This window comes from Rufibacter latericius, from assembly GCF_003721515.1.
GTDB lineage: Bacteria > Bacteroidota > Bacteroidia > Cytophagales > Hymenobacteraceae > Nibribacter > Nibribacter latericius.
This window is the reverse complement of the sequence record NZ_RJJD01000008.1, coordinates 731155-788825: the sequence shown is the minus strand read 5'-3', so window position 1 is coordinate 788825 and position 57671 is coordinate 731155. Positions and strand designations below refer to the sequence as shown.

41 protein-coding genes (2 of these 41 only partly in view) are annotated in these 57671 nt (G+C 48.3%); 26 read left to right on the top strand and 15 right to left on the bottom strand.

What is annotated here, in order from left to right:
* The 7 genes from EFB08_RS15355 to EFB08_RS15325 all read left to right on the top strand — a co-directional run.
* A protein-coding gene (locus tag EFB08_RS15355; RefSeq protein ID WP_125077751.1) for a DUF6588 family protein crosses the window boundary here: on the top strand, positions 1–701 show its 3' portion. Its footprint begins 403 nt before the window's first position; only the last 701 of its 1104 coding nucleotides appear in the window; its start codon lies off the left edge, out of view; it ends in the stop codon at positions 699–701.
* 755 nt (positions 702–1456) lie between these two features.
* The gene (locus EFB08_RS15350) at positions 1457–4465 is read left to right on the top strand and encodes a SusC/RagA family TonB-linked outer membrane protein (protein ID WP_123127807.1); all 3009 of its coding nucleotides are present in this window, start codon (positions 1457–1459) and stop codon (positions 4463–4465) included.
* A gap of 10 nt (positions 4466–4475) precedes the next feature.
* Positions 4476–5921, top strand: a complete 1446-nt coding sequence (locus EFB08_RS15345; RefSeq protein ID WP_123127806.1) for a RagB/SusD family nutrient uptake outer membrane protein — start codon at positions 4476–4478, stop codon at positions 5919–5921.
* Between the two features lie 1511 nt (positions 5922–7432).
* The gene (locus EFB08_RS15340; RefSeq protein WP_123127805.1) at positions 7433–10651 is read left to right on the top strand and encodes a SusC/RagA family TonB-linked outer membrane protein; all 3219 of its coding nucleotides are present in this window, start codon (positions 7433–7435) and stop codon (positions 10649–10651) included.
* A gap of 11 nt (positions 10652–10662) precedes the next feature.
* On the top strand, positions 10663–12237 hold the full coding sequence (locus EFB08_RS15335; protein ID WP_123127804.1) for a RagB/SusD family nutrient uptake outer membrane protein: 1575 nt from the start codon (positions 10663–10665) through the stop codon (positions 12235–12237).
* Positions 12238–12645: 408 nt separating this feature from the next.
* Positions 12646–14319 (top strand): amidase, encoded by a 1674-nt coding sequence (locus tag EFB08_RS15330; RefSeq protein ID WP_123127803.1) that lies wholly within the window; start codon positions 12646–12648, stop codon positions 14317–14319.
* 46 nt (positions 14320–14365) lie between these two features.
* Positions 14366–16756: a S9 family peptidase gene (locus EFB08_RS15325; protein WP_317125604.1), complete on the top strand. Its 2391-nt coding sequence runs from the start codon at positions 14366–14368 to the stop codon at positions 16754–16756.
* Between the two features lie 75 nt (positions 16757–16831).
* On the opposite strand, the gene EFB08_RS15320 is transcribed toward EFB08_RS15325, so the two are convergent.
* Entirely contained in the window at positions 16832–17671 is an 840-nt protein-coding gene (locus EFB08_RS15320; RefSeq protein ID WP_123127802.1) for a phosphatase PAP2 family protein, read from the bottom strand.
* Complete coding sequence (locus EFB08_RS15315) at positions 17671–18480, bottom strand: phosphatase PAP2 family protein (RefSeq protein WP_123127801.1); 810 nt, start codon at positions 18478–18480, stop codon at positions 17671–17673. Before EFB08_RS15315 ends, EFB08_RS15320 begins: the two co-directional genes overlap by 1 nt.
* Positions 18481–18795: 315 nt before the next feature.
* Between EFB08_RS15315 and metK the strand changes: the two genes are divergently transcribed.
* Positions 18796–20100, top strand: a complete 1305-nt coding sequence (gene metK, locus EFB08_RS15310) for a methionine adenosyltransferase (RefSeq protein ID WP_123127800.1) — start codon at positions 18796–18798, stop codon at positions 20098–20100.
* A 75-nt stretch (positions 20101–20175) separates the two neighbouring features.
* Here metK and hpf read toward each other — a convergent pair whose 3' ends face one another.
* The 4 genes from hpf to EFB08_RS15290 all read right to left on the bottom strand — a co-directional run bounded on the left by hpf (position 20176) and on the right by EFB08_RS15290 (position 22874).
* Positions 20176–20475 (bottom strand): ribosome hibernation-promoting factor, HPF/YfiA family, encoded by a 300-nt coding sequence (gene hpf / locus EFB08_RS15305; RefSeq protein ID WP_123127799.1) that lies wholly within the window; start codon positions 20473–20475, stop codon positions 20176–20178.
* Positions 20476–20502: 27 nt separating this feature from the next.
* A complete protein-coding gene (locus tag EFB08_RS15300) occupies positions 20503–21381 on the bottom strand; it encodes a tyrosine-type recombinase/integrase (protein WP_123127798.1) in 879 nt (292 codons plus the stop codon).
* Between the two features lie 74 nt (positions 21382–21455).
* Positions 21456–21650 carry a 30S ribosomal protein S21 gene (rpsU, locus tag EFB08_RS15295; RefSeq protein WP_123127797.1) on the bottom strand — a complete coding sequence of 65 codons (195 nt, stop codon included), beginning with the start codon at positions 21648–21650 and terminating at the stop codon, positions 21456–21458.
* An 84-nt stretch (positions 21651–21734) separates the two neighbouring features.
* Positions 21735–22874 carry an acyl-CoA dehydrogenase gene (locus EFB08_RS15290; protein ID WP_123127796.1) on the bottom strand — a complete coding sequence of 380 codons (1140 nt, stop codon included), beginning with the start codon at positions 22872–22874 and terminating at the stop codon, positions 21735–21737.
* Between the two features lie 482 nt (positions 22875–23356).
* Between EFB08_RS15290 and EFB08_RS15285 the strand changes: the two genes are divergently transcribed.
* From EFB08_RS15285 to uvrB, 12 genes are all read left to right on the top strand, one after another.
* Positions 23357–24076: a polysaccharide biosynthesis/export family protein gene (locus EFB08_RS15285; RefSeq protein WP_165864916.1), complete on the top strand. Its 720-nt coding sequence runs from the start codon at positions 23357–23359 to the stop codon at positions 24074–24076.
* A gap of 14 nt (positions 24077–24090) precedes the next feature.
* Positions 24091–26523: a GumC family protein gene (locus tag EFB08_RS15280; RefSeq protein WP_123127794.1), complete on the top strand. Its 2433-nt coding sequence runs from the start codon at positions 24091–24093 to the stop codon at positions 26521–26523.
* A 4-nt stretch (positions 26524–26527) separates the two neighbouring features.
* Positions 26528–27280 (top strand): tyrosine-protein phosphatase, encoded by a 753-nt coding sequence (locus EFB08_RS15275; protein ID WP_123127793.1) that lies wholly within the window; start codon positions 26528–26530, stop codon positions 27278–27280.
* A gap of 17 nt (positions 27281–27297) precedes the next feature.
* Positions 27298–28272, top strand: a complete 975-nt coding sequence (locus EFB08_RS15270; protein WP_123127792.1) for an NAD-dependent epimerase/dehydratase family protein — start codon at positions 27298–27300, stop codon at positions 28270–28272.
* A gap of 77 nt (positions 28273–28349) precedes the next feature.
* On the top strand, positions 28350–29750 hold the full coding sequence (locus EFB08_RS15265) for a tetratricopeptide repeat protein (protein WP_123127791.1): 1401 nt from the start codon (positions 28350–28352) through the stop codon (positions 29748–29750).
* A 7-nt stretch (positions 29751–29757) separates the two neighbouring features.
* On the top strand, positions 29758–30540 hold the full coding sequence (locus EFB08_RS15260) for a phosphosulfolactate synthase (protein ID WP_123127790.1): 783 nt from the start codon (positions 29758–29760) through the stop codon (positions 30538–30540).
* 21 nt (positions 30541–30561) lie between these two features.
* Positions 30562–31206, top strand: coding sequence for a DedA family protein (locus tag EFB08_RS15255; protein WP_123127789.1), 645 nt, complete (start codon positions 30562–30564; stop codon positions 31204–31206).
* Positions 31207–31238: 32 nt separating this feature from the next.
* Positions 31239–31976 (top strand): shikimate dehydrogenase family protein, encoded by a 738-nt coding sequence (locus tag EFB08_RS15250; RefSeq protein ID WP_123127788.1) that lies wholly within the window; start codon positions 31239–31241, stop codon positions 31974–31976.
* Between the two features lie 217 nt (positions 31977–32193).
* Complete coding sequence (locus tag EFB08_RS15245) at positions 32194–32769, top strand: RNA polymerase sigma factor (protein ID WP_227006349.1); 576 nt, start codon at positions 32194–32196, stop codon at positions 32767–32769.
* On the top strand, positions 32750–34372 hold the full coding sequence (locus EFB08_RS15240) for an outer membrane beta-barrel protein (RefSeq protein WP_123127787.1): 1623 nt from the start codon (positions 32750–32752) through the stop codon (positions 34370–34372). The genes EFB08_RS15245 and EFB08_RS15240 overlap by 20 nt, the downstream gene beginning before the upstream one ends.
* A gap of 363 nt (positions 34373–34735) precedes the next feature.
* Entirely contained in the window at positions 34736–35092 is a 357-nt protein-coding gene (locus tag EFB08_RS15230) for a hypothetical protein (protein WP_123127785.1), read from the top strand.
* Between the two features lie 174 nt (positions 35093–35266).
* Entirely contained in the window at positions 35267–37300 is a 2034-nt protein-coding gene (uvrB, locus tag EFB08_RS15225; protein WP_123127784.1) for an excinuclease ABC subunit UvrB, read from the top strand.
* Positions 37301–37395: 95 nt separating this feature from the next.
* Here the strand turns inward: uvrB and EFB08_RS15220 are convergent, their stop codons facing one another.
* Positions 37396–38757, bottom strand: a complete 1362-nt coding sequence (locus EFB08_RS15220) for a T9SS type A sorting domain-containing protein (protein WP_123127783.1) — start codon at positions 38755–38757, stop codon at positions 37396–37398.
* A gap of 302 nt (positions 38758–39059) precedes the next feature.
* On the opposite strand from EFB08_RS15220, the gene EFB08_RS15215 reads away from it, so the two are divergent.
* Positions 39060–40052, top strand: coding sequence for a hypothetical protein (locus tag EFB08_RS15215; protein WP_123127782.1), 993 nt, complete (start codon positions 39060–39062; stop codon positions 40050–40052).
* Positions 40053–40156: 104 nt separating this feature from the next.
* On the opposite strand, the gene EFB08_RS15210 is transcribed toward EFB08_RS15215, so the two are convergent.
* The 3 genes from EFB08_RS15210 to EFB08_RS15200 are packed head-to-tail and all read right to left on the bottom strand — an operon-like array spanning position 40157 to position 44061.
* Positions 40157–42412, bottom strand: coding sequence for a xanthine dehydrogenase family protein molybdopterin-binding subunit (locus EFB08_RS15210; RefSeq protein ID WP_123127781.1), 2256 nt, complete (start codon positions 42410–42412; stop codon positions 40157–40159).
* Positions 42413–42424: 12 nt separating this feature from the next.
* On the bottom strand, positions 42425–43408 hold the full coding sequence (locus EFB08_RS15205; protein ID WP_123127780.1) for an FAD binding domain-containing protein: 984 nt from the start codon (positions 43406–43408) through the stop codon (positions 42425–42427).
* Complete coding sequence (locus EFB08_RS15200) at positions 43405–44061, bottom strand: (2Fe-2S)-binding protein (protein ID WP_123127779.1); 657 nt, start codon at positions 44059–44061, stop codon at positions 43405–43407. Before EFB08_RS15200 ends, EFB08_RS15205 begins: the two co-directional genes overlap by 4 nt.
* A gap of 235 nt (positions 44062–44296) precedes the next feature.
* Here EFB08_RS15200 and EFB08_RS15195 point away from each other — a divergent pair, with 235 nt between their 5' ends.
* Positions 44297–44830, top strand: coding sequence for a GNAT family N-acetyltransferase (locus EFB08_RS15195; RefSeq protein ID WP_123127778.1), 534 nt, complete (start codon positions 44297–44299; stop codon positions 44828–44830).
* 33 nt (positions 44831–44863) lie between these two features.
* On the opposite strand, the gene EFB08_RS15190 is transcribed toward EFB08_RS15195, so the two are convergent.
* Positions 44864–47071 carry a B12-binding domain-containing radical SAM protein gene (locus EFB08_RS15190; protein ID WP_123127777.1) on the bottom strand — a complete coding sequence of 736 codons (2208 nt, stop codon included), beginning with the start codon at positions 47069–47071 and terminating at the stop codon, positions 44864–44866.
* Positions 47072–47323: 252 nt separating this feature from the next.
* On the opposite strand from EFB08_RS15190, the gene EFB08_RS15185 reads away from it, so the two are divergent.
* Positions 47324–48379, top strand: a complete 1056-nt coding sequence (locus EFB08_RS15185) for a DUF748 domain-containing protein (RefSeq protein ID WP_123127776.1) — start codon at positions 47324–47326, stop codon at positions 48377–48379.
* 211 nt (positions 48380–48590) lie between these two features.
* Here EFB08_RS15185 and EFB08_RS15180 read toward each other — a convergent pair whose 3' ends face one another.
* Positions 48591–50354 carry a hypothetical protein gene (locus tag EFB08_RS15180; RefSeq protein ID WP_123127775.1) on the bottom strand — a complete coding sequence of 588 codons (1764 nt, stop codon included), beginning with the start codon at positions 50352–50354 and terminating at the stop codon, positions 48591–48593.
* Positions 50355–50550: 196 nt separating this feature from the next.
* Here EFB08_RS15180 and EFB08_RS15175 point away from each other — a divergent pair, with 196 nt between their 5' ends.
* From EFB08_RS15175 to EFB08_RS15165, 3 genes are all read left to right on the top strand, one after another.
* Complete coding sequence (locus tag EFB08_RS15175) at positions 50551–50829, top strand: YciI family protein (RefSeq protein WP_123127774.1); 279 nt, start codon at positions 50551–50553, stop codon at positions 50827–50829.
* Between the two features lie 263 nt (positions 50830–51092).
* Positions 51093–53738: a cation-translocating P-type ATPase gene (locus tag EFB08_RS15170; protein ID WP_123127773.1), complete on the top strand. Its 2646-nt coding sequence runs from the start codon at positions 51093–51095 to the stop codon at positions 53736–53738.
* 197 nt (positions 53739–53935) lie between these two features.
* Positions 53936–55495 carry a protein adenylyltransferase SelO gene (locus EFB08_RS15165; RefSeq protein ID WP_123127772.1) on the top strand — a complete coding sequence of 520 codons (1560 nt, stop codon included), beginning with the start codon at positions 53936–53938 and terminating at the stop codon, positions 55493–55495.
* A gap of 63 nt (positions 55496–55558) precedes the next feature.
* Here the strand turns inward: EFB08_RS15165 and EFB08_RS15160 are convergent, their stop codons facing one another.
* The 3 genes from EFB08_RS15160 to EFB08_RS15150 form a co-directional block, all read right to left on the bottom strand.
* Complete coding sequence (locus EFB08_RS15160; protein WP_125077749.1) at positions 55559–56101, bottom strand: hypothetical protein; 543 nt, start codon at positions 56099–56101, stop codon at positions 55559–55561.
* A 200-nt stretch (positions 56102–56301) separates the two neighbouring features.
* The gene (locus EFB08_RS15155) at positions 56302–56514 is read right to left on the bottom strand and encodes a heavy-metal-associated domain-containing protein (protein WP_123127976.1); all 213 of its coding nucleotides are present in this window, start codon (positions 56512–56514) and stop codon (positions 56302–56304) included.
* Between the two features lie 42 nt (positions 56515–56556).
* On the bottom strand, positions 56557–57671 hold the final stretch of the coding sequence (locus EFB08_RS15150) for a heavy metal translocating P-type ATPase (RefSeq protein ID WP_123127770.1). It continues 1129 nt past the right edge of the window; the window shows 1115 of its 2244 coding nt (coding positions 1130–2244); its start codon lies off the right edge, out of view; the stop codon is at positions 56557–56559.

Here is a 57671-nt window from a genome sequence, read left to right as displayed (position 1 = left end):
ATCCTCTCACGAAACAAGAGGAACGCGTAGCTACCATCAATGCTCCCCAGGGTTCTGGATACCACTTGTTGCCGGTTCCTATGGCGCAGGTGAGCCTGGGCCTCATCAAAGAGACCGAAGTAGCCGTGCGGTATTCGCCTAAAGTGAAGTACGATGATTTTGAGGGACAACTCTGGGGCGTGGGCTTGAAACATGGCCTGAAGCAATGGATTCCGGTGATCAGTATGATCCCCGGATTTGACATCACCGTATTTGGAGGGTACACCAACCTGAAAAGCTCCTACAACGGAATCAATGTAGAGTTGGCTGACGAGGATCAACCGTATGCCACTGCCCAGCAGAAGAGTGCCACTTACTATGATGGTCAGGCCGTTACCCTGAACACAAAGGCCTTAACCGGTAGCTTGGTAGTTTCTAAAACGCTAAGCGTGCTTACCGGCTATGCCGGCGTGCGTTACAGCAAAGTGGAAACTGATCTGAATGTGGAAGGGAAATACCCCATTGCCGCTTACCGTACTTCTCCACCCTACAGCAAATACGTGGAAGATATCACTGATCCTGTGTTGCTGAACATGAAGGATAACCAATGGGGCGTTACCGGTGGTCTGCGCCTGAAGCTTTTGGTCTTCTCTTTATATGGAGAGTACACCCTGGCAAAATACCCAACTGCTACAGCCGGTATTGGCATAGGATTCAATTAATATCAGAGTCATTGCTTCATAGGAAGGCCTCCGTCAATTGTATGACGGAGGCCTTCCTGTTTATAGGTCCTCCTGCCCAAACGTGCCGACCATAGTTGAATTGCACCTGTGTGGGGAAATGGAGATGGTGCTATGGTCCTGATGTATGTTTTAAGGCTGTTTTAAGAAAAAGAGGTCAAAAACAGTGGGCAACAAAAGAACAAAGAGTATGTCAAGGTTTCTTTTGAAAGGTTTATTTGGTAAGTAGTTCAAAGTGAGTGAGATATTGCCTTCTTCTTTCTTGTGTATTATTGTTGGGTTTCGCTTTTGCAGATAATACAAATGGAAAAGTGCTACTTCTTTGTTTGTTACTTTATGAATAAATAATATAAAATAATTTATTTGTTATTTCCTGTCAGAGGGCTCATTGCTCTAGTTAGAAGTCTCCCAAGGTATTAGATTTAAATCTGTAAAGTTAAGTAAATCAAGAAGTAGGAAGGGTGAAAAGGGCAGAATTGAGATTCTAATGAAATCTTGAAGGAGAATTGGCAACCATCCAGTATGCTTTGCTGAGGTTCGTTGAAGTGGAAAGCTGGGTAAGGTATATGGTTGAGATTTATTTTAGTAACATAAATTTTAAAAGATGTCTTTAAACGCTCTTTCAGTGCAAAGGTTTTGAATTTTAAAGAAAAGTTATGTTAAGAATTTGCTTGTACACCTTTTAGGTCTAAATTTGACTATCTAACAAAATAACTTTACAGACAACTTAAAATCACATGAAGAAAGCTTTACTATTCAGTTTTGCTTTGGTTCTAGCGCTAATAACACAAGCGTGGGCTCAAAGTAGAACTGTAACAGGACGAGTAACTGACGCACAAACAGGAGAGGGAATGCCTGGTGTGACAGTACAACTCAAGGGAAGTACCACCGCAGCGCCAACGGATGTAAATGGTGCCTATTCAATCAATGTGCCTACTGCAGGCGGTACTTTGGTGTTTTCGTTTATTGGTTACACAAACCAGGAAGTTGCAATTGGTAGCCAGACTACTATCAATGCGCGCTTAACCTCTGATGCTCGTTCACTAAGCGAGGTGGTAGTTACTGGGTACCAGTCTTTAACAAAAAGTGAAATTACCGGTTCTGTGGCAACTGTTTCCTCAGAAAAGATTGCCGATAGGCCTTTGCCATCAGTAGAGCAAATTCTACAGGGTCAAGTTGCTGGTTTGCAATCCGTTGGGTTCTCTGGGCAGCCAGGTGCAACCCAACAAATCAGGATTAGAGGTATAGGTTCAATAAATGCCGGGTCCAATCCTCTTTATGTTGTGGATGGGGTAATATTGAATACTGGTGATGTATCAAGACTAACTACAACTTCTAACCAATTAGCAGGTCTAAACCCTAATGACATTGAAAGTGTCAACGTCTTGAAAGACGCCGCTTCAACTGCGATTTATGGGTCTCGTGGTGCTAATGGTGTAATCTTGATTACTACTAAAAAAGGTAGATCCGGAAAAACTAAGTTTAATGCCAGTGGTGAATACGGGTATACTGAAATTGCTAAGTTACCGGAGGCAGGACAATACCTGAATTCTGACGAGTGGCTTACGCTTACCCAAGAAGGTTTGGTGAACAATGGCGGATATACTCCTGCAGAAATTCAGGCTAGGATTCTTGCTTTAGGAGGTGGATCTGGAGTTTATACAGATTGGTTTGATCTGGTAACCAGAAAAGGAAACCAACAGACCTATAATTTATCTGCTTCTGGTGGTGATGAAAGAACACAGTTTTATGTGTCTGGTGGCTATTTCAAGCAAGAAGCTCCAGTAATAGGATCGGACTTGCAGCGGGTTTCAGGGACCTTGAATTTAAGCCATAAGGTAAGTGACAAAGTGTCTTTTTTCAATACTTTGAATTTATCTAATGTAAATCAACATACTCCATCTAATGGAGGAGGTTTTTCAAATCCTGTTGGATCTGCCGCATTCTTGCTTCCAACGCAAAGACCTTATAATGATGATGGTACAATTAACATCAGCAGAGCAGGTACTTTAGGCTATACTGGTAACTTCAACCCTCTGTATCTGGTTGAAAATGACAAGCGTGAGCTCAGAAATGCCAAAGCCATTGGGTCAATTGGTGCTGAATGGAGCATCCTTCAGAACCTGAAATTCACTTCTAAAGTAGGGGTAGACTACACTAGTTTAGAAGAAGAGATGTTCTGGAACCCTTTTCATGGTGATGGTAGAACTGTCTCTGGTAGAGGTTATAACTACTTTACCCGCCTGTTTAACTGGATTGCCACAAATCAGTTGAACTACAGATTTAAGGTGCCTGGCTTTGAGAAAATAGGCGGAGATGCCACGTTAGCGTACGAAGCACAGAAATCTGCTCAGTACAACATTACTACTAATGCCACTGGATATCCAATTACAAATGCATTGCCAGCATCTGCCGTTGCATCAACTCCGGTTGCCGGTAATGGAAGTGGAAGTGATTATACCTTCAACTCTATTATTTCTGCCCTCAACTTGAATTATGAAGGCAAATACGTGGTAAGTGGTACCTTCAGAAGAGATGGTTCTTCCAGATTTGGCTCAACCAACCGCTATGGTAACTTCTGGTCTGTTGGCGCAAGCTGGAATGTGCATGAAGAAGCCTTCATGGAAGCGTTTGACTATATCTCTACATTGAAGTTAAGAACTTCTTATGGTGTAAATGGGAACGGTGACATAGGAAACTATACCTGGCGCCCAACCTTTGGCTACGGTGTTAACTATAATAGCGCTCCCGGTGGAGCCTTCAATAACTTAGGAAACATTGATCTTACCTGGGAGCAGAATAAACCTTTTGATGCAGGTATTGACTTAGGTTTCTTTTCAGATAGATTAAACTTGTCTTTTGATTACTACGAGAGAACAACAAGCGATATGTTGTTGAATCGCCAGATATCCAGAACTACTGGGTTCAGCTCTGTTCTTCAGAATATTGGAGAGATGAAAAACACAGGTGTTGAATTTACAATTAGTGGCTATCCAATTGACGGAGCGTTCAAATGGAATACTAACTTCAACATCGCCTTCAATAAAAACCGTGTAACCAAACTGGTAGATGGTGCTGATATCATTGATGGAGCATATCTAACCAGAGAAGGATATGATTACCGTACCTTCTACGTTCGTCAATGGGCGGGTGTAGATCCACAAACCGGTAATCCACAGTGGTGGAAAGATGCAGAGAAAACAGAGAAAACTACTGTTTACAGCCAAGCTGTACGTGTGCCATATAAGAGTGCCTCTCCTAAATTCTTCGGTGGCTTCAATAACACCTTCTCCTATGCAGGTGTAACATTAGACGCTTTGGTTGTTTATAACTTCGGTAACTACGTGAGAGATGGTTGGGAGGCTTATTTGATGGATGGTGTAAACCCATTGAACAACAAATACAAAAAAGTATTGGACAGATGGCAGAAACCAGGTGATGTTACAGACGTGCCAAAGTATGTCTATAGCGCTACTACAAGCTCAAACTCGTTCTCAACCAGATACCTTTACAAAGGAGATTACATCAGATTAAGAAACCTTTCTTTGGGTTACGACTTGAAACCTGAATGGATTTCTGGATTGGGCTTCTCAAAAGTTAACGTTTATGTAAGAGGCACTAACCTATTTACAAAAACATTTGACGAGAACTTGCCAATTGATCCAGAGGCTGGGGTGAATAGTTCAAGTAACTCAGATATTCCAATGTCAAAATCATTGACTTTTGGGTTGAATGTTAATTTTTAAGTAATAAGAAATGACTAAGAAGTATTTATATATGTCCATGCTCTCAGCAGCATTGCTTTTGGGTGGATGTAAAGATGAGTTTTTAAATCAAGAGCCATATACCTCTTTGCCCGTAGGCGATGCTATTGTTACAACCAATGATTTACAGGCTGCAGCAAATGGTATGTATAGCTCCCTGCGCTCCACTGGGGCATACGGGAGAAGCATTCCAATAATGGGTGATTTGATGGCAGACAATGTATTCATTGCCCCATCTAACTCTGGTCGTTATATTACGCAGAACAACTTTTCTACTACTGTTGCCACTGTAGAGGCAAGTGACATGTGGAGTGCCATGTATACTTCCATTCTGCGTGCCAATACAGTGATTTTTGCTGAGCTTCCTGCTGTTGCGGGCGCAGATCAGGCTGCAGTTGATCAACTAAAAGGAGAAGCGTATGCCGTGCGTGCTTTATGCCATTTTGAATTAGTGAAATTCTTTGCAAAACCATACACTGTTGATCCAAACGCACCAGGTATTCCTATTGTAGCAGAATTTAGCGCGTCTAACCCAACGCAATACTATACCAGCTTTAAGCCTTCCAGAGGAACTGTACAGCAGGTGTATGCTCAAATCCTTGCAGATTTAGAAAAAGCATATACCTTAATGACTGTAAGCAAAAGCTCTGCTTTCTTTACCAAGTATGCTGCCAAGGCTTTACAGGCAAGAGCGTATCAGTATATGGGAGATTTTGCCAATGCAAAAACTGCTGCTTTAGATGTTGTTAATAACTCAGGTTACAAACTAGTTACCTCGGCTAACTTTGCTGCTTATTGGGCTTCAGGTGCTGCCAGAACAGATAAGGTGGAAACTTTATATGAAATTGGCCTGGATGGAGTAAACAACAATGGTACTAACGCCTTAGCTTATCTGTATGACCAGAATGGTTATTACGATATGTTTGCAACAACTGATCTTTACAAAACTTATTCCGCTACAGATGTTCGTAGAGGACTTCTGAAAGTAAATGCAGCAGGTACAAAAGGTATTGGCACAGAGTCTTATGCGGTTAATAAGTACCCTAATACATCCAATGCTGCTGATAAAGACGATATTAAAGTTATCAGATACGCAGAGGTAGTGCTGATTTTAGCCGAAGCCCAAGCCAGAACAGGCGAACCTGCGGCTGCTTTAATAACATTGAATAATGTGGCCTCAGCTAGAGGTGCTGCCCCATACGTGTCTTTGGGAGATCAGTTGATTGAAGACATCCTTACTGAAAGAAGAAAGGAGCTTGCTTTTGAAGGCCACAGATATTGGGATTTCATGCGTTTGAACAGACCAATTCAGCGGACAGCAGAACATCCTGCGGCTGCAAGATTGATTGCGGTTGATAATGCTAGACGGATTCAGCCGATCCCGCAGGGAGAGAGAGATGCAAATCCAAATATTCAGCAGAACGAAGGTTACAACTAGTTTTAGTTAATTAGGTTAAAAAAACTCCCAGGTTGGTTTCAGCTTGGGAGTTTTTTTATGCCTAGAATAGGGCTAGGCCCTCTAAAATATTTACCAAGCTACTTACAAAGTAAAAGTTATAGTTATTTATACAAGATAAGTTTCATTAGTGCCTAATTGATGGTTGATGTTTAAACCATTGTTGCATTAGGAATTGTTTAGGCCTGCGAAGTAAAGCAGTTATTGCATCTAAAATTACAAATACAAATAGATTTGAAGCCTGATCCTTAAACCTAGTTTGTCATTTGTACTGCTCTAAGTGCAGTCCGGGTGGTGCTTTAACTTTGTGGAAATGGAGTGCTATAAATTAAAGCCTAAAATTTATTGTATAATTCATAATGAAAGCCAATTATACCAAATTCGAATTGAATCATGAAAAGCCACGAGTTTACTCCGTGGCTTTTTTGTGGGCAGGATGCTAGAAAGAGAAATAAATATTAGAAATAGGTCTAATTAAGCTATTTATTAATAGTTTATCATAGTAAATCGCTGAATTTAAATGGGTTATAAAATTTGGTTAGCTATTTTTAAAAAGCTGTTTTTATAATTTAAGTCTTTGAAAAATAAAAGAAATTTTTTAAAGACTTATAGGTCAAGATAAGAGTAGATATTCTCTAAGTTTTCAATGCAAGAAGGAAAACGCTTTTGATTACTCTCCCCACCTATTATGGTAACACCATTACTTTCAGCTACAAGAAAGTAGGGTTCTCCAACAACAGTATACTCACAAACCCTAGTCTAGTATGTAATAGCCTGGTGTGGATGACTCATGAGGTTAAAAGTGGTTCAAAAACATAAGATCCCTCAATTTTGCTTTGCCTTTCTTGTTAAGAGGGTGCGCTGTATGAACTAAGACCCCTTTAGAATATTAGTGTATTAAGTTCATTTTGACCAAAATGCTTCAAAACGCTCTTGGTTCAGAGGCAGAGTGTAAATAGTGAAGCTCTAGTACTTTGTCAAAGCATGCCTTAAAGCAGCTCTGGCTTATTCCTGTGTAGTGCCGGAATTAAGGGCGGCTAACTAAGAAACATATGCCCCTCCCTACTTTTGGAAGGATAATGAAGATTGCATGGGCTACACCTTTATAAATAATGATAGAGCCGCATCTAAATCCAATTAAATAAATTTTGTTACTTAAAAAAAATGGTTATGGAATACCTGTTCGGAGCGTTACCAAAAGTTTTCCACATAAAATAGTTGAAAAATATATATGGTAGCCTAATGAAAAACTAGATTATTAAATTGTTAAAATAATAGATTTATTTAATGAAATTTATTTAAAATTATTATAAGGTTTGATAAAATCTTAAATTAATGAAAAGCTGTTTTCTTCCATGTCATAAAACAGAAAAATAGACCTGTTGAATGGATGAAAAATAGTAAGAAGTAGAATGTTAAGAGTTTGTTAAAGTGTCTATTAACTCTATATTTGGTTATCAAACAATACTAACTTTTTTAACAAACCAAATCAAATGAAGAAAACTTTACTATTAAGTTTTGCTTTGTTGTTGATGCTTGTAACGCAAGTGTGGGCTCAAAGTAGAACTGTAACAGGACGAGTGACTGACGCGCAAACAGGAGAGGGAATGCCTGGGGTGACAGTTCAACTCAAGGGATCTACTACCGCTTCTCCAACAGATTTAAACGGAAACTATTCTATTAGTGTGCCTAATGGAGGTGGTACACTGGTGTTTACCTTCATCGGGTTTACAAACCAAGAAGTTGCCATAGGAGAACAATCTTCAATTAATGTTAGATTGTCTACTGATGCCGAAACCCTGCAAGAGGTTTTGGTGGTTGGTTACGGAACAACAACCCAACAATCATTTACTGGTACTGCCAAGGTGGTGAGTGGAGAGGCTCTTGATAGAAAGAATGTCTCCAACGTTTCTCAAGCATTAGCGGGGGAAGTAGCCGGTGTAAGAGTTGTGAATACCAGCGGTCAGCCAGGTACGGTTGCCACAGTTCGTATTCGTGGTATAGGTTCAGTGAATGGAAGCCGTGATCCTCTCTATGTGGTAGACGGTGTGCCGTTTTCAGGAAGCCTTAACTCAATCAACCCATCTGATATTGAGTCTACTACTGTTTTGAAAGATGCAGCAGCAACTTCTATCTATGGATCCAGAGGCGCAAACGGCGTAGTGGTAATCACTACCAGATCTGGCAGAGGAAAGAAATCTTATATTGAAGCAGATGCCAACTTCGGAACAAATATGGCCTACCTTCCACGGTATAATACCATTAAGTCTCCTGAGCAGTATATTGCTTTAGGTTGGGAAGGTATTTACAACCAAGGTGTTGCTGTTGGCAATGCAAACCCTACAAACTATGCTAATACAAGGTTGTTTTCTTCTGCTGGGGTAAGAGCTGGCTACAATCTTTGGAATGCAGCTAATGGTGCGGCATTGATTGATCCTACTACTAGAAGTGTAAGAGAAGGTATTACTAGAAAATATGATCCAGAAAACTGGGAAGATTATGCGTTCCAGAACTCTGCCCGTAAAGAGGTAAACCTTAAGTTTGGTGGCTCCAATGGAGGAACCAGCTACTACTCCTCTTTCGGATACTTAGATGATCAAGGATATTCAATCAATTCATCTTTTGACCGTTTGTCTGCCCGTTTAAATGTAAGACAGGAGATCAGCAAGTGGTTAACCGGTAACTTGAACTTCAACTACGCCAGAACTGAAACCAATAATAATGGCCAGACTACTGACTCTGGTAGTATTTTCTGGTTTGTTGATAACATGCCGTCCATCTATCCATTGTTCATGAGAGATGCAAGCGGAACGCTTATCACAGATCCTATTTTTGGAGGGAATCAGTTTGATTATGGTACTGCAACTGCCCGTGGTTTCGGTGGTTTAACCAATGCCATTGCTGATGCTACTTATGATACTAACAGAACAAACCGTAATGAATTGAATGGAAACGCAAGTTTAGATTTTAATATCATGGAGGGTTTGACTTTTGAGAACAGACTGGGAGCACAGTACTATAACAGTAAGTATGTAAACAGAGGAAATAAATTCTATGGTGGTTCAGCTTCTCAAGGTGGAAGTCTCTTTCACCAAGGCACTGAGTTGACTTCTTATAACCTGTTGAATTTACTTAGATATAGTAAGTCTTTTGGTCAACATAGTGTAGAAGCTTTGGCTGCTCATGAAGCTACAAATTGGGAGCAAAATGTTTCTACTGCTTCAGGATACGCTTTGGTAGACAACTATGAAGAGGATTTGAGCAATGCAGTTGTGTTCAACCCATCTAACTCCTACACCAATGAATATGCCCTGGAAAGCTACTTCGGACAGATAAACTACGACTTCAACAAAAAGTACTTTTTATCTGCCACAATAAGAAGAGACGGTAGCTCAAGATTCTTAGAGGACAAGTGGGGAACTTTTGGTTCAGTTGGAACAGCATGGTTGATTTCTAGCGAAGACTTCATGAGTTCTCAGACTATTCTGAGCAATTTGAAGCTGAAAGCAAGTTATGGTTTAATCGGAGACCAGGCAGGTGTAGGCTTCTATCCTGGATATGACTTGTGGGATATAGATCCACTTAATGAAAGACCAGCCTTTTCTTTCTTTGGCAAAGGCAATGCCGGTCTGACTTGGGAAACTTCTAAAATGTTCCAGACTGGTATTGAGTTTGGCTTAGGTAAATACCTGTCAGGAACCTTGGACTATTACATCAAGAATACAGATGCCTTGATTTTTGACGTAAGAGTTGCTCCTTCACAAGGATATGCTACAATTAAGAGAAATGCTGGTAATCTAAGAAACCAAGGTTTCGAATTTGATCTGACAGGTCACATTCTGAAAAGCAAAGATTACTACTTAGATCTAAGTGTAAATGGTGAAATCTTCAGTAACGAGATCACCAAAATGCCAATCAGTGCTGAGACAGGTAGAACTAAGGCAATTGATGTGCAAGCTCCATACGGATGGTCAGAAGGACACTCTGTTTATGATTTCTACATGAGAGAGTGGGCAGGCGTAGATTCTAAAGATGGTAGAGCTATGTGGAATGTTGTTTACAATGACTTAAACAACAACAACGTAGTAGATGCCGGTGAAGGTATTGGCAACCTGGCTGACTACTTAGATAAAAACCCTGAAGTGAGTGAAGGTAGCCTGAAAACAACCACTACCAAGACGTATGCAAGTGCAACGCAAAAGTATGTGGGCAAGTCTGCTCTTCCAGATGTAAGAGGTGCATTTAACCTGGCTGGTGGATTCAAAGGTCTTGAGCTGAACGTGCAGTTTATCTACAGCTTAGGCGGCTATGCTTACGATTACACCTACGCAGGATTAATGCACAGCGGTGTTGTGGGCAGCAACAACTGGCACCAGGACATCACTAGCAGATGGCAGAAAGAAGGAGACATCACTGATGTTCCTCGTCTTTCTAACAACGCAGATGCAAACGTAAACTCTTTATCTACCCGTTTCCTGACCAAGGCTAATTATTTAGCATTAAATAACGTGCGTCTTGGATACACTATCCCTGCTGCTATCACTAGCAGATTCGGAGTAGGCGGACTTTCTGTTTGGGTATCAGGTGATAACCTATGGATTAACACTGCCCGTGAAGGCTTCAACCCATCTACTGCAGAAGCTGGAGCTTCTGACACGTACCGTTATTCTCCATTATCTACTGTAACAGCAGGTTTAAGAGTTAAATTTTAATTAGAACCAGAATGAAAAAGAGTTTATATATAATGGCAGCCGCTGCTCTTTCATTAACAATGAGCAGCTGTGAAGAGGATTTCTTGGAGACAAAGCCAAGTGAAAGAACTTCCCCTGAGCAAATAGCCGACGCAGCTAAATTAGACCCTACTTTGTTGAATGGGTTTGTGGCAGGTTTGTACACTACTATGTTTAATACAGGCACAGGAGGAACAACAAACCACGATGATTTCGGTCAAAAAGGGTACGACATCTTTAGTGATATGATTGCTTCTGATGTGGTGCTAGCCGGAACAACCTACGGGTGGTACTCTGGGATAGCTAGATACCAGGCAACAACAGACTTTACTTTGAATGCAGGATACCAGCCTTGGCGGTATTATTACAGAATTGTTTTTGCCGCAAATACTCTTATTGAGATTTTGGGAGGAAATGATGCTGTTCCTGAAAAGGCGATCAATAAACACCAAATGGGTCAGGCAAAAGCAATGCGTGCTTATGCCCACTTCTATCTTTCGCAGTACTTTAGCAATGGCTACGGAACTGGAAATGAAAAAACCATTCCAATTTATTCTTCTTCAGCGTCTGACGCTCAACCAAGAAGTACCTCTGCCGAAGTTTATAACTTCATTGTCAAAGATTTGACCGAGGCAGTCACTTTGCTGGAAGGTTTTAACAGATCAGCCAAGAATGAAATTAATCAGGATGTGGCAAAAGGTTTGTTAGCGTATGCTTATGCAAGCAGAGGCAGTCAGGCTGATCTTCAACAGGTAATTGAACTCACAGATGAACTCATTGGAGGCAATTTCCGCTTGTTGAATCCAAATGAGGTAGTCGCGCAATTAGGAGCAAATGGCGAAGTATTAAATCCTGAATCTGGATTTAATAACGTAGCTAGCCCTAGCTGGATGTGGGGAGTAGATCTTACTGTACCAAATGGCCTTGACTTAGTTTCATATTGGGGGCAAATGGATATATTCACCTATAGCTATGCTTGGGCAGGTGATCCAAAGACCATTGATGTAGGACTATATAATGCCATTCGCGAGGATGACGTTAGAAAAGGACAGTTTGACCCAATCAACGGCGGTATTGAAGCTTTCTATAAGGAAGATGGCTATGGTGCCGGAGATATGGATTTAATGCCAGTTAACAAATTCTTTGACCCTAACAGAGTAATAGGTGGACAACGCGTTGTTGTGACAGATTATGTCTACATGCGTCTTGAAGAAATGGTATTGTTGAATGCTGAAGCGAAAGCTAGATTAGGCCAGGACGGTCCGGCAAGAGATATGCTGAAGACCTTAATGGTTAAAAGAATTGTTCCAGCAAGCTATGCAGCCTATGAAAGCCAACTGGATGGTTTAAGCGGTCAAGCTCTCTTGGATGAAATCTATCTTCAAACCCGTATTGAACTTTGGGGAGAAGGTAAAACCTATTTGGCTATGAAGAGGCTTAAGAAGAGTGTTACTAGAGGAAGCAACCATCTATTCTTCCAAGGGCAAACTTACGCTTGGGATTCTGATGAGTTAACCTTTAACATTCCTCAAAATGAGGTTGTTAACAACCCAGTGCTTAACCAATAGTAAATTGATATAAGAAATGTAGAAGGTTTATCCTTCTGGAATTCTACTCCAAATTTTCTTTTCAAAAAGGGCTGCTCTTTAAGAGCAGCCCTTTTTTTTAATGGTGGTTCTTAAAAGGAGAATCGGGAATGATAATTTCACCCTTATGAACTCCCAAGCAGTCTAAAGTTTGGGAATTTATATGGATGGAGATCAAAGCAGGCCATTCTTTTAAATTTGTCTTCGGTTCAAAAAGAAAACCGTGATCTGCTTTTATGTGACACGCTTAGGGCAACCTATTCATAGAATTGAAGGTGAGGAGGTCACTTACTAATTTTAATGTTTATAATCTGACAGAAAAAGGTTAATTATAAGGATAGTTATTTCTGTTAATCAGCTCTGTTTATCCTACTCTTAAAATCTCATTGCATGCCAACACAAACAAAGAAAGTTTTTACCCTAGTTACCTCCGGCTTACTCATTTTTGTTTCCGGGGCGTTTTTCGGAAAACAGGCCCAAATGGAGAAGATCACGGTTCCCATGGTGCAGAGTGCCCAAAAATTGCTGGGGCTCTCCTTCACCAATGCACAGTTGGACACTGCCTTAACAGAACTTACCGACCTGCGCGGTAGCTATACCCGCCTGCGGGAAGTAAAACTGGAGAACAGTGTAGCGCCTGCGTTACAATTTAACCCGTTGCCGGTTGGCTTCACCTTTGCCAAGGAGAAAGGTAAGTTCAAGCCCTCTGAGGTGAAGAAAGTAGAGCTTCCGGCGAACAGAGAAGACTTGGCGTACTATTCTGTCAGGGAACTGGCGGAGCTCTTGAAAACGAAGAAGATTACCTCAGTGGAGTTAACCCAGTTCTATCTGGATCGCCTCAAAAAGTACAACCCCAAACTGCAGTGTGTGACTTCCTTCACCGAGGAAATGGCCATGCAGCAGGCAAAACAAGCCGATGCCGAGATCAAAGCCGGTAAATACAAAGGGCTCTTGCATGGCATCCCTTATGGGGCGAAAGACCTCTTGAGCACCAAAGGGTATAAAACAACCTGGGGATCGGTTCCTTACAAAGACCAGGTCATAGACGAAGATGCCACCGTGATTGTGAAGCTGAGGGAGGCCGGCGCAGTTTTGGTTGCCAAGATGACTTTAGGTGAACTGGCCATGGGCGACGTGTGGTACGGCGGCAAAACAAAAACACCTTGGGATATTAAAAGAGGATCAAGCGGTTCCTCGGCAGGATCGGCTTCTGCCGTGGCGGCGGGTTTGCTGCCCTTCGCCATCGGAACCGAAACCCTGGGCTCCATTGTGTCTCCTTCTTCGGCATGCGGCACTACGGGGTTACGCCCCACGTACGGTCGGGTTAGCCGCCAAGGGGCCATGGCGTTAAGTTGGTCCATGGACAAGATTGGCCCCATTGCCAGAACAGTGGAAGACTGCGCCATTGTGTTTAATGCGATCTATGGACCAGACGGGAAAGACCAGACGGTGTATGACGCTTCCTTTAACTATGACGCCAAACAAGACCTGAAGAAACTCCGGATTGGGTACCTGAAAACCGACTTCGACCGCGATTATCCCACCAAAGCACAGGACCAGGCCACCTTGGAGGCACTGCGGAAAGCCGGGCACGAACTCATTCCCATTGAACTGCCGAAATTGCCCGTGAATGACCTTATCCTCACCATTTCGGTGGAAGGGGCGGCAGCCTTTGATGAAATCACCCGCAACGGCAAAGTAGATTTGATGGTGAATCAGGACCGAAATGCCTGGCCAAATACCTTCCGGAGCGCCCGGTTTATCCCCGCGGTGGAATATATCCAGGCTCAGCGGGTACGATACCAGCTGATTCAGGAGATGCACAAAATGATGCAGAAGGTAGACGTGTACGTATCTCCTTCGTTCGCCAGCAGCAACCTGGTAGTCACCAACTTGACAGGGCATCCGTGTGTGGTGGTTCCCAATGGCTTCAGTACCCGAAACCTGCCTACCACCATCACCTTCATCGGTAAACTATTTGGCGAAGCCGACTTGTTGGCCTTCGCGAAGGCTTACCAAGACGGAACCGATTTCCACAAAAAGCATCCTTCTTTGGCTTTCTAGCCAGTATTTACTGTTTTTGACCTATTTTCCTGAAAACAACCCTAAAATGCGCGTGAAATTGAAAATGCTCCTGAGCGGAGCCATGGCCTTGTTGCCTTTTTTCGGGAGCTATGGCCAAACCAAGCCAACCCTCACGGTAGAGAAGATCATGCAGGATCCTGCCCGATGGATAGGTACTTCTCCCAGTGCTATCTATTGGTCTGATGACAGCAAACAAGCCTACTTCCAATGGAATCCCGAGAAAGCCAGGCGTGACTCTCTATACACCGTTGGAGTAAAAAACCAGAAAGTAAGCAAAGTGCCTGCGGCGGAGCGCCGGAGACTGCTTACCCCGGGGGGCGTCTATAACCAAAAGAGAACCCAGCGGGTGTACGAACGCGGAGGAGACCTTTTTCTGGTAGATTTGAAATCTGGGAAGCTGAGGCAACTCACCAAAACCGTAGAAAGAGAGTCTTCTCCGGCCTTTGCCTTTGATGAGCAAGAAATCACCTACGTGAAGGACGGAAACCTGTACGCTTGGAGCATTGCCAACGGACAAACCCGGCAACTCACCGATTTCAGAAAAGGCCGGAAACCCGCAGATCCAGACTTTGTGAAGGACCCGCAGGAGCGTTTCTTGCGAGAGCAGCAGACCGATTTAGTGCAGATCATCCAGAAACGGGAAGAGGAACGGCGGCAGCAACGTCTGGCCCAGAAAGAAGCCTCCAGAAACCGGCCCAGGGAAATCTACCTTGAAGACAAAACGGTAGACAATATCATATTGAGCCCCGATGAGCGGTTCATCACCTATCGGTTGGTAACCAGGCCGGCCAACAGCAAGGTTGCGCAGGTACCAAACTATGTGACTTCCTCGGGCTACACCGAGGATATCCCTACCAGAACCAAGGTTGGCGATGACCAGGCTACCTATGAACTTGGGCTGTATGACCTGAAGGCAGACACCACGTACCTCGTTTCTTTCAAGACGCTACCGGGCATTCAGGAAAAGCCTTCTTTTTTGAAAAACGGCCAGAAAACCGGCAAAGTAGATTCGGCACAAGCCAAAACAGAGACGAGAAAAGTTATGATGTTCGGGCCTTACTATTCCCCAGATGGGAAGAAAGCGGTGCTGGTAGCCAGAGCACATGATAACAAAGACCGTTGGATCATGACGTTTGACCCCGCCACCCGGGGAATTAAGGTGTTGGATCGGCAGCATGACGAGGCGTGGATCAACGGGTACGGCCCTGGCGAAATAGGTTGGATGCCCGACAATGAAAACGTGTGGTTTCTCTCAGAAGAAAGCGGCTATGCCCACCTGTACACTGTGAATGCTGCCTCCGGGCAGAAGAAGGCCTTGACCAGCGGAAAATTTGAGGTGCTGAACATCCAGATGAGCCAAGACAGGAAAAACTGGTATCTCACCACCAACCAGGTGCACCCCGGAGAGCAGCATTTCTATAGAATGCCTTTGAAAGGCGGCAAAATGGAGCAGATCACCCGCATGACCGGCGCCCATGAAGTGACCATGTCTCCAGATGAAAAGCATCTGGCTATCCGGTATTCCTACTCCAACAAACCTTGGGAGCTGTACCTCATGGAGAACAGACCCGGAGCCAAGCCGGTGCAGATCACCAAATCAACTACCCAGGAATTCAATGCCTATCCTTGGCGAGAGCCGGAGGTAATCACCTATAAAGCCACCGATGGAGCAGACGTACATGCCCGGTTGTACCGGCCCGAAGGTTCCGCTGCAAATGGACCAGCCGTGATTTTCGTGCATGGCGCGGGTTATCTGCAGAACGCCCACAAATGGTGGAGCACCTATTTCAGGGAATACATGTTCCACAACCTTCTGGTAGACAAAGGCTATACCGTCTTGGATATCGATTACAGGGGCAGCGCCGGTTACGGCCGCGATTGGCGTACCGGCATTTACCGGCACATGGGCGGAAAAGACCTCAGTGACCACGTAGACGGCGCCAAGATGCTGGTGGAGAAATACAAGGTAGACCCCAAGCGGATTGGCATCTATGGCGGGTCTTACGGTGGATTTATCACCCTGATGGCCATGTTCACCCAACCCGATGTTTTTGCCGCAGGGGCTGCCCTTCGGTCGGTCACCGACTGGGCCCACTACAATCACGGCTATACTTCCAACATCCTGAACGAACCTCAGGACGATAGCCTTGCTTACACCCGCAGCTCTCCTATTTACTTCGCCGAAGGTTTAAAAGGGGCATTGTTGATGTGCCATGGCATGGTAGACACCAACGTGCATTTCCAGGACATCGTGCGGTTGTCGCAGCGCCTGATCGAGCTGAAGAAAGAGAACTGGGAACTGGCCGTTTACCCCATAGAAGACCACGGCTTTGTGGAGCCCAGCAGCTGGACCGATGAGTACAAGCGTATCCTGAAGCTTTTCGAGGCCAATTTGAACAAAACGGGTCCAAAATAGAAACCGCCCTTAAAACAGAAAAGCCCGTCTCCTTGACGGGCTTTTCTGTTTTAAGGGCGGTTTTAAGAATTAAGGCTAAAAACGCCTGGTAAGCGCAACGCCTTGCAGGAATTCTCCGGGTAACTGTTCTGACGCTGGCACTACTCTCCAACCCATTTCGCGGTTCTTTTTATGGAGCTCGGGTACCAAAATCCCAATGGCGGCTCCTACGGTATACCCCACGATGTTATCCGATAAGAAATGCTTGCCGGCGCGCAGCCGTAAATACCCTACCGTAGCAGGAAATGCCGCCGCCGCTCCCCACACCACCGGTCGCCAAGGCGAACCTGGATGCAGATCATGAAAGACTTTCGCGGTAAAGAAGGTTACGCTGGCAGTAGCCGCCGTATGGCCCGCGAAGAAAGAATTTTCTGCATACTTGTGCAGGCGTTCCTCCAAAGGAGCATGGGTGGCGTAAACGTTGGGTCTTTTTCGGTTAGTGAGGCCTGCCGTTAAAGCATAGAGCCCTCCGGCCAAGGATATCGTCTCAGCATAGAGAAAGTAAATGTCTCTGGCGTGCGGGGTAGCAGATTTATCGGCTAAGAAAAGAAGGGGCAAGCCGTACGAGGTGTAGAAAAAGACATCGCTGGCGTCTTTGGCTTTCTTGCTGTAATTGCCTGCGGCCCAACGGTCAAACTTGTTTACCTGGCTTTTGTCAAGAGACATCAGGTCCTCCTCAGTCAACTGCCTTTTGTTTGTGAGGAGGGTAGACCCAGTAACGGCCATGGTTACCCCACCGGCAGTGATCAAGCCATCGCGCAGCAAGTCTGTGTGGTACAAGCGCTCGGGGCTTTGGGCCTGCACAGGAGTCCCTGCCAACTGCCACAACGCCACTAAGGCTAAAATACACCAATTGGGACTGAACAGGCGTTTCATCAAAATTTATATTGAAGACTTACCCCGTCCAGATTTTGCCCAAGAACCGGTATCACACTAGGAGAGATGGAGAGGTTACTGTTTTTCTTATGAAGCTGCGGCACCAGAATACCCACGGCAGCTCCTACGCCATAGCCTACCAGGTTATCGCTGAGAAAGTGTTTCCCGGCTTCCAGGCGCAGATAGCCTACTGCTGCGGGTACAAGGGCAGCCCCGGCCCACACAAACGGACGAGCTGGTGAGTCTGGGTTGTAATCATGGAACACTTTGGCCGTGAAGAAAGAGATAGTGGAAACCGCAGCTGTATGTCCGGCAAAGAAGGAGTTCTGAGAATTGGCTCTGGTTTTCTCACCGATCTCTACTTCGGGGCTATAGGTCAGTGGCCGAGCTCTTGGAAAGGCCGCCGAACCCATGGTAAACAAGGTTCCCGTGATAGACATGGTCTCTACGTACAGCGCCAGCAATTGCCCGGTATTATCGTTGATATCTGAGTCAAACAACAACAGAGCAGGGGCAGCTAGCGAGCCATACAGCATAAAGTCACTTACCTTTTTGGCGCTTTCACTGTGGTTACCAGCTGAGAAACGGTCAAAGCTGTTGACATCGCTTTTGCGCAGGTTCATGGCCTCTTCCTGAGTGAACGGGTCTTTCTGCTGCATCAGGTACAAGCCTAATCCACTCAGGCCCATGCCTGCCACGGTAATAGGAGCGTCTACCTTAAAAGAGGTTTTGTAAGGCGACGTGGATTGGGCAAAAGAATGCGTAAGGGTGAAAATACTTATGATAAGGGTACAAATGTGTCTTTTCATGGAGTAGATAAATGGTTTGATAAATATAGTTTCTAAGAAGTTTTTGAAACGGGGGAAGGTTTAAAAGGTTTCTATCTTGAGGGGCACGGGCCTCAGAAAACACAAAGGAGGGAAGGAGTGTGTTTTGCCATTGTTTTCCTAAAACCACCTTTAAAACAGAACCGCTTTAATTCATAGGTAGCGGAAGGGCCGAAGAAAAATCAGGGAAATCCTGCTTTTGTAAAGCAAGTTTTTTGCATCTCCACCAATTAAACTAAATTTGTCTTTAGTGGTTCAAGTGTTGGGCCGCCTTGTCGTAGAAATAATACCTAGATAATGCCTTATCTTTTTACATCTGAATCGGTGTCGGAAGGACATCCGGATAAAGTAGCCGATCAAATTTCCGACGCTCTGTTGGATGAATTCCTGAAACAGGATCCTCAGTCTAAAGTTGCTTGTGAGACATTGGTAACTACCGGCCTGGTAGTACTAAGTGGCGAGGTGAAGTCAGACGCATATGTAGATGTGCAGAAAGTAGCCCGCGACGTGATCCGCCGCATCGGGTACACTAAGTCTGAATATAAGTTTGATGCCGAGGCCTGCGGAGTGATCTCTACCATCCATGAGCAGTCTGGTGACATCAACCAGGGCGTGGAGCGCGAAAATCCTGAAGACCAGGGCGCCGGTGACCAAGGAATGATGTTCGGGTACGCCACCAACGAGACCGACAGCTACATGCCTTTGGCGTTGGAGATTTCCCACCTTTTATTGAAAGAACTGGCCGCCGTGCGGAAAGAAGGCAAAGAAATGACCTACCTTCGGCCCGATGCCAAATCGCAGGTGACCATCCGTTACTCAGATACCCACGTGCCTGAGAAGATTGATACCGTGGTGATTTCCACCCAGCATGACGAGTTCGAGAGCTCAGATGCCAATGACCGCGCCGCTTCCAAGCAGGCCGAAGAGAAAATGGTGGCTAAAATCAAGGAAGATGTTCTGAACATCCTGTTGCCGCGCGTGAAAAGCAAGTTGCCGCAACGCACCGCAGACCTTTTCGCTGACGATATCACCTACCACATCAACCCAACGGGGAAGTTCGTGATCGGTGGTCCGCACGGAGATACCGGCCTGACTGGCCGTAAAATCATTGTGGATACGTACGGCGGAAAAGGTGCTCACGGTGGTGGTGCATTCTCTGGTAAGGATTCCTCTAAAGTAGACCGTTCTGCAGCTTATGCAGCCCGCCACATCGCCAAAAACTTGGTAGCCGCCGGCGTAGCCGATCAGGCCCTGGTACAAGTAGCGTACGCCATCGGGGTAGCTGAACCAGTTGGTTTGTATGTGACTACCTATGGTACTACCAGAGTGAAAGGTGCCAACGGCGAAACCATGACCGACGGAGAGATCGCAAACAAAGTGAATGAATTGTTTGAGATGCGCCCGTATGACATCATCAAGCGCTTTGGTTTACAGAACCCTATATTTGGTGAAACCGCCGCTTACGGACACATGGGCCGGGAGTCTGGTCTGAAGCAAGTAACCTATCAGGTAAACGGCAAAGTTGAGACCAGAGAGTTTGAGACCTTCACCTGGGAGAAACTGGACTACGTAGATAAAATCAAAGCCGCCTTCAACCTATAAGAATGCGTTTGAACCTGTTTTAACGAAAAGAGCCCCAAAACGGGGCTCTTTTTATTTATAGGCTGTTCTAATATTTTAATGGGTAGCTAGCTTCTCTTTGTACCTGATCAGCTGCTTCTTAAGATCTTCTACGGCTTTGTCTGTGGCAGTCTCAAAGGTACCGGCTTCTTCTGAGCAGTACAGGGTTGCGCCTGGCACAAATATCTTCACCTCCACTAGTTTATTGTCATGAGATTCTGGTTTTTGCACACGCAGGGCTACTTCGCCACTCACTATTCTGTCAAAAAAGGTATCTAGCTTGTCAAGTTTTTTCTGAAGGAAATCTAACAGACTTTGGTCTGCGGTGAAATGTACAGATCGGATTTGCAGTTTCATAGTTTACTTCTTTAAAGGTGTTAGGAATTAAGCTTTGGGGTGAGCTTTCTCAAAGACGGCTTTGAGTTTCTCAATGGAATTATGGGTATAGACTTGCGTGGCCGCCAGGCTGGAGTGGCCCAGCAAGTCCTTGATGGCCCCCAGGTCTGCCCCTCGGTTAAGTAAATGGGTAGCAAAAGAGTGACGAAGCACGTGCGGGCTGTTTTTGATGGCAGTTGACACAGAACTCATATACTTTTTCACCACCCGATAAACATACTTGGGGTAGAGGGGTGCCTCTTTATCCGTAACGAAGAGAAAAGAAGAATTGTTTTTAGGAAACGTGGCCGTGCGCTCCTGCAAATAATGCGTAAGTGCTCTCACCAACGACGGGTTGAGGGGAAGGATACGCTCTTTGTTGCCTTTGCCCAGAACCTTTAAAGTATTGGCCGTAAGGTTAATATCAGCAAGTTGTAAGCTGGTGAGTTCGGCCAGACGCATGCCTGTGCCATACAGCAATTCCAGGATAAGCCTTTCCCGAAGACCTTTAAAATCATCAGAGAAATTGCTTTGGTCCAGCAGTTGGGTGAAGGCATCCTCGGGGATGAACGGAGGGAGTTTTTTGGACAGTTTTGGCGCTTTTATGCGCAAAGTAGGATTTACTTCCAGCAAGCCCCGCTGCATCAAGAAACGGTAATAGGAGCGGAGAGAGGCAATTTTTCGATGGATGGTACGGCTATCCAACTCCTTCTGGACCAAGGTGACAATCCAGGACCTGATAATAGCGTGATCGGCTGCCTGAATATCGTCCAGTTCGTACGTTTCCTGGAGATACTCTTTAAACTGTTGCAGGTCAGTTTGATACGAGGTAATGGTGTGCGGACTGAAGCGCTTCTCGTACTGGAGATACTTAAAAAATAATTCCATAAATTAGTAAGTAGCCGCGGTTAGGCGGTACGCACTAATTTATGGAATTACCACGTAAATTCTAAAGATAAAGACTAGTAGTTATCGTTCGCAAACAATTGTTGCTTATAGATAGCTCTCTCTTTCTGCTTTCTTTTAGATACAGAAGGCTTCTGGAAGAAAGTTCTTGCGCGTAATTGTTTCAGAACGCCGGTTCTTTCAAATTTCTTTTTGAATCTCTTTAAGGCTTTGTCTACAGACTCGTTATCCTTTACGTTGATGATGATCATATAATAGATTGATTTTAAAGTCAGTTGTTTTAAGGAGTGCAAAGATATTGACAAATCTTCTGACAGTCAATACCTAATTCCTAATTATTTTAATACTGCTCTGGAAATGACAAGTTTCTGTATTTCTGAAGTCCCTTCGCCAATGGTGCAAAGCTTTGCGTCACGGTAGTATTTTTCGGCCGGATAGTCTTTCGTGTACCCGTATCCGCCGAAAATCTGCACCGCCTCATTTGCTACCCTAACGCTTACCTCTGAGGCATATAACTTGGCCATCGCCGATTCCTTGTTCACGTTTTCGCCCCTGTTTTTCATAGCCGCCGCCCGATACGTCAGAAGAGAAGCAGCCTCAATTTCTGTAGCCATGTCGGCTATTTTGAAGGCAATCCCCTGAAACTGGGCAATAGGTTTGTTGAATTGCTGGCGCTCTTTTGCATACCCCAGTGCTGCTTCGTAAGCACCTTGGGCAATTCCTAAGCTAAGGGCGGCTATGGAAATACGGCCTCCATCCAGCACCTTCATGGATTGAATAAAGCCTTCGCCAACTTCTCCCAAGATATTTTCATGGGGCACGCGGCAATCTTCAAAGATGAGTTCAGTCGTTTCTGAGGCTCGCATTCCCAGTTTGTCTTCTTTCCGGCCCGCAGAGAAGCCTTGGGTTGGCTTTTCAATGACAAACGCGGTCATGCCATGAGAATCCCCTACCTCGCCGGTTCTGGCAATCACCACAGCAATGTTGCTGGATTTTCCATGGGTGATAAAGTTCTTCGCCCCGTTTAAAACCCAGTGATCTCCATCCCTGACAGCAACCGTGCGCATGTTTCCAGCGTCTGATCCGGTATTAGGCTCAGTAAGGCCCCAGGCTCCTATCCATTCAGCGGTAGCCAACTTTGGGAGCCATTTCTTTTTTTGTTCCTCACTGCCAAACTGCAGGATGTGGCCCGTACACAAAGAATTATGGGCTGCCATAGACAAGCCAATAGAACCATCTATCTTAGATAACTCAGCAATAGCCGTCACATATTCCAGGTACCCGAAACCTGAGCCGCCATATTCCTGTGGTACTAACACTCCCATAAGTCCCAGTTCGCCCAATTGTTTGAAAACCTGAATAGGGAACTCCTGAGACTCATCCCACTTCATCATGTCTGGTTTAATGGACTTTGCGCCAAAATCACGGATCATGTCAGCGATCATCTGCTGATTCTCGTTATAGATTAGTTGCATTTGGGTATAGATTAGCTTTGGTCTTGTTTTTATAAAAGTAGCACAAAAATATTGACCTACCTAACGTATGTTAGTGTTTTCAGTTCCGATGATTGCCTAAAAGCTTTTCACCTAAGTGATTGATGCCTATAAAGAAGTTTGCATGTAAGTTATAGGGTTCTAAAAAGGAGGATAGTTCTCTAAGTATAAACTTTTTCGAAAGGATAATTCAATTAAGTTGACAGAGAGTTCTCAAAGTTGACCTATTCCTTTATTTAAGATTTTGGCGTAGCCAGTACTTTTGCCTTACTTTGTGGTTGGCTTTGTCTGTACATAACTTACGTGCGGTGCAGATGTTTATTTTTAATCAAGACTCTTCATCTATAAGTATGCTTTTTGCCTTCCGCAAATCAATTTTCAGTCTCTTTCTTTTGATTGGGATCTTACAACTGAGTTCCTGCAACGTTTACCGCCAGAACGTGATGTTCCGAACGGAGGGAGACGTGAACGCCGACCTGCTCCGGGCATCCATGGCCGAGGCTGGAAGAAACTACAAAATTCAACCAAACGATGTTCTGAATATTCGCATTTATACCAATAAAGGAGAAATTCTGGTAGACCCAAATAACTTCCTGCGGCAGGAACTAACCCAAACAGGGACCTCAGGTGGTGGGAGAAATGTAGCGGCACAGCAGGGCAGTCAGAAGGAGGATCAAGAATATACTGTGTTGCCAAACGGAGAAGTTAAAGTGCCTATGATCGGTTTTGTGCCTGTACAAGGCCTAACTGTTTCACAAGCCGATAGCCTGTTCCAAAGCAGATTTGAAACTTATTATAGAGACACCTATGTTTATTCACAGGTAATCAGTAGAAGAGTGGTAGTTCTCGGTGCTGCAGGAGGCAAGGTGATTCCTTTGGGAAATGAGAATATAAACGTGGTAGAAGTGCTGGCGCTTTCAGGTGGGATACCGGAGAATGGGAAGGCTCAAAATATAAGACTGATTAGGGATGTAGCTTCAGCAAAGCCAATAGTGCAGGTCATAGATCTATCCACCATAGCAGGTTTGCAGCGAGCGAGCCTCAGAGTTCAACCCAATGATGTGATATATATAGAACCTGTGAAAAGGGTATTTAATGAGTCTCTTCGGGATGTTTTAACAGTGATAGGGGCCCTTTCAAATGTGCTTACCTCTTACATCGTTATCAAAAATATAATTAATTAAGTTCAAATAATTTCATGAGCGTAAGGACTGTCAATGATCTGGACGAACTAGATCATCGTTTGGGTGGTGTTGAAGATGAAGAGGATGACGGAGGAGCAAATATTGATTTTGTTACCCTTCTGCATGTAGTACGACGCAGCATTCCCTGGGTATTACTGCTTGTGTTATTAGGTGTTTCGGCCTCCTATGTATATTTAAGATATACCAAAAAAGTATATGAATCTTCGTCTACCATCAAATTGGATGAGCAATCAGAGGCTGGTGTGCTTGGATTGGAGAATAATGGTTTAAAAGTTGAGTCTGGCATAGGTAAATTACAGGGAGAAGTTGATCTGATAAAGTCTAACATTGTGTATGAACGACTTAAAAAGACGATGCCTTTGCAGGTGAGTTATCATATTGAGGCTCGGGTCTTGGATGCCGAACTTTACAAGAGCAGTCCGTTTGAAGTAGTTTACGACTCTACAAACTTTTCCTTATTTGATCAAAAGGTTTATATCCACTTTAATTCCCCAAGCAAATTTGATATTTATATTGGAAAGGAAGGAAAGCATTCATCTCATGCTGTTGGAGTTCCTTTTGCACTTTCTGGTAGTACTATTACAGTTAATTCTTTGCCCTCCTTTACTAGTGTGAATGTAGGCGAAACGTATTATTTTATTGTCCATAGCAATCAAAGTCTAAAAGGGTACATTGACAATAACCTAACCACTGCCATTTTAAACCCAGAGTCTAAGACCATCCAAATCTCCTTTAAGGATTTTAATAGATATAAAGCTCACGACATAGTTACTAATATAGACGCCGTTTACCTGCAACATAAGATTGAACGAAGTAATCAGGCAAGCAGACAGACTTTAACCTTCTTAAATGACCAGTTAAAAGAAACGGAAGATAGTCTTAGAAAGGCGGAGAATGATATTGAAAGGTTTGTTAGGCAGAACAAATCCTATGATATAAAGTCTAATCTTCAGGAGGCTTTAGCCCAGGTCCAAGAACTAGAAAAGGAAAAGTTGGAGCTCAGATTTCAACTGTCTCTACTGAATACCATTCAATCCAAAGTTCAGAAGAACGAAGATTTAGGAATGATTGCCTCTACTATTCAAGGTCAAGAAAATCAGGATCCCCAATTAGCGGAGCAGTTAACCGAATTAAGTGATTTGCAAGCTCAACAAAGAACAAGAAAGCTGACTAGCCGAGGCAATACCCTTGCCGATAATGCACTTGAAGAGCGTTTGCAGTTTGCGCAAGGTAGGTTGAGGGACGCAATCAATGGAAGTAGAAGCTTAGTTCAGACAAAAATTGAAAATATAAATAGAAACCAGACAGAACTTACCGGAAAGATTTTGCAAGCCCCTTCCCAAGAAACAGAGCGAGCCAGATTAGAGCGGATCTTTGGGTTATATGAAAGTTTTTTCACCCAAATTCTAAATAAAAGGGTGGAGTATGGAATTGCAATGGCTGGTACAACTCCAGATTTTCAAATACTATCTCCAGCAAACCTTCCAGATGAATCAAGTCCGATCTCTCCTAATAGGATGATCATCTATGCCATTGGTATTGCAGGCGGCCTGTTTTTAGGGGTTGGCTTAATTGCGACAAGGTATCTGATGCATGATACTGTGACCAATGTTCGGGAGTTAGAACGTAATACATCCGTTCCGGTACTCGGGGTGGTACCTTCTTATGACAAACAGAAGATGCCTTTCTCTAAATTGGTCGTCAACCAAAACCCGAAGTCAGCATTAAGTGAATCCATTCGTTCTATTAGGACAAACCTGGAGTTTATGAGTGCCACTAAGAAGAAAAGGATTATTTCCGTTACGTCTACCATAAGCGGAGAAGGGAAAACTTTTGTGGCAGTAAACTTAGGTGGTATTATTGCGATGTCTGGTTTGAAAGTAGTCATCTTGGACCTTGATATGCGAAAACCAAAGGTGCATATAGCCTTAGATGGAGACAATAGCAGGGGTATGAGCACTATTCTCATTGATAAGCATTCGGTGGGGGAAAGCGTACAGAGAACTTCCATTCCTGACTTAGATTTTATCTCTGCGGGGCCTACACCCCCGAATCCGTCTGAGTTGATCATGGGTAGCCGTTTTGATAACGTTTTAGAGGAACTGCACCAAATCTATGATATCATTCTGGTGGACAGTCCGCCTGTAGGATTGGTGACTGATGGGGTGTTGATCATGCGGAAAGCCGATATCCCATTGTACATTGTTCGGGCTAACTATTCTAAAAAGGCGTTCCTGAAAGGTATTGATAAACTTGTCCGTACGAACCACCTCACCAATATGGCCGCCATCTTAAATGATGTGAGCGGTGCCAACATGTACGGGTACGGATACGGTTACGGCTATGGGTACGGATACGGACAAGGATACTATGATGAAGAAGAGAAGCCTTCGGTTGGAAATAAACTGAAGTCCCTTTTCAAATAAGGCTATGTGGGGGAGTCTTCGTAAACTCTGGGGGAAGGACGAGTCGGTTGCCTTTACTTTTGCTGCTCTTCGGGCAGACATGCACTCGCACTTACTTCCTGGCTTAGATGACGGGGCCGAAACCTTGGAAGATTCTATGCAGCTTCTTGAAGGCCTTTATGCCTTGGGCTTCCGGAAGCTTTGTATGACGCCTCATGTTATGGGTGATTTTTATAAGAATACGCCTACAGCAATAAGGGAAAAGCTGAAGGACCTTCAAGAGGCTGTGGCCTTACGCGGGATTAAAATTGAGCTTTCCTGCGCAGCAGAGTATTACTTGGATGAATGGTTCTTCGCTAAAGTGCAGGCAGGGGAAGAGTTGTTGACCTTTGGAGGAGATCGTAGGTTTCTGTTGATAGAGACCTCTTATATGAACGAACCTGCTCACCTGCGTCAAGTGATTTTCGCTACCCAAGCTGCTGGTTATACTCCGGTTTTGGCCCATCCTGAGCGGTATGCCTATTTCTATGGAAGGATAGAAGCTCTGTTTTCCCTTCGAGAAACGGGGGTGTTGTTTCAGATTAACCTGAATTCCTTGGCAGGCTATTATTCAAAGCAGGCCAAGGAGGTAGCTCGTCAGCTCATAAAGAGAAAAGCAGTAGAGTTTCTGGGAACTGATACGCACTCTATGAAACACATCAAAGTGCTGGAACGAGTAGTCAAAGAGTCTCTTTTCCAGGAAGCATTACGGTTGCCCCTTCTAAACGCTTCCTTATAAATTAAACCTGCCTTCCTTTGAAACATGTATTGATAACCGGTGGTAGTGGCCTTTTAGGCCATTTTCTTTTGCTGCGTTTGCTAGAGGAAGGTTACGCTGTGACGGCTTTGTACCGGCAGACTGTTTCCGAGGTAACTCACCCCAACCTGCGGTGGGTACAGGGAGATGTCTTGGACCCGATGCTGGTCAGGTCCTTGGTGCAGGAAGTAGAGGAGGTGTATCATTGTGCCGGTTTCGTCTCGTATGCTCCCCAGGACGCAGGGTTGCTCCAGCAAGTTAACGTGGACGGTACTACTAATGTAGTGGATGCGTGTCTGGCCAAACCGGGGGTGCGTCTGTGCCATGTGAGTTCCATTGCGGCCATCAACCGGAAAAAAGGAGAGAAAGTCATTCATGAAGAGGCAAAGTGGGACTCCGCGGCTGAGAGATCAGTGTATGCCTACTCTAAACATTATGGAGAGGTGGAGGTTTGGAGAGGGATCTCAGAAGGCTTAAAGGCTGTTATTGTAAACCCTTCGGTCATTCTTGGTCCGGGTGATCTGGATCGAAGCAGTACCCAGCTTTTTAAATATATTTCTGAAGAGCGTGCCTTCTATACCCACGGGTATGTTAACTTAGTAGACGTGCGCGATGTAGTGGATGCCATGGTGCTTTTAATGAACGGAAACCATTGGGGAGAACGTTTCATCATCAATGGCCACCAAACTTCCTATCAGCACTTCTTCCACTCTGTGGCAACGTTGATGGGGAAAAAAGCTCCCTTTGTGAAGGTGCCTTCCTGGGTAGCGGAAATTGTTTGGCGGCTTGAAAGTGTGCGGGGAAGTTTAACTGGAAATAAACCCCTGATTACTAAAGAAACTGCCCGAATTGCGAAAGAAGAGCACTTTTATTCCAATGAGAAAATAAAGGCGGCAACTGGAATATCGTTCCGTCCGTTGGAAGATACCCTGCGTTGGAGTTGTAAACATTTGGCTGTGACTAAGGCCGTTTGAAGCACCTCTTGGCGGGGAAAGGTGTTGTATGGAAAAGGACACGAAATTTTTGTGCCCATGTTGAGATTTACTTGTAGATGAACGATAATTTTGAAGATTTCTCCAACGAAGACCTGGACCTCGTAAGAAGGTTTGAGAGCATGTTGGAGGCCAATGCGACTGTTTTTTTTGATCTCTCTGATTACGAGAGTATCATAGATTACTATGCTAATAGTTTTAACTATAGCCAGGCTTTGAAAGCCTGTGATGTGGGAATTACGCAGTATCCTTTCTCCACCGAATTACTGATTGACAAAGCGCAGGTACTGGCAATGTTAGGTGCTTTTGATGAAGCCCTGCACCTGGTGGAAGAAGTGGCCCAGATGGAGCCAGACAATGAAGATATTCCGTTAACCAAAGGCATCATCTTTAATCAGAAGGGTGATTTTGCCTTAGCCATTGATTGCTTTAAACAGGCTGTAGATCAGTCTGATGTGAAGGATGATATCTATTTCAACATAGGGCTTTCTTATCAGAGTTGGGGCAAGTTCAAGGCTGCCATGAAATACTATAAGAAGAGCCTGCTCCTGAACATAGAAAATGAACTGGCACTGCAGGAACTTCTGTACTGTCTTGAAATTACGGGTGAGGGCGAAGATGTTATTGCTTTCTTTCAAGGGTTTGTAGATGAAGATCCTTACTCCGCCATGGCGTGGTTTAATCTGGGTTTGGCCTTCAGCCGACTGGGAAGCCATGAGAAAGCGGTGGGTGCCTACGAATATGCCACGTTGATCCAGCCAGATTTGGCCCCCGCTTACGTGAACCTTGCCAATAACTATGTGTACATGGGCGAGTTCACCAAGGCCATTGAGTCTTTTCAGGGAGCCTTGGAGCACACAGAACCCAACGCAGATATTCTTTGCAACATTGGGGAGTGCTATGAAAAGCTCTCCCAGTGGGATCTATCGCACAAGTATTACCAGAAAGCCATTGACCTTTCCCCGGAGATGGATGAAGCGTGGTTCGGGATTGGGGTGATTCTTGATTTGCAGGGAAAATGGATGGAGGCAGTTCATTTCTACCGAAAGGCAATTTCTTTTTACGCAGAGAACTCAGATTATTGGCTGGCTCTAGCTGCTGCAGAGTACCAATTGGGGAATATTATTTCCAGCGTGGAAGCGTATGAGCAAGCCAGCACATTGGCTCCGGAGAACAAAGACATCTGGCTCAACTGGTCTATCATTCTCTACGAGCAAGGTAATTACGAAGGAGCTATTGATTTGCTTCTGAACGCATTAGAGCTGCAACCAGATGAAGCCGAGCTTCAGTACCGCTTATGCGCCTATAGTTTAGCAGCAGGAAAGTATAAACAAGCATATAATTATCTAGAAAATGCTCTAATTTTGGACTTCGATAAGCATAAGCTTCTTTTTGATTTCTTTCCTGAGCTGGAGTCGCAGCGAGCGTTGGCCCGCCTGATTGACCAGTATCGCAAATAAACAGTGCATGAACTACGAACTTTCCCACCTTCCCCAACGCACCTCTAAACCTAGAGAGAGCGGTTTCACCATGGCCATGGACAAAGGCCTGAGCTTAAGAGAAACTGAAAATTTTGTTGAGGTTGCGGGGGAGTACGTAGATATCGTCAAATTGGGGTGGGCTACATCTTTTGTGACCCCTAACCTAGACGAGAAAATTGGGATTTACAGGGCGGCCGGAATCCCGGTGTATTTGGGAGGGACCCTGTTTGAGGCGTTTTTAGTGCGTGGCCAATTTGAGGATTACCGGAAGTTGCTGGATAAGTATAAACTGACTTATGCCGAGATATCTGATGGATCTATTGAAATGGACCATGATCTTAAATGTCAGTACATCCGCACTTTAGCCGAGCAGGTTACCGTGCTTTCCGAGGTTGGGTCAAAAGACGACCAGAAAATCATTCCTCCTTACAAATGGATCAGCCTGATGCAGGCCGAGCTGGATGCGGGTGCCTGGAAAGTGATTGGCGAATCAAGAGAAGCCGGGAACGTGGGGCTTTTCCGCTCAACTGGTGAAGTAAGGAGCGGGCTGGTAGAAGAGATTCTCACCAAGATTCCGTTTGAGAAAATCATCTGGGAAGCTCCCCAAAAAGCACAGCAAGTATTCTTTATCAAATTGCTGGGGGCCAACGTGAACCTGGGCAATATCTCGCCAAATGAGATTGTTCCCTTGGAAACCATCCGGTTGGGACTTAGAGGCGATACCTTCACCCATTTCCTGGACAAAACTTTATTAGACAAACTGATCTAACCTCTCTTAGCTACCTCTTTCATGGAGTTACTCCGCCAGTTCATCGACCTTTTCCTGCACCTGGATCAGCACCTTAGCCAAATTATCTCTGACTACGGCACCTGGACCTATGCCATTCTCTTCCTTATTATTTTTGTGGAGACAGGTGTGGTAGTAATGCCGTTCCTTCCCGGTGACTCTCTTTTATTTGCCGCTGGGGCGTTTGCCGCTACCGGAGTGTTGAATATCTGGCTTTTGCTGGTATTGCTTTTTGTGGCCGCTTTCCTAGGAGATACTCTAAACTACCTTATCGGGGATTACTTCGGGCCGAAGGTATTCAAACGAGACTACCGGTTCCTGAAGCGGGAATATCTCCTGAAGACCCAAGCCTTCTATGAGAAACATGGCGGCAAAACCATCATCTTTGCCCGTTTCATTCCTATTATCCGTACGTTTGCCCCGTTTGTGGCTGGTGTAGGAACCATGAAGTACAGCAAATTCTTGTCCTACAACATCATAGGAGGCTTTCTGTGGGTAGTGGGCTTTGTGGTCGCTGGCTTCATCTTCGGGAACATTCCAATTGTGAAGAAAAACTTCACCTTAGTGATTTTCGGGATCATTCTGATCTCCATCATTCCGCCAATCTATGAATTGGTAAAACAGAAAATGAGCCCCAAGCACCAGTAAGGGTAGGTAGTGCCAACTCGCAGAATGCCGCCATGGAAAATGAATACGGGCTGATTGGGTATAAGCTGTCTCACTCTTTCTCTCAGAAGTACTTCACAGAAAAATTCCGGACCGATGGAATTGAGAACAGTGTGTACCATCTCTTTGAGTTAGACTCCATCTATGAGTTTCCGGCGCTCCTGCAAGCCCATCCTAACCTGAAAGGGTTGAATGTCACTATTCCGTATAAAGAAGCCATAATTCCTTTTCTGGATGAACTGGAGCCTGCCACTGCTCGCATTGGGGCGGTGAATGTGATTAAGTTTGACAACGGCCGGCTTATTGGCCACAATTCAGACTACCAGGGATTCATGCAGTCACTGCAGCATTTTTATCCGTGTTTCCCGCTGTCACAGGCGCTGGTATTGGGAACGGGCGGGGCGGCCAAGGCAGTAATAGCCGCGCTGGAATACCTGAACATTTCCTACAAAGTCGTCTCCAGGGAGAAGAAACCAGGTCACCTTACCTACGAGGAGCTCACGGCTGGTTTCATGTCTTCTGTTTCCCTCATCATCAACGCCACTCCGGTAGGCACCTTCCCCAAAGAAGACGAGGCTCCGGCCATTCCGTACCACCTCTTGTCCTCGCACCATTACCTGTATGACCTGGTGTACAATCCCGCCGAGACCCTTTTTATGAAACGCGGAAAGGAAATGGGGGCCAAGACCATCAACGGCTATGAGATGCTCTGCCTTCAGGCCGAGGTAGCCTGGCAAATCTGGCAAAGCTAATCTTATTTCAAGCCTTCTTTCTGGAAAACGGCCCTAAAGCAGTGGCTCCTTCACCTATTGTCTAACTGGCATCTACCTGAATTTCTAGGTATCTTTCTGTGCTCCAAAGATTATTCAGCCTGCTGAAATAATTTTTTTACTTTGGCCGCAACCGCCATGCAACCATTCCTGCACCAGAAGGCTCTTAGCAGTAGAAGATCAGTTAAATGACCCTCCGTTGAAAATTTTCAGACCGAAAGATCCTACCGAGGCAGACCTTATCAAAAGGGCTGTGGCCGGCAAGCGAGATGCTCAGCAACAGCTGTACCAACAGTATGCGGGCAAAATGCTGGTCGTGAGTAAGCGGTATGCCCGAACGGATTTTGAGGCCGAAGATATTCTCCAGGACTCTTTTGTGAAGGTCTTCCTTTACCTGAAGAACTTCAAAAGCGAATGCCCCCTGGAGTTCTGGATAAAGCGGATCGTGATCAATACGGCCCTGAAACACCAGCGCACCAACCGGCACCTGATGGTCACTGACCAGGAGGAAGAGTGGGAAGATGTCTCCGAGCATGATTCCATAGACAGCCAGTTTGCCTATGAAGAACTGTTGGAGTTGGTGCGGGCATTACCGCCTCGCTATCAGGCGGTTTTCAACCTGTATGCCATTGAAGGCTTCTCCCACAAAGAAATTGGGGAGATGCTGGACATAACCGAAAGTACTTCAAAGTCACAATACTCCCGCGCCCGCGCCAGCTTACGGCAGGCCTTGCTGCGGTTAAAACAGCAATACCATGAAAAAGTCACCGGCTGAGAAGGAACAAGGCCAGTCAGTGGAAGATATCTTCCGGAAGGGCTTTGCTGAGGCTGAGAGTGCGCCACCTCCCCGCATTTGGGAGAACGTGAATCTTGAATTGGAGAACCATGACCTGCAACGGTATAGGAGACAGGTGGTGGTGTACCGGTCCATTGCTGCGGCTTTCCTGCTGCTGCTCATTTCTGCCGGCATTGTTCTGTGGCAGCAAGATGGTTCGCTTGTAGAGCAACCGGGTAATACCTTGGCTACTTCGCAGGAGAAAGTGGGGGATGTTTCCTCTGATGTTTTCCGGCCAGAGGATTCAGAAACGAAAGTGGTGCAAATAGAAAGCGAACCACCAGGGCAGGTTGCGTCTGTTTCAAAGCCATTTTCAGGAAAAGCCCCCCAAAGCAGCAGAGTAGCGGTGGCAAGATCTACTAGGAAAGAAACTGCCGGCCCGGTTTCTCCTCAACAAACCAAAGCACCATTTGAAATAAAAGCGCAGCAAAGCGTAAACTCCCCGGTTTCTCCGGAGATTCAGGCGGCAAGCCCTTCCAGGGGAAATGCTTCCCCGGAGAACGTTTCCCAACCTGAAAAAGGAGCGGCGGAAGCCAACTCCCGCTTTGCGCAAAGCGGGGCGGACAAGCCATTTCCCCGATCCCTGATAAATACTTTGTCTTTTTCTAAGGCTTTGCCTGCAGCGATAGATTCTTCCAAAGCAGCTCCTGAGAAGACTATATTGGCTCTGAAAGAGACCGTGAACAATACCTCGGCCGAGGCCCAACCGGTTAGCAAAGGCAATGAAGCAGAAGAAGGGGACGTTTACAAGTGGAGCGTGACCATGGCGTACAGCCCTCAGTATGCGTACGCCCCCGTGAAAATAGGAAACAACCCTTCTATGGACAATGCGGCAATAGGACAGTCTCAGGTTTACCAAGAGTACCGGCAAGCGGTAGAAGAGTACAACGAAAGCTATACGCCTACTTACTCGTACTCGGCGTTGGTAGGAGCCAGTTACAGGTTCAATGACAAATGGCAGCTGGAGACCGGGATCTTGTATACGCAGAACGAGGCAACAACTACTCAGAGTTACGTGGTGTATCAGGGAGGCTATGCCCAGGCTTACATTCCCGGAAACGTGGGTAATAGTTTTACTGGAAACTCCGGAAAAAGCGCCCCGTTGGTGGCCAGTGCCTTGGATCGGGCGGCTGCCGTGCAACCTGTTTTTGTGAACCGCACAGACCGGTACAATACCAGGTACCGGTACCAGCAGGTGGGCCTGCCGGTTCGCCTGGCCTACAGGTTGAACTTCAATAAAGTCTACGCTCTATTCTCTGGCGGGGTCAACATGAACCTGCTTGTGCAGAACTCTATTGTGCCAGAAACAGATCAGGTACAGGCTGTAACCTTTGGCTTGAATGACAAAGATTCGCCTTACCATGCACTACAGTGGGCAACCACTACCTCAATTGGGGTTGGATATGACGTCACCAGGAAGATGAGTATTCTGATAGCCCCTGAGTTCACGTACTCGCTTACCCCCATGGTACGAGATCAGCAGCAGGAAAACGCTTATCAACTGGGTGTGAGTATAGGCGGCAGATGGCGTCTTACGAAATAACGCGCTTACCTTTTTTACAAACCGAAGTAGGGGTTTGCCTGCCTTAAATGGTCTCATTTATCAAGGCGTACTCTTACCAAGTCCATTTACCATTATGAACAAGACTTGCTCTCTCCCCAAAGTAGTAAGAACCTGGGCATTATTATTCTCCGTTCCCCTGTACGTAGGAACCGCCGCCCTTTGGCTTAAAGAGGAAATCAAAAGTGTAGTAAGCGAGAAAGAAGAGAATATGGTAGCTGCCGTGAAGGAGCAAGTTCAGAAAGCCTTGGTAGACAAGAGTATAAAAAGAAAAACTTTACTTTTACCTTGATTCTTTTAAAACACCAAAGTATCTTCAATTTTAAAATCAGAGCAGTAGTATAAATGAAAGTAGGAAGAGTGGCTTTTCTAGGACTTGCGGGAATGTTGGCTATGGCCAGCTGCGAAGAAAAGGAAGTAACCAGTGATTGTTTCCAGGCCGTGGTTTTAGACCAGGGCTGTGGCACCGTATTGGCTGTCTTAGATACCGCCGCTGCCCGAATTGTAGATACAAAGCCCAACAATGACACGGTGTACGTGAACACCTTTGACCTGCATCCGGTTTACCAGGTGCCCGGCAAAACCCTGTACATCACCATGCGGGCTATGTCCCAGAGCGAAGCGCCTGATTGCCCGGGCTTTATTCCTATCATTTATCCGCATGTGAAGGTGCTTTCCGTGAGCGAAACGCCTTGTAACTAAGTTTAAAGATTTTCCTACCTCATAGAAACCAGAAACGCCGCTTGTGTAAAGCGGCGTTTTTTGCGTTATTTTAGTAAAGGAGCCCTAAAACACCAGTAAATTTAGCACCGAGCTAAACTCTCTTGCGCAGCTTGGTGTTATAATACGTTACCTTTGATTGTATTTAATTCCTCTATGGATTTTCAATTAACATCAGAATTCCAACCTACCGGCGACCAGCCCAAAGCCATCAAGGAACTGGTGCGCGGCATAAAGACGGGCGAACACGCACAGGTATTGCTAGGTGCCACGGGTACCGGTAAAACCTTCACCGTGGCCAACGTGATTCAGGAGGTGAAAAAACCTACCTTGGTGCTGTGCCACAACAAAACGCTGGCTGCGCAGCTTTACGGTGAGTTCAAGCAGTTCTTCCCCAACAACGCGGTAGAGTACTTTATCTCCTACTATGACTATTACCAGCCCGAGGCCTACATCGCTTCCTCTGATGTGTTCATTGAGAAAGACCTGGCCATCAACGAAGAGATTGAGAAACTTCGGCTTCACGCCACCTCCGCGCTGCTTTCTGGCCGCCGCGATGTGATTGTGGTGGCATCGGTGAGCTGTATTTACGGTATCGGGAACCCCGAGGAGTTCGGGAAAAACGTGATTCCGTTGGCGCCGGGTATGAAAGTGAGCCGCAACAACCTGTTGTACCAATTCGTGTCCATTCTCTACAGCCGCACCGAGGTGGAGTTCACACGTGGAACCTTCCGGGTGAAGGGCGATACCGTAGACATTTTCCCGGCTTACGCCGATTTCGCTTACCGCATCTATTTCTGGGGCGATGAGATTGAGTCCATCCAGCGCATAGATCCGCAGAGCGGGAAGAAAATCGCCGATGAAGAAGGTATTTCGCTGTTTCCGGCCAACCTCTTCGTGACGGGTAAAGACACGCTGAACCAAGCCATCAACGAGATTCAGTTCGATATGGTGGCCCAGCATGAGTACTTCCTGAAAGAAGGCCGCGACAACGAAGCAAAACGCATCAAAGAGCGCACTGAGTTTGATTTGGAGATGATCCGGGAACTGGGTTACTGCTCCGGTATTGAGAACTACTCCCGCTATTTCGACCGCCGCGAGCCCGGTGCCCGTCCGTTCTGTCTCTTGGACTACTTCCCAGATGATTTCCTGATGGTCATTGACGAGAGCCACGCTACGTTGCCGCAGGTACGCGCCATGTGGGGCGGTGACCGCTCGCGTAAAACTGCCCTGGTGGAATACGGCTTCCGGTTACCGGCTGCCATGGACAACCGTCCGCTTACCTTCAATGAGTTTGAGAGCGTGATGCACCAGGTCATTTTCGTGAGTGCCACCCCCGGAGACTACGAGATCCAGAAATCGGAAGGCGTGGTGGTAGAGCAGATCATCCGTCCGACCGGCCTTTTAGACCCCGAGATTGAGATCAGACCCAGCCAGAACCAGATCGATGATTTGTTGGACGAGGTGGACAACCGCATCAAGTCCGGCGACCGTATTCTGGTGACCACGCTGACTAAACGCATGGCCGAGGAACTCACCAAGTACATGGAGCGCCTCAACATCAAGGTGAAGTACATTCACTCTGAGGTGAAAACCCTGGACCGGGTGGAGATTCTGCGCGAGCTTCGTTTGGGCATCATTGACGTGCTCATTGGCGTGAACTTGCTGCGTGAGGGTCTTGACTTGCCTGAGGTAAGCTTAGTGGCTATTCTGGATACTGATAAAGAAGGTTTCCTGCGCGACCAACGCTCCTTGATCCAGACCATCGGCCGGGCTGCCCGGAACGAGAACGGGAAAGTATTGATGTACGCCGACCGGATGACCGGTTCCATGCAGCGCGCCATTGATGAAACCAATCGCCGGCGGGCGGTGCAGATGGAATATAACCTGGAGCACGGCATCACGCCAAGAACCATTCTCAAGTCCAAAGAAGCGATTATGGAACAGACCTCGGTGGCAGACTCCAGCAAGCGCGAGCCGAAAGCCTACGCCGGTCCGGATGAAAGCCTGATGTCGGTGGCCGCTGATCCGGTGGTGCAGTACATGAAGAAGGACGAACTGGAGAAAGTCATCAAGAAGACCGAGAAGCAGATGGAAGCCGCCGCCAAGGAGCTGGATTTCCTGCAAGCCGCCAAATTCAGAGATGAACTAGCCGAGCTGCGCAAACTGCTCAAAAGCAAACGCGATTAAAGTCAGTTAATGGCAAAAAGGAAGCCTCGTCTGTTTTAAAGCCGATTTCATAGAAACGGCCTTGAAACAGACGAGGCTCTTTTGTGAGGTCAGTTTTAAGGCAATAAAACAACCTTTCTGGTTCTCTGATACGTGTCGGTTTTCAGGGAAACGTAATAGATCCCGGGAGCAGAGTGAGGAGACATCCAGTACAGGGTATTGATTCCAGCAGGTACTTTGTGCTCTTGTTTGTATACCGTGGCTCCTTTGGCATCTGTCACCTGTAGCTGGACCGTAGAAGTCACCGGAACGGTAAACCGTAAGTTCAACTGACTTTGAAAGGGGTTAGGGAAAACCTCAAGTTTCAGGGTAAGGTCATCAGTTGGTTTGTCGGAGCCTAGGAGGTATATCTTGGAGTACACCACGTTGTCAAAAGGCTGCAGGGCGAAAATCCGGTTCTGCTTGTTTTCGGCAAATTGGAAGTGGTGCAAACTGGAGGCATAAGGCGGTGTCCCGATGTTCTCCATGTCCCTTGTCCAGGTGGTCCCTTTGTCTTTAGATACCAGAATGCCTCGGCTGGGCCAATTGCTCGTCCATAAAGTGCCGTCTTTGCTCACATAAAAGCTATGGGCGACAGGCTGGTCCCAGTAATTCCAGGAAGTGTTGTGGGTGAGGTACAAAGGACGCCACGTCTTACCTCCATCCGCTGATTTAAGGGTTCCTCCCACTGCCAAACTAGAGGAACTTCCGGCTACTCCAATATACAGGCTGTCGTTTTCATCCACCGCAATAGAATGCAGGTACGCCACATTGAAGTTTTCAATCTCCCTGAACTTGATGTCTACGGGTTGCCAGGTGGTTTGCTCTTTTTGTCGCGTGTATAAACCTATTCTGGTGTCTTGCCGTCCGTTCCCGTCATGGGTGCCTACGTACACCTGATCATTCTTCCCGATGACTAAGGTCCAGGCGCTTAAGGTACCGGCCATCCCTTGGGTGTCTTTCGTCCAGGTTTGGCCATTATCAGGGGAGGTGAATACGCCGTCTCCCACGTAATATTCTTCATTGCTACCGTCTTCGCCCATGTCTCCGGTGACCAGATACAGCATTCCCTGGCTGTCTGAAACAATCTTCCGGATGGAGTAAGTACTGCCTATCGGGTGAGAAGTCCAGTTCAGGCCATGGTCAGTGGAGCGATAGACAGTTCCTTTTCCGCCGGCCAACAGAGTTCCGTCTGCTTTCGCCATGATACTGATCACTGCGTGCGGCAACACCTGCTGCCAGGTCCTGCCATCGTCAGAGGTAAGGATACCTGCATCGGTGGACCCAATGAAGAGCTTGTCATTCACCGGACTGATGGCAATGCTGGTGGTATTGGCAAAAGTAGAGATAAGGGGTGGACTCGGAGTCCAAACCGCCTGTCCAGACGCCTTTGTCAAAAACAGGCCTAAAACGGAGATAAGCGCCAGCAATGATTTCATAAGGTAGACAATCAGGAAAGTATGGGTTTTTAAGAGAGATTCCAGAAGTAGGGAAGTGGTTGCAGGAGAGGCTATTTTTCTTTAAAATTTTCAGGAGTCACTTGGTTGTGCATCAGGAATTTACAGAACCCGATACCGGAAAGTGGGAGTGAAATTTCCGCAGAAACTAGGGGTAATAACGCTTGGAATGGTCTTTGCTTTGAGGAAATACCTGTCTTTAGAAAAAAGAAGTGGTTGGGACATATCAGGTGCAGTTGGAAATAATGAGACAGGTATCGCTCCATCTAACCCTTATGTTACCCATGAAAAAACTTTTCCACCTGCTCTGGCTTTTGGCTGCTCCTTATCTTATGTCTTCCTGCTCAGAAGAGGATGCACCTGCTCCAACCCCTTATGCACAGCTTACCTCAACGGTAGTCTATTCCAAGTTTACCAATGACGGGTATCTGCCCAAAGATTATCCAGCTACGGAAATGCGCGTGTACACCGGAGACACTATCCGGTACAACTTTCGGTTTGAGACAAACCAAGGCATAAAGGACCTCAAAGTCTATGATAATCTGCGCGGCCGCAATTGGCACCTAATGGTAGGTAGTGGACAGCTGACTCAACAGAATGGAGTATGGATAAACGAATACACGTTGGAATACCTGGTCAACAGTTATATAGTGCAAGCCAAACCCGGCGAGACCATCACACTCACGGTGGAAGCCGAAGATAACAACGGTACCATCTACAAAGATCCGGTTACTGGTAAAGTCCCTGAGATAAAGTTGACCATTGCCGAGCCGTATGTCTACCAAGATATGAAACTGTATAACCATTGGGGTAACTCAAAGAACTCACTGGTTGTGGTGCATGATACAGAAGTTCCTGGTGTCCCTCAGCAAGGACTAATAAGTGAACCATACCCTTCCTCTCTTGCCTTGATAAGTAACAGGATGCCGCCCCGAGGTTGGTTTGATAACCGTTTTGAGCACGGTTTCGCTTCCGGCAGTTGGTACGGAGAGCGGCAGGCTGTTTTCGTGAAAGTCCCCGCTGGCGCCAAAAACTGGAACCAACCCAACCAGATTGCTGCCGGCATGAGACAGTATGGGCCTGCTTCCGGAGTGGTAGAGAACGTGCAGGAAGGAGACGTTTTTGCCTTCAAATACAGTCCTAACCATTCTCCAGTTATCTACGGCCTTGTAGAAGTAAAGAAGATCGTAGACGATTATGACACCGCCGCCGGCAACGGCAACGATGAGGATTACATGGAGCTTGACATCAAGTACTTTCCGGGGTACCGCTACTAGGTTAAACTTTACCAACATTTCAGGCTTAATTTCTTTAAAATCGGCCTAAAACAGAAAAGCCGCTCTGCATAGTAGAGCGGCTTTTCTGTTTCTAAATAATCCTTTTAGGACATCATCAGTTTATCTGGTGTGATAGGCAGTTCCCGTATCCGTTTGCCGGTGGCGTTGAAGATGGCGTTGGCAATGGCCGGGGCTACGCCGATGATCGCGATTTCCCCGATGCCTTTGGTGCCGTTAGGGTTATTGATGAGGTCAGGCTTGTTCACGAACAGAGACGAGATGTTAGGCGCATCGGCGTGAACAGGCACGTGGTATTCGGCTAAGTCTTTGGTCACGTACCGCCCGAACCGATGGTCCATCACGGCACCCTCGGTCAAGGCCATACCTATACCGCCTACCGCACCACCAATCATCTGGTTTCCGGCGGTCTTGGCATTGACGATGGTTCCGGCATCAGCGCAGGACACTACGTTGGTGACCTTAATCTGGCCGGTTAACGGATGCACCTGAACTTCGGCAAAATGCACCGAAAACGAGTACATGGAGTATTTCTGCCGGAGAGCGCCGTCAGGAGAAGATTCCTCCGTCACTTCAATCTCTGGTAAGTTCTGTTGCTTCAGGATATCAGCAAAGGAAAGCCGGGCCGAAGGGGAGGCCGTTAAAGAAACAAACCCGTCTTTGAACGTCAGGTTCTCCACGGTTACGCCTTTAAAGCTGGTATCAGCGTTGCCGGCGACTATGCTGGTTAAACGCTTTTTGAGTACCTGGCACACGGCATGCACCGCCGAACCAACCGTAGCCACTGTAGCTGAACCACCCTGGCTGGGGGAAGGAGGATACAAGGAGCTTCCTAATTCAAACACGATTTTCTCCGGAGGCAGGCCCAGGTTTTGCGCCGCAATCTGCACCATGGCCGTTCCGGTTCCGGGACCAATATCCGTGGTGGCGCTTTGCATCACCAGGGTTCCATCTTTGTGCAGGGTAGCTTTCACTTTGGCCCGACCGCGGTTCGCCCCGAAGGTTCCTACGCCCATGCCGTAGCCTACCAGCCATTCGCCGTTTTTCACCTGTCCGGGTTTCAGTTGGCGCTTGCTCCAGCCAATCTTCTCAGCGCCCATCTGCATGGCCTCTTTCAGGTATTTGGTAGACCAGGGCAGGTTTTTCTCCGGGTCTTTATCGGTGTGGTTGATCAAGCGGAACTCCAGCGGGTCGATGCCCAGCACGTAGGCCATTTCGTCCAACGCACTCTCCAGCGCGAAGGCACCGGTGGCCTCGCCCGGACCGCGCATCCAGATAGGCGTACTCACATCCAGCGGCAGAATGCGGTACCGGGTGGTCACGTTGGGGCTGGTGTACATCATACGCGTCTGCTGCAAGGTAGACTCGGTGAACTCCTCATAGGAAGAGGTCTGCCCAATGGCCTCGTGCGTGATGGCGGTGATTTTTCCGTCTTTGGTGGCGCTCATGCCTACTTTCTGCCAGGCGTGCGGCCGATAGCCCACCATGGTAAACATCTGCTCGCGGGTGAGCATCAGTTTCACCGGGCGATTTACTTTCTTGGCGGCAATGATAGCAGCTGTCTCGTGCGGCCACGTGTGCAATCCGTTCCCAAAAGCTCCGCCCACAAACGTGGCAATCACCTTCACGTTCTCCACCGGAATGTTCCAGTCTTTGGCGAAAGCGTTCTGGGTTCCAATCACCGCTTGGGTTTTATCATAAACCGTGAGTTTGTTGTCAGCCTCCCAGTGCGCGATGATGGACTGCAACTCCATGGGGTTGTGGAACTCCGTAGGAATGACGTACTCGCTTTCAATTTTCAGCGGCTCGGTTTTATAGGCGTCTGCTTTCCCACGAACATAATCATTGAGCCCGTGTTTGGGATTCCGTTGGGCCGATGTTGGCAGGAATGCTTTAGGTACGTTTTGGTTGAAATCGGTGGCGTGTTTGTCTTCGTTGTACTGCGCCTTTACCAGTTTAGCCGCGTACATGGCCCGTTCCAGGGTGTCTGCTACTACCACCGCAATGGGCTGGTCGTTGAAGTAGATTTGGTTGTCAATGAAGACCTGGAGGGGCTTGCCCGTCGGTTTGGGCTCAGTGGGGTGCGCCTCCTGGGCATATCCGGGCACTTTAGGCGAATTTTGGTAATGCAAGACAGCTAAAACACCGGGGGCATTCTCAGCCCTTTTGGTGTCTATGCTTTTGATGCTGCCTTTGGCAATGGTGCTGCCCACCAACACGGCGTGCGCCATATTGGGCAAATCATATTCAGCGGAGTATTTGGCGGCACCCGTCACTTTCAGGCGGCCATCTACCCGGTCCATCGGCTTACCGACGGTATCTTGGAAGAAATAATCTTTCATAAGGAAGAAGGGTTAAGCAACGCCCGATGCGTTTTTCAGGGCCTGTACAATGGTGTTGGGGCCTAAAGTGAGTTTGAATTTATTGTGCTCAAATGCTTTCGCGCCGCGCATGGCAATCTCGGCGGTTTGCCGGAAGGTGGCTTCGTTCGCGGGTTTCCCGGCCAGGAACTGCTCCGCCTCCGTTAAACGCCACGGCTTGTGCGCCACACCGCCCATCGCCAATCTCGCCGATTTGATGTTACTACCGTCCAGATCTAACGCCGCTGCCACCGAAACCAAGGCAAAGGCATAGGAGGTCCGGTCGCGTACTTTGAGGTAGTTGACGTTTTTGGTGTAGGGGTTCTCCGGAACATCTACGGCCATAATCAACTCGCCTTGTTGCAGGTTGGTGTGGATTTGGGGTGTGTCGCCAGGCAAACGGTGAAACTCCGCGAACGGAATTTTTCTATCTCCTTTAGGGCCAGAAACCAGCACCGTTGCATCTAACGCCACCAAGGCCACGTTCATGTCGCTTGGGTTTACGGCAATGCATTTGTCGCTGTGCCCGAAAATAGCGTGCATGCGGTTATAGCCTTCCAGCGCTCCACAGCCGGTGCCCGGTTCGCGTTTGTTGCAGGGCATAGCCGTGTCATAGAAATACGGGCAGCGCACGCGTTGCATCATGTTGCCTCCCACCGTGGCCATGTTCCGGAGTTGCGCCGAGGCACCCGCGTTTAACGCCTGCGACAACAAAGGATGTTTCTCCAGCACCAGTTTGTCCTCGGCCACGGCACCATTCAAAGCCAAAGCCCCAATGCGTACGTTTCCGTTTTCCCGCTCTATTTTCCGAAGCGGCAGTTTGTTGATGTCTACCAATTTCTCAGGGTTCATGACGCCGCGTTTCATGAGGTCTACCAGGTTGGTGCCTCCGGCGATGAACATGGCCGTTTGGTCCTTGGCTACCGTGTCAATGGCTGCCTTGGGTTTGCTGGGCTTCACGTATTGAAAACCTATCATACCTTCTGCCCTCCGTTTTTAACTTCTTTAATGGCGTTCACAATGTTGGGGTAAGCACCGCATCGGCAGATATTCCCGCTCATGTACTCCCGGATTTCATCGTCAGAATCGGCGTGGCCTTCTCTCACGCAGGCCACCGCACTCATGATCTGGCCCGGCGTACAATAGCCGCACTGGAACCCGTCGTGCTTGATGAACGCTTCCTGCATGGGGTGCAGTTTATCACCGTTGGCCAGGCCTTCAATAGTGGTGATTTCCTTGCCATCCACCATAGGTGCCAAAGTAAGGCAAGACAAAACGCGTTGTCCATCTACGTGCACCGTACAGGCGCCGCACTGCCCGTAGTCGCAGCCTTTTTTGGTGCCGGTGAGGTGGAGTTGTTCGCGCAGCAAATCCAGCAGCGTGGTACGAGGCTCCACCGAGAGCTTCTGCTTTTTGCCGTTGATGTCCAGGGTTATTTTCACCTGCTCGAACACCGCCGCCACCTTCTCCTCAAATTTGAGTTCAGCAGCCTTCACCGCCGCCGAGGGAGCCAGCGCCAACGCCGTTAACAGGGAAGATTGCTTCAGGAAAGTACGCCGCGCGTCTGAATGTTGGGATTGACCACCCTCGCCCTCCGGAAGATGTTGGTCGGGGAAATTCTCTTGGGGCATATAAATCTAGGTTGGATTACGAATTCAACTACTAGTATACGCACATACCCAATTAGAAAGTATCTAAATAGGCGTAAATCCGGTGGTTTTGTCCCTTAAAGTGAGTTTCTACGGATAAATGTTTCAGGGCCGATTTCTAAGAAGGAGCCTTAAAACAAGCAGCTTACCCCTGGTCTTCCTGGGCTAGAAGCTTCACAAGCTCTACTTCCGTATCTTTGCCAAAAAATTACCTTTCATGTCCGCTCAACTTCCTGCTTCCATTACTTTCCGCACAGGTACTTCCGCCGATGCTCATTTGCTCGCTGATTTGGGCTGGCGCACCTTTGACGAAACGTTTTCGGCCTACAATAAACCCGAGGACATGGAAGCGTTTCACCCCACCATGTACGCCCCGGAACTGCAAGCCGCAGAACTAGCCGACCCTAATTCCACCTTCCTCATTGCTGAAGCAGAAGGGGAGGCCATCGCTTATATTAAATGGAGCACCGCCCCAGCCCCCACCGAAATAACAGGCAAAAGACCTCTGCAAATTAGCCGCTTGTATTTACTGCAAGCCTGGACCGGCTGCGGTTTAGGAGATGCTTTGATGAAAATGAGCTTAGAACGCGCCGCGCAAAACGGCCATGATGTGGTGTGGCTTACCGTGTGGGAAAGCAACGACCGCGCCATCCGGTTTTACCAGAAGTATGGCTTTGCCGAGGCAGGCGAGCTGACCTTTGTCCTGGGCGAAGACGTGCAGCGTGATTTGTACATGCAGCGGGAGGTTTAGGCCTGCTTTTACAAAATCGAGCCTGAAACAACCTTACACCACCAACAATCCTCTTTCTCTTAGGTCCAGCCAAGTGTCTGTAATCAGGAACTCCTGGAAGGTGAACATCTGGCCCTCGGGGTAATCAGCGGCCATATCCTTTAACAGAAACTTCGTGCCGAGGTCTTCGGACAGGCGGGTAAACCAAGTGTGTAGCCATTGTCCAACTTCCGGCGAGGTTCTGATTTCGTACTCCTCCGTTTTCTCCGTGAAGGTGAGTACCGCGTTTTGGAAGGTCCGGCCCTTCTTTGTTTTAGAAACAATCTCAATTTCCGGGGCATTACCCAGCCACAACACGCGCAGGTTCTGCTTCTCTGAATCAGGTTTACCGATGGCCTCTATCGCTTGGGCAATCATGTTCTTAGGATGAGAGGCACGTGGAACCTTGAAATCGAACCAGAAAGAAAGCGGCTCCTCCAGCCCGATGCCGTGCATGTAGTTATACAGCGCTTTCGCCAAACCAGCTCCGAAAAGCTCATGGTCGGCACCTTGCGGGTCTTCGTGCCACAAGTCATTATCCGCAAACAAACCTGGTTCCGGACCTACTTTCACCACACCGTATTTCTCAGGGTTCTTACCCACCGGACTGTGCGCGGTCATGGAAAACCGGTGCCAGTACCCTGATTGAATCACGTTCTGCTGGAACAACTGCCGGACCACTTCTAGGGAGTCAATCGTTTCTTGCGCAGTCTGCGTGGGGAAGCCATACATCAAATAGGCGTGTACCATAATGCCCGCGGCAGTGAAATCACGGGTCACGCGGGCTACTTGGGCAATGCTGACGCCTTTCTCCATCTTGGCTAGGAGGCGGTCAGAAGCTACTTCCAATCCACCCGACACGGCAATACAACCACTGGCCGCCAGCAAGCGGCAAAGGTCAGCTGAAAAAGTTTTCTCGAAGCGGATGTTGCCCCACCAGGTAATTTTCACGCCTCGGCGCAGCAATTCAATGGCTAAATCACGCAAAGCCAGTGGCGGCGCGGCTTCGTCCACAAAGTGGAAACCGGTCTGACCCGTCTGGGCGATAATCTGTTCGATGCGGTCTACCAGCAAAGTAGCCGGCGCGGTCTCGTAGCGGGAGATGTAATCTAAGGTGATGTCGCAGAAAGAGCAGCGTTTCCAGTAGCAGCCGTGCGCCACGGTGAGTTTATTCCAGCGTCCGTCGCTCCAGAGGCGGTGCATGGGGTTGAGTACTTCCACTACGCTCAGGTACTCGTGCAGTTTCAGGTCACTGTAATCGGGTGTGCCTACTTCGGTGTGCGGAATATCCGCATCGGTGGAGCCGTTGAGGTATTGCACCTCGCCGTTCAGCAATAGGAAGGTGCGTTGCAGTTGTTCTATAGAACGTTGGCCCTGGAAATGCTCCAGCAGTTTGAGCCACGGGCCTTCGCCATCGTCCAAAGTAATGTAGTCTATATAGTTGAAAATGCGGGACTCGCGCAGGCTTCTCAGTTCAGTGTTTGGGTAACCACCGCCCATGAGGGTTTTCACCTGCGGGTACTTCTGCTTAATAAATTGTGCCAAGCATAAGGCTCCGTACAAGTTTCCGGGAAAAGGTACGGTGAAACCCACCACGTCCGGCTGAACTTCCTGCATCCGCTCATCAAGTAAGCTCAGCAGCATCTGGTCTACCAGGTTGGGTGCGGTTTGCAGTTCCTCCTCCAACGGGTCAAAGGAGGTGGCAGACATCGCCAGTTTATCCGCGTAGCGGCTGAAACCGAAGTGCGGGCAAACGGTCTCCTTGATTAAATCCGCTAAGTCTTCAAGATAAAGAGTAGCCAAATGCCGAGCTCGGTCGGTGATGCCCATGGTTCCGAAGGCTTCTTCCAAATCGGCTAGTTGCAGAAAACGACTGGCTTCGGGCAGGAAAGAGCCTAAGGCAATAGGATGGGCCAGGGTGCTGTCGCGGCCCTGCAGGAAACGGATGACCGGCTCAATGGTGTCCAGGTAGGATTTGCGCAGGCGCAGCATCCGTTGGCTGTTGTCTGACAAGTCATAGGTACCGTCCAGAATGGCCTGAAACACCTGGTTCAGTCCTTTGCGGGAAAACAGGCGCAACACCAACTCCAGCCCAAAATCGGCTTGGGACACGTCAAACCCGCGGCCACGCAAAAAGCCTTTGATGTAGGCGGTGGCAGGGTAAGGGGTGTTCAGCTGCGTGAGGGGCGGCGTGATGAGCAGGATTTTAGGAGCGGCGTTCAAGGGAATTCTATTTTAGGCAAAGGTACGGAAAGAGTGCTGAGTCTTTGGTGCAGAGTTCTGAGTTAGAAGTTTTGATTTCGTGCTACTTTCTGGAAAATGGGCCTGAAACGAATGAGCTCTGCTGAGAAAGAAACAGGCTTTGGAGGGGATGAGTTCAGAAACAGAGGCTGATTGGCTGGCTGTTAACTGCACTCAGTCTGCTTTCGTATTAATTGGGGCAAGAGAAATCGGCTAAGATAAAACAGGTATGTTATGGCTATTCGGCTCACACAACCATTGAAGGTAGGATTGGCAGTGGGGGTCTTGCTGCTGGCTTTCAGGATTGCGCTTCCATTCATTGTGAAGAACTACGTGAACAAGACCCTGGAGGAACTGCCCGGCTATACTGGTTACGTGGAAGACGTGGATATTGCGCTCATCAGAGGGGCATACCAGATAGAAGGGCTGGTCCTGAAAGAAGAAGAAGGCAACCCCAAGTACCCGTTCCTGACCATTCCGCACACTGATCTGTCCATTGAGTGGAAGTCTCTGTTCAAGGGCAAACTGGTAGGCGAGGTATTCATGACCGGACCGGTGCTGAACATGGTGAATAGTTCCTCGTCCGGCACCTCAAAAGAGGACCCTAGCCTTGACCATTGGACCGAGGTAGTCAAAGACCTGATGCCCATCACCATTAACCGCTACGAGGTGCACAACGGAAGCCTCGCGTTTCTGGATTTCACGGCCTCACGCGATGTCCGCTTCCATATCAGCAGTATGGAACTGGTGGCCCTAAACCTGGCTAATGTGGAGGCTGTGGGTAAAAAGCTGCCTTCCTCAGTCACAGTGAGCGGTAAGTCCATTGGAGGTGGCACTCTGAAAGGAAAGATGCAGGTGAACGCCCTCAAACGAATCCCCGATTTCGATGCCGATTGTCAGTTAACGGGCGTAAACCTCACCAGCCTGAACAACTTCATCAAAGCCTACGCCAAGTTTGACGTAGAACGTGGCAAACTGGACATGTACGCCGAATTGAAAGCAACAGATGGTCAACTGAACGGGTACATCAAACCTTTCTTTGAGGAGGTGAAGGTTCTGAATTGGAAGAAAGACAAGAAAGAAGGCGGTATCCTGAGCGCCGTAAAAGAAGCCGTCATAGGTGTCTTCACCGAGGCCGCCGAAAACCAACTCCGCGACCAGATTGCCACCCAAATTCCTATCAAAGGCAATCTCAGCAACCCACAGACCAACAGCTGGAAGACCTTCATCAACGTACTCAAACACGCCTTTATAGACGCCTTTAGCAAAGGGATAGAAAACAGCCTATGACCCGAGCTCTGCGTCTTGGGTCATAGGCTGTTTTAGACTTTTTTTGAAGAAAAGGGGCTGAAAAGAGAATAGAGCTTAAGATCGAAAATGCATCTGCTTCCACCCTGGCAGTTGTAGCTTTTCAAATTACCTTAAAACAACCACCGTGTTTTAGGCCTGTTTACAGGAAACTAGCCCAAAACACGGTGGTTTGAATTTATAAGCCAATTGCTTAGTGCTGATGTTGCATACCTGAAGAGGAGGTGCGCGACCGGTTGCTGCCCATCATTAGACCGGGGTTCAGACGGAGGTAAATCTCGCCGGAAACCGGGGCCTTGCCATACAGCGGCTTCAGCAGTTTATCTGGCGCGAAGACAGAAGCCTGCACACCAACGGTTAAATACGTATTAGCGAAATTGGCGACGCGTTGACTCGTTCCTAGGGTAAGGGCGTGCACGTCAAAGACATCGTGGTGGTCAAACTGATCGGTAAGGTCCAACTCACCGGGTGTTTTCTGCACGTACTCATACCGGCCGTAAATGGCGGTTCTGTCCATCTGCAGGTTGGCTTCGGCAATGGCCGAATGCTCTTTGTGGTGTCCGCCGCCGTTGAAGCCCCAGATAAAGGCCGAGGTAAAGAACCTGTCACCGCCACCTGCCAGCGGACGGCTGTATAAGACCGAAGCCGTGGTGCGGGTCACGTCCTCCTCAGGCTCCAGTGACTCAGGGCTTTTCAGCCAGCCGCGCGATACTTGCAGGGCCCAGTTCTCTGTGGGGTTGTAGGATAGGCGAGCCGCATAAGAGTCAAAGCGGGCTTTGTCAAAGTCGTAGCGGTTTTCGTCGGGCTCACGGCCTGTGAAGTTAGAGCCTTCAAGCTTGAACTGCTTGTACCGGAACCCCACCGTAGCCACCCCGAAGGTAATGTGCGTGGCATCCTGCCAGTGGTGCCCCAGCGGCGACTCTGGGTTGTTGAACGCCGAGATGCGGTGCATGAACACGGGCGGACCCACCGGCGGCTCCCCAGGATATCCGAAGAAACCGTACACGTCCATATCCTGGTTCAGCATGTGCGTGTAGCCCACGCTGATTTCTGAAAACAAATCATGCGGGTGTTGGCGGTCTACCAGTCGTTTTCCGCCGCCGTAGGTCTCGCCGCTCTGGAACAGCAAGGGATAGCCGCGGTCACCCATGGTGAGTTCATCCAAACTCATCATCACACTGAAGCGCAACAAACCACGTTTACCCACTTCGCGTTGAGCCATTCCCATAAACCAGTTGGGGGCGTCTAGTTGAGAATCACCGCGCGAGCCTTTGTTGAAAATATCCTGCTTGTTGTAGCGGAGCCAAAGCTGACCGTGGAACATGAGCATCCAGTCGCCGGCGTGTTTCATGTAGCCATACATGGGCGTGGCATCGGGGTGCCAGGAGGTGCCGGAGCCGTTCCGGTTCATGGGCAGATTGCGGGAAAACGAGTGGCTCATGCCGCCCGTGCCGTGGCTCATGCCGCCCGTGCCGTGGTTCATGCCTGAATGTTGGGTAGTGTCAGAAGCCATCGCGGCGTGGTTCATGTTCATGCCGGGGTGGTGCTGGTGGCCTTTCGCGGTGTCTGCAGGCGCGGTATGTCCTTCATGACCCGAGGTCTTCGCTTTGTTCAGGCTATCGGCAGACATCTGGTGCCCTTGGTGCTGCGCAGAATCGGAAGTCATCTGGTGGTGCGAGTGGTCCTGCGGAGCTGTGGTTGCGGGAGCTTTCCGGGTTGAGGTTGCCGCGGGTTTAGTCGCCGGGGCCTTTGCCTTCGCCGGAAGGGGCGCGGGTTTCTTCTTGATGGGTTGAAGCTTTGAAGGTTTTGCTTTGGGAGCAGGCGCTACTTTTTTGGCTGCTGGGGCCACTTCTTTTTTCGTTTCCTTTTTTGCGGGCGGAGTATGGTGCTCATGCTGGGCCTGGGCGGTGAGTAGGCTCAGGGAAAGAGCTAATCCTAAGGTGAGAATTCGTTTCATAGTACAGGGGCAGATAAAGGTTGAATATCTGCTACAAAGAAAACGCATACCCCTGCCCGGAGTTTAACACCATTTTGTAAGACTTGTGTATAATTACAGGAAGAGGTCAACTTCATGCCTTTTAAGCCTGATTTCCTGAAAGCAGGTTCAAAACAGACCGAAACCGTAGCTTTGCCTTACATCAACCCCTTATTGTATGTTCCTGATTGAACTCACCTACAAAGGCCCATTCTCAGAAGTAGAACCTTTCTTGGCCGAGCACCTGGCCTTTGTGGACAAAGGATACGCCAGCGGCCATTTTGTAGCCTCCGGGCGAAAAGTACCGCGTGACGGTGGCCTTATTTTCTGCAAAGCCTCCAGCAAAGCCCAGGTAGAAGAACTCATGCAAGATGACCCGTTTGTATACCAAGACCTGGTGGACCTCCGGATTATCGAATTTGTGACTTCCCGCGAGCAGAAGGTTTGGCCGGATTAACAGAGGCATAAGCCCAACGTTTCAGGCCTGTTTTAACCAAAAGAGCCCTAAAATGGCTTTTATCGGGGCACCGCTTTCCTAAAAGAATTTAACATATAAGGTAAACTGACTGGGAAATTGCCGGTTTTCTTTTCAATAAGGGAAAAGGAAACAAGTATTCTTCGTAGAACCGAAAAGTCATCGCACTTGCTCCAGCAGGGGAGAGGGGCTGAATGAGGCGCAAGAGATGCAAATCAAGGTTAATTCAGCCAAAACATGACGCCATGGAGTTTTACCAACACCCTATAGACCAGGTTCTCCAGGACCTGAATACCTGCCCTCAGGGACTTTCCGCGTCCGAGGCCCAGCAGCGGCTTCAGACCCACGGGTACAATGAACTGAACGAAGCCGAGAAAGACCCCATCTGGAAACTGATTCTGGAGACGTTCAAAGACCCCATGGTCATTGTGCTCATGATTGCGGCCATTGTACAATTGGCCTTGGGCGAGGTGATGGAGGCGATCATCATCTTTGCCGTCTTAATCCTGAATGCCATTGTCAGTGTGGTGCAGACCAAGAAAGCCGAAGGAGCCCTGGACGCGCTTCGGCAGATGTCGGCTCCCTCAGCCAAAGTGCTGCGCGATGGCATCACCAACACCGTAGCCGCCCGAGAACTGGTACCCGGCGATGTCGTGGTGCTGGAGGCCGGTGACTTTGTCTCCGCCGATGGCCGGTTGCTGGAAACGGGCTCCCTGCGCGTAGATGAAGGCATGCTGACGGGAGAATCTGAAGCGGTTGAAAAACACACCGACGTCATCCCCGAAGATGCGCCCCTAGGTGACCGGAAGAACATGGTTTACAGCGGGGCTTTGGTGGTGTACGGCCGGGGAGCCTTTGTCGTGACCGCCACCGCCGAAAAGACTGAACTAGGCAAAATCGCGGGCTTGCTGGCCTCCGCCGAAGCCAAGCAGACCCCCCTGCAGCGCAAACTAGCCGATTTCAGCAAAAAGCTGGGCTGGGTGATTTTGGTGCTGTGCATCCTCATTTTCGGGGTGGAGGCGATGCGCGTCTGGATGGGCGGTGACACCCAGAACATGACCAACGCGCTGCTCAAAGCCTTCATGTTTGCCGTGGCCGTAGCCGTAGCAGCCATCCCCGAGGCGCTTTCTTCCATCGTAACCATCGTTCTGGCCGTGGGCACGAATAAAATGGCCCGGCGACACGCCATTATCCGCAAACTTCCGGCGGTGGAAACCCTGGGCTCCACCAGCGTCATCTGCACCGATAAAACCGGCACGCTCACCCAAAACAAAATGACCGTGGTAGACTATTACCTGCCCGGCAAAACCGCCGATGAATTCCCAGATGACCCCTCCAAATGGTCAGTGGCCGAGCAACGGTTGATGCAGGTGGCCGTTCTCTCCAACGATGCCCAAATCAATGAAGACGGAGCCGAAGTGGGAGACCCCACGGAAGTGGCTCTTATCGCTTTCAGTAACAAGAAAAACCAACCATACCGGCAGATTCGGGAGGAGTTCGCCCGGGAAGCCGAGTTGCCCTTTGACTCGGACCGCAAGCTCATGTCCACGGTGCACACCATTGAGGGACAACGCATGCTCCTGACCAAGGGCGGCCCCGATGTGGTGTTTTCGCGCTGTAACCGCGTGTTGGTAGACGGCGAAGAGCAACCCCTGACCCCAGAAGTGCTACAAACCCTGCAAGACCAGAACGAAGACTTCTCAGACCGGGCCCTCAGGGTGCTGGCCTTTGCCTATAAACCCTTGGAAACTACCTCTTCCATCAGCTTTGAAGACGAAAATGACCTGGTGCTGGTGGGGCTCAAAGCGATGATAGACCCGCCGCGCGAAGCCGTGTACGCCTCCATTGAGGAAGCCAAGAAAGCAGGTATCCGCACGGTCATGATCACGGGTGACCACAAAACCACGGCCCGGGCCATCGGGAGGGAGATTGGCCTGATGGACGAAAACGACATTGCCATTACCGGGCAGGAACTTGACCGATTGTCTGAAGAAGAACTGGACCGTGACCTGGAGAATATCGCCGTTTACGCCCGTGTCTCGCCGGAGAATAAAATCAGGATTGTACGTGCCTGGCAACGGAAAGGAAAGATTACCGCCATGACCGGCGACGGCGTGAACGATGCCCCAGCCCTCAAGCAAGCTGATATTGGGGTGGCCATGGGCAGCGGTACCGATGTCGCGAAAGACGCCTCGGCCATGATTCTGACCGATGACAACTTTGTCTCTATCATCAGTGCGGTAGCGGTGGGCAGAACCGTTTTTGACAACATCAAAAAATCCATCGCCTATCTGTTTGCTGGGAACCTGGGGGCCATCATCGCCATTTTGTTTGCTTTGGCGCTGGACTGGGTCAATCCTTTCACGCCCATTCAACTGCTGTTCATCAACCTCCTGAATGATTCCTTGCCGGCCATTGCGCTGGGCGTGGAGAAAGCAGAGCCTAATGTGATGCAACGCAAACCCCGCGACATCAACGAAGGAATTTTTGCCGGAGGCACCTTACGGTCCGTTATCATGCGGGGAATCTTGATTGGCGTGGCGGTGATTATCTCTCAGTACCTGGGCCTGCAGCAGTCAGAGGAAATGAGCATCGCCATGGCGTTTACCACCCTCATTCTGGCCCGCACACTGCAGACCTTTGCCGCCCGTTCTAATACCCAGACGGCTTTTGGCGCAGGCTTATTCCAGAACAAATATGTAGTAGGGGCGGTGTTGCTTTGCTTTGGGTTGTACGGGCTCACCGTGTTGCCAGGCATCCGGGAGATTTTCTCCATACCCCAGGATTTTGGCTTCTCCCAGTGGAAAATAGCGGCAGGCCTGGCAGCCGGGGCCGTTACCTTGATGGAAGTCTGGAAACTGATGCCCTGGGTTTCAAAGCGTAACTCTTAACCTTTTCCCCGGAAATCAGCCTGAAATCAGAAGGTAGGTCCAGGCACTTTCTGGTTTCACTTTTTTAAGCCTGTTTTAAGAAAAGAGTGCCTAAAACCCAACTACTTTTGAAGAATTTGTGTTAACAGGAGTCAGGCCCTTTCCATTTTCTAAGGAGAAGAGAAGCCTGAGCGAAAAGTAGAACTAAGGAAAAACGAATGCAGTCTTTAAGCGAAAAAGAATATAAAAACGAGTTTGTAGCCGCCTTTGACGGAGACGACAGCGGGAACACCAAGCCGCGTCAGACCCCGGGTGTCTTGTATAGCAAAGCCATCCCTACCCCGGTGGCGAAACCTGAGTTGCTGGCCTGGTCTGAGGAACTGGCGCAGGAACTAGGCATTGAGAAACCTGCCGGACAGAAAGACGTGGACATCCTGGGCGGAAACCATGTGGCCCCGTCTATGTACCCCTACGCCGCCTGTTACGCCGGACACCAGTTCGGGAACTGGGCCGGGCAGCTAGGCGACGGGCGGGCTATTATCTTGGGCGAGTGGCTGGCACCAGACGGAAAATCCTGGGAGTTCCAGCTGAAAGGCGCAGGACTTACCCCATATTCTCGTCGGGCCGATGGACGGGCAGTTTTGCGGTCATCGGTGCGGGAATACCTCATGAGCGAGGCCATGCACTATCTGGGCGTGCCCACTACCCGGGCTCTGAGTCTGGTTTCTACCGGTGACCAGGTGATGCGAGATATGTTTTACAACGGCAACCCGGCCTTTGAGCCCGGTGCCATTGTGATGCGCGTAGCCCCAAGTTTCCTGCGTTTCGGGAGCTTTGAAATGCCGGCCGCACGGCGCGAGAACGAGAACCTGCAGAAGTTGGTAGACTGGACCATCAGTCGCTACTATCCGCACATCCAAGGTGAAAACCGGATTCTGGACTGGTTTAAGGAAGTCGTGGAAAGAACCGCCAACCTGATGGTGGACTGGATGCGCGTGGGTTTTGTGCACGGTGTGATGAACACCGATAACATGTCCATTCTAGGGTTGACCATCGACTACGGCCCGTTCTCCTTCCTGGACGATTACGACCCAGACTTCACCCCCAATACCACCGACTTACCCGGCCGCCGGTACGCCTTCGGGAAGCAGGCTTCTATTGCCTACTGGAACCTGGGTTGTTTGGCCAGTGCCATCGCGCCGTTACTGCCGGGCACCGAGGAACTGGTAGCCGTCCTGGAAACCTACAGCGATTATTTCCACGAGAAATATTACGCCATGATGGCCAATAAACTGGGGCTGGACGAAGTCAAAGAAGGAGACCAGGAACTGATTACCCGTTTCACCCAAACCCTGTACACCCTCAACCTGGACATGACCATTTTCTTCCAGCAGCTAATGGAGTTGCCGCAGGAGCTTGGTTCAGAAGAAGAAACGGTAGCGCATTTCCAGGACAGTCTTTACCGTGATTTGGAGAAAGGCGAGCGTGCGGAGCTGCACACGTTGTTACAGGACTACGTTACCCGGTTGAAAGCCAATGCCGGTTCCCGAGAGGAGGCGGTACAGCGCATGCAGAAAAGCAACCCAAGAATCATCCTCCGGAATTACTTGCTGCACCAGGCCATAGAGCAACTGGAGAAAGGGGAGAACACGCTGTTCCTGAAACTTCAGGCCGCCATGAGAGACCCGTACTCCCGCAACCATGAGGAGTTCTTCGCCAAACGCCCCGACTGGGCCAGCCAGAAAGCGGGTTGCTCCATGCTGTCCTGTAGTTCCTGATTTCGGGCTATTATTCTGAAAACAGTCCTAAAACAAAAAAATGGACGCGGAAGTCAAAGGAGGTTAGTACATCTCAATGACTTTCAGCGTCCATTTTTTATTTATAGTGTAGGTGCCTCTCCGGAGAACATGCAATCCGTGCCCGGCAGCGAAAAGAACGGCGGCACCGCCCATGGTGTGTAAACCGTCTTGCCGGTCACTTTTTTCGTTGAGGTTCGTGAGGAAGTTGATGGCTCCTACCAAGGTGAAGATGGTGCCCGCCGTCTTGAGGAGCGCCCCACCAAAGTTGGCTACTTTCCGGCCTCCGGTGTGGTTGCGGAGCTGTATTTTCTCCACATCCTTCAGTGGAACTTCCAGACCCGAAACATAAAAAGCGTTTCCCCTGATGTCCAGAATGGTTTCGGTGTGCAGCTTCTCGTCTTTGAACCGTTTAAAGGTAATCGGCTCGCCGGCATATATCCTGAACCGGGCCGATGACTCGGAGTTAGACAGCAGCAGGTACCGGTGCGAGGCGGGCTTGGTTTGAACTGTGTCTTTTCCCTGCCCCAAGCTGGTGTGTGTAAAACCTAAAAAGAGAAGCAGCCCAAACAGAAGATATTTTGCCATGCCCATGGGGGAGTTTACCTGAAGATGTTGTGGCCGTAAACTTATCCATAAATCCAGACACTTACTTGGATGCCTGGGCAGGTTCCCCCGTTTATCGCCTGTTTTTGCGAAAAGAGAGTGAAATCAACCGCCTTATAAAAGCGCCGGACACAGCAAGGCCACCCGAGAAATCAGGTGGCCTTGCTTTTTGTTGTATAGACTTACTCTTTTATCTCGGTGGCTTCATAGCCGGCAAGTTCCACCGCCAGAATGACTGCCTCAGAAGTAGCATCGCCTTCCACCGTTAGGATTCTGTCTGGGGTGGCAGTGTCTACCTGCCAGGTATAGATGCCGGGGGTGTTTTCCAGCGAAGGGGTAACGGCGCTCACGCAGTTTCCACACTTAATGTTGGTCTTGAATCTCTTAGTGCTCATATGGGTATAATTAAGGATTTGGAATAGGAACAAGCTGCAATACTAAAGTTTTAACGTTCTAAGGCGCAAACTGTTGGTCACCACTGATACGGAACTCAACGCCATGGCCGCGCCTGCCAGCATGGGATCCAGCAGAAAGCCCCACACCGGGAAAAGCAACCCCGCCGCCACCGGTATTCCGATCACGTTGTAAATAAACGCCCAAAACAGGTTCTGGTGGATGGTGCGCACGGTGGCTTTGCTCAACCGAATGGCTTTGGCGATGGCTTGCAGGTCTGAGTGCATAAGGGTCACTTTCGCCACGTCCATGGCGATGTCGGTGCCGCGGCCCATGGCGATGCCCACATCCGCAAGGGCAAGCGCTTGTGAGTCGTTGATGCCGTCACCCACCATGCCTACCACGTGTCCCTTACGCTGCAGTTCTTTGATGAAATCGGCTTTGTCTTGCGGCATCACCTCGGCTTTGAAGTGTTGCAGCCCCACCTGCTGCGCCACAGCGGCGGCGGTCTGGGCATTATCACCGGTGAGCATGTACACGTTCAAGCCAAGTTTTTGCAAGTCCTGGATGGCTTGCGCCGAGGTTTCCTTAATGGTATCGGCGATGGCGATGAGCGCGATGACCTGGCCCTGCGTTCCCGCGAAGACCACGGTTTTGGCCTCGGCCTTCAGTTTCTGGGCTGTTTTCTCTAAATCAGCCTCTAAACGGAGGCCATTCTCCTGCATCAGTTTTTCGTTACCCAGCCAGATAGTCTGGCCTTGGTACTGCGCCCGCACGCCACGGCCGGTCACGCTGGCGAAGTTCTCCAGGGAAACCGTTTTTACTTCGTTTTGGGATAAGTGCCTGGAAACCGCCTCGGCCAGCGGGTGCTCCGATTGGTTTTCCAAAGCCAGCAACACCGAGGCCAGTTCCGCTTGTTTTTCCTCAGGAACGGCCCAGAGTAGCTCGGTTACTTCGGGTTTGCCTTTGGTGATGGTTCCGGTTTTGTCCAGCACAATGGCGGTGAGTTTATGGGCCGTTTCCAGGCTCTCGGCGTCTTTGATCAGGATTCCGTTCTCGGCCCCGCGGCCCACGCCCACCATGATGGCGGTAGGTGTTGCCAAACCCAGTGCACATGGACAGGCGATAATCAACACGGTGATGAAGGCCAGCAGCGCGT

What these genes read in the sequence shown, in the direction of transcription:
- EFB08_RS15345 (WP_123127806.1), top strand. Translation starts at nt 4,476, where the DNA reads ATGACTAAGAAGTATTTATATATGTCCATGCTCTCAGCAGCATTGCTT.
- EFB08_RS15220 (WP_123127783.1), bottom strand. Translation starts at nt 38,757, where the DNA reads ATGAAATCATTGCTGGCGCTTATCTCCGTTTTAGGCCTGTTTTTGACA.
- EFB08_RS15335 (WP_123127804.1), top strand. Translation starts at nt 10,663, where the DNA reads ATGAAAAAGAGTTTATATATAATGGCAGCCGCTGCTCTTTCATTAACA.
- EFB08_RS15210 (WP_123127781.1), bottom strand. Translation starts at nt 42,412, where the DNA reads ATGAAAGATTATTTCTTCCAAGATACCGTCGGTAAGCCGATGGACCGG.
- EFB08_RS15160 (WP_125077749.1), bottom strand. Translation starts at nt 56,101, where the DNA reads ATGGCAAAATATCTTCTGTTTGGGCTGCTTCTCTTTTTAGGTTTTACA.
- EFB08_RS15200 (WP_123127779.1), bottom strand. Translation starts at nt 44,061, where the DNA reads ATGCCCCAAGAGAATTTCCCCGACCAACATCTTCCGGAGGGCGAGGGT.
- EFB08_RS15165 (WP_123127772.1), top strand. Translation starts at nt 53,936, where the DNA reads ATGCAGTCTTTAAGCGAAAAAGAATATAAAAACGAGTTTGTAGCCGCC.
- EFB08_RS15215 (WP_123127782.1), top strand. Translation starts at nt 39,060, where the DNA reads ATGAAAAAACTTTTCCACCTGCTCTGGCTTTTGGCTGCTCCTTATCTT.
- EFB08_RS15195 (WP_123127778.1), top strand. Translation starts at nt 44,297, where the DNA reads ATGTCCGCTCAACTTCCTGCTTCCATTACTTTCCGCACAGGTACTTCC.
- rpsU (WP_123127797.1), bottom strand. Translation starts at nt 21,650, where the DNA reads ATGATCATCATCAACGTAAAGGATAACGAGTCTGTAGACAAAGCCTTA.
- EFB08_RS15170 (WP_123127773.1), top strand. Translation starts at nt 51,093, where the DNA reads ATGGAGTTTTACCAACACCCTATAGACCAGGTTCTCCAGGACCTGAAT.
- EFB08_RS15350 (WP_123127807.1), top strand. Translation starts at nt 1,457, where the DNA reads ATGAAGAAAGCTTTACTATTCAGTTTTGCTTTGGTTCTAGCGCTAATA.
- EFB08_RS15230 (WP_123127785.1), top strand. Translation starts at nt 34,736, where the DNA reads ATGAAAGTAGGAAGAGTGGCTTTTCTAGGACTTGCGGGAATGTTGGCT.
- uvrB (WP_123127784.1), top strand. Translation starts at nt 35,267, where the DNA reads ATGGATTTTCAATTAACATCAGAATTCCAACCTACCGGCGACCAGCCC.
- EFB08_RS15265 (WP_123127791.1), top strand. Translation starts at nt 28,350, where the DNA reads ATGAACGATAATTTTGAAGATTTCTCCAACGAAGACCTGGACCTCGTA.
- EFB08_RS15175 (WP_123127774.1), top strand. Translation starts at nt 50,551, where the DNA reads ATGTTCCTGATTGAACTCACCTACAAAGGCCCATTCTCAGAAGTAGAA.
- EFB08_RS15250 (WP_123127788.1), top strand. Translation starts at nt 31,239, where the DNA reads ATGGAAAATGAATACGGGCTGATTGGGTATAAGCTGTCTCACTCTTTC.
- EFB08_RS15320 (WP_123127802.1), bottom strand. Translation starts at nt 17,671, where the DNA reads ATGAAACGCCTGTTCAGTCCCAATTGGTGTATTTTAGCCTTAGTGGCG.
- EFB08_RS15155 (WP_123127976.1), bottom strand. Translation starts at nt 56,514, where the DNA reads ATGAGCACTAAGAGATTCAAGACCAACATTAAGTGTGGAAACTGCGTG.
- metK (WP_123127800.1), top strand. Translation starts at nt 18,796, where the DNA reads ATGCCTTATCTTTTTACATCTGAATCGGTGTCGGAAGGACATCCGGAT.
- EFB08_RS15205 (WP_123127780.1), bottom strand. Translation starts at nt 43,408, where the DNA reads ATGATAGGTTTTCAATACGTGAAGCCCAGCAAACCCAAGGCAGCCATT.
- EFB08_RS15180 (WP_123127775.1), bottom strand. Translation starts at nt 50,354, where the DNA reads ATGAAACGAATTCTCACCTTAGGATTAGCTCTTTCCCTGAGCCTACTC.
- EFB08_RS15185 (WP_123127776.1), top strand. Translation starts at nt 47,324, where the DNA reads ATGGCTATTCGGCTCACACAACCATTGAAGGTAGGATTGGCAGTGGGG.
- EFB08_RS15300 (WP_123127798.1), bottom strand. Translation starts at nt 21,381, where the DNA reads ATGGAATTATTTTTTAAGTATCTCCAGTACGAGAAGCGCTTCAGTCCG.
- EFB08_RS15275 (WP_123127793.1), top strand. Translation starts at nt 26,528, where the DNA reads ATGTGGGGGAGTCTTCGTAAACTCTGGGGGAAGGACGAGTCGGTTGCC.
- EFB08_RS15325 (WP_317125604.1), top strand. Translation starts at nt 14,366, where the DNA reads ATGCGCGTGAAATTGAAAATGCTCCTGAGCGGAGCCATGGCCTTGTTG.
- EFB08_RS15260 (WP_123127790.1), top strand. Translation starts at nt 29,758, where the DNA reads ATGAACTACGAACTTTCCCACCTTCCCCAACGCACCTCTAAACCTAGA.
- EFB08_RS15280 (WP_123127794.1), top strand. Translation starts at nt 24,091, where the DNA reads ATGAGCGTAAGGACTGTCAATGATCTGGACGAACTAGATCATCGTTTG.
- hpf (WP_123127799.1), bottom strand. Translation starts at nt 20,475, where the DNA reads ATGAAACTGCAAATCCGATCTGTACATTTCACCGCAGACCAAAGTCTG.
- EFB08_RS15290 (WP_123127796.1), bottom strand. Translation starts at nt 22,874, where the DNA reads ATGCAACTAATCTATAACGAGAATCAGCAGATGATCGCTGACATGATC.
- EFB08_RS15255 (WP_123127789.1), top strand. Translation starts at nt 30,562, where the DNA reads ATGGAGTTACTCCGCCAGTTCATCGACCTTTTCCTGCACCTGGATCAG.
- EFB08_RS15330 (WP_123127803.1), top strand. Translation starts at nt 12,646, where the DNA reads ATGCCAACACAAACAAAGAAAGTTTTTACCCTAGTTACCTCCGGCTTA.
- EFB08_RS15315 (WP_123127801.1), bottom strand. Translation starts at nt 18,480, where the DNA reads ATGAAAAGACACATTTGTACCCTTATCATAAGTATTTTCACCCTTACG.
- EFB08_RS15240 (WP_123127787.1), top strand. Translation starts at nt 32,750, where the DNA reads ATGAAAAAGTCACCGGCTGAGAAGGAACAAGGCCAGTCAGTGGAAGAT.
- EFB08_RS15340 (WP_123127805.1), top strand. Translation starts at nt 7,433, where the DNA reads ATGAAGAAAACTTTACTATTAAGTTTTGCTTTGTTGTTGATGCTTGTA.